This is a genomic window from Candidatus Pelagibacter sp. PS_06, from assembly GCF_059418045.1.
The window spans coordinates 973,593-1,031,263 of the sequence record NZ_CM182078.1; the positions used below are offsets into that span (position 1 = coordinate 973,593).

General features: G+C 29.8%; 58 protein-coding genes, 1 tRNA gene and 1 riboswitch (2 of these 60 cut by a window edge). Of the genes, 16 read left to right on the forward strand and 43 right to left on the reverse strand.

The annotated features are described in order from the left end of the window. From AC5SLZ_RS05020 to AC5SLZ_RS05065, 10 genes are all read right to left on the reverse strand, one after another. Positions 1-470, reverse strand: the 5' portion of a protein-coding gene (locus AC5SLZ_RS05020) for a DUF3833 domain-containing protein (RefSeq protein WP_494615218.1). Its footprint begins 79 nt before the window's first position; only the first 470 of its 549 coding nucleotides appear in the window; its start codon is at positions 468-470; its stop codon lies beyond the left edge, outside the window. Between the two features lie 18 nt (positions 471-488). Beyond that, positions 489-1,667 (reverse strand): SAM-dependent methyltransferase, encoded by a 1,179-nt coding sequence (locus AC5SLZ_RS05025; RefSeq protein WP_028036612.1) that lies wholly within the window; start codon positions 1,665-1,667, stop codon positions 489-491. After that, on the reverse strand, positions 1,667-2,431 hold the full coding sequence (locus AC5SLZ_RS05030) for a DUF1365 domain-containing protein (protein ID WP_028036611.1): 765 nt from the start codon (positions 2,429-2,431) through the stop codon (positions 1,667-1,669). Before AC5SLZ_RS05030 ends, AC5SLZ_RS05025 begins: the two co-directional genes overlap by 1 nt. Further along, positions 2,424-3,668 carry an NAD(P)/FAD-dependent oxidoreductase gene (locus tag AC5SLZ_RS05035; protein WP_494615220.1) on the reverse strand — a complete coding sequence of 415 codons (1,245 nt, stop codon included), beginning with the start codon at positions 3,666-3,668 and terminating at the stop codon, positions 2,424-2,426. The genes AC5SLZ_RS05030 and AC5SLZ_RS05035 overlap by 8 nt, the downstream gene beginning before the upstream one ends. Positions 3,669-3,680: 12 nt before the next feature. After that, positions 3,681-6,539, reverse strand: coding sequence for an aminomethyl-transferring glycine dehydrogenase (gene gcvP / locus AC5SLZ_RS05040; protein ID WP_028036609.1), 2,859 nt, complete (start codon positions 6,537-6,539; stop codon positions 3,681-3,683). A gap of 1 nt (position 6,540) precedes the next feature. Further along, positions 6,541-6,921 carry a glycine cleavage system protein GcvH gene (gene gcvH, locus AC5SLZ_RS05045; protein ID WP_028036608.1) on the reverse strand — a complete coding sequence of 127 codons (381 nt, stop codon included), beginning with the start codon at positions 6,919-6,921 and terminating at the stop codon, positions 6,541-6,543. Beyond that, positions 6,921-8,024 carry a glycine cleavage system aminomethyltransferase GcvT gene (gcvT, locus tag AC5SLZ_RS05050; protein WP_494615222.1) on the reverse strand — a complete coding sequence of 368 codons (1,104 nt, stop codon included), beginning with the start codon at positions 8,022-8,024 and terminating at the stop codon, positions 6,921-6,923. The genes gcvH and gcvT overlap by 1 nt, the downstream gene beginning before the upstream one ends. Before the next feature lie 77 nt (positions 8,025-8,101). After that, positions 8,102-8,191, reverse strand: a riboswitch (glycine riboswitch). Positions 8,192-8,214: 23 nt separating this feature from the next. Beyond that, positions 8,215-9,093 carry a DMT family transporter gene (locus AC5SLZ_RS05055; RefSeq protein WP_028036606.1) on the reverse strand — a complete coding sequence of 293 codons (879 nt, stop codon included), beginning with the start codon at positions 9,091-9,093 and terminating at the stop codon, positions 8,215-8,217. Then, the gene (locus tag AC5SLZ_RS05060; RefSeq protein ID WP_028036605.1) at positions 9,093-10,037 is read right to left on the reverse strand and encodes a 5-oxoprolinase subunit C family protein; all 945 of its coding nucleotides are present in this window, start codon (positions 10,035-10,037) and stop codon (positions 9,093-9,095) included. The genes AC5SLZ_RS05055 and AC5SLZ_RS05060 overlap by 1 nt, the downstream gene beginning before the upstream one ends. Beyond that, positions 10,030-10,704 (reverse strand): 5-oxoprolinase subunit B family protein, encoded by a 675-nt coding sequence (locus tag AC5SLZ_RS05065; RefSeq protein WP_028036604.1) that lies wholly within the window; start codon positions 10,702-10,704, stop codon positions 10,030-10,032. The genes AC5SLZ_RS05060 and AC5SLZ_RS05065 overlap by 8 nt, the downstream gene beginning before the upstream one ends. Positions 10,705-10,732: 28 nt before the next feature. Between AC5SLZ_RS05065 and AC5SLZ_RS05070 the strand changes: the two genes are divergently transcribed. From AC5SLZ_RS05070 to AC5SLZ_RS05080, 3 genes are read left to right on the forward strand one after another with little or no spacing between them, the layout of a single operon-like run. Then, positions 10,733-11,506, forward strand: coding sequence for a 5-oxoprolinase subunit PxpA (locus AC5SLZ_RS05070; protein ID WP_028036603.1), 774 nt, complete (start codon positions 10,733-10,735; stop codon positions 11,504-11,506). Continuing rightward, complete coding sequence (locus AC5SLZ_RS05075; protein ID WP_051348044.1) at positions 11,506-11,994, forward strand: hypothetical protein; 489 nt, start codon at positions 11,506-11,508, stop codon at positions 11,992-11,994. The genes AC5SLZ_RS05070 and AC5SLZ_RS05075 overlap by 1 nt, the downstream gene beginning before the upstream one ends. A 5-nt stretch (positions 11,995-11,999) precedes the next feature. After that, complete coding sequence (locus tag AC5SLZ_RS05080) at positions 12,000-12,785, forward strand: putative hydro-lyase (protein WP_028036601.1); 786 nt, start codon at positions 12,000-12,002, stop codon at positions 12,783-12,785. Here the strand turns inward: AC5SLZ_RS05080 and AC5SLZ_RS05085 are convergent, their stop codons facing one another. Genes AC5SLZ_RS05085 through AC5SLZ_RS05100 form a run of 4 tightly spaced genes read right to left on the reverse strand, consistent with a single transcriptional unit; the run spans position 12,786 to position 16,081 of the window. Continuing rightward, positions 12,786-13,493, reverse strand: coding sequence for a branched-chain amino acid ABC transporter ATP-binding protein (locus AC5SLZ_RS05085; protein ID WP_051348042.1), 708 nt, complete (start codon positions 13,491-13,493; stop codon positions 12,786-12,788). It lies immediately after the preceding gene. Beyond that, the gene (locus AC5SLZ_RS05090) at positions 13,483-14,205 is read right to left on the reverse strand and encodes an ABC transporter ATP-binding protein (protein ID WP_028036599.1); all 723 of its coding nucleotides are present in this window, start codon (positions 14,203-14,205) and stop codon (positions 13,483-13,485) included. Before AC5SLZ_RS05090 ends, AC5SLZ_RS05085 begins: the two co-directional genes overlap by 11 nt. Further along, a complete protein-coding gene (locus AC5SLZ_RS05095) occupies positions 14,202-15,215 on the reverse strand; it encodes a branched-chain amino acid ABC transporter permease (protein ID WP_494615225.1) in 1,014 nt (337 codons plus the stop codon). The genes AC5SLZ_RS05090 and AC5SLZ_RS05095 overlap by 4 nt, the downstream gene beginning before the upstream one ends. Then, a complete protein-coding gene (locus tag AC5SLZ_RS05100; protein ID WP_494615226.1) occupies positions 15,215-16,081 on the reverse strand; it encodes a branched-chain amino acid ABC transporter permease in 867 nt (288 codons plus the stop codon). Before AC5SLZ_RS05100 ends, AC5SLZ_RS05095 begins: the two co-directional genes overlap by 1 nt. Before the next feature lie 123 nt (positions 16,082-16,204). Between AC5SLZ_RS05100 and AC5SLZ_RS05105 the strand changes: the two genes are divergently transcribed. Further along, complete coding sequence (locus AC5SLZ_RS05105; protein WP_028036596.1) at positions 16,205-17,461, forward strand: ABC transporter substrate-binding protein; 1,257 nt, start codon at positions 16,205-16,207, stop codon at positions 17,459-17,461. 97 nt (positions 17,462-17,558) lie between these two features. Then, on the forward strand, positions 17,559-18,173 hold the full coding sequence (locus AC5SLZ_RS05110; protein ID WP_494615228.1) for a YjbE family putative metal transport protein: 615 nt from the start codon (positions 17,559-17,561) through the stop codon (positions 18,171-18,173). On the opposite strand, the gene panB is transcribed toward AC5SLZ_RS05110, so the two are convergent. From panB to AC5SLZ_RS05155, 9 genes are read right to left on the reverse strand one after another with little or no spacing between them, the layout of a single operon-like run. Next, the gene (panB, locus tag AC5SLZ_RS05115) at positions 18,174-18,947 is read right to left on the reverse strand and encodes a 3-methyl-2-oxobutanoate hydroxymethyltransferase (protein ID WP_494615229.1); all 774 of its coding nucleotides are present in this window, start codon (positions 18,945-18,947) and stop codon (positions 18,174-18,176) included. It abuts the gene before it with no gap. A gap of 4 nt (positions 18,948-18,951) precedes the next feature. Next, positions 18,952-19,371, reverse strand: coding sequence for a VOC family protein (locus AC5SLZ_RS05120; RefSeq protein WP_494615230.1), 420 nt, complete (start codon positions 19,369-19,371; stop codon positions 18,952-18,954). A 22-nt stretch (positions 19,372-19,393) separates the two neighbouring features. Then, complete coding sequence (gene guaA, locus AC5SLZ_RS05125) at positions 19,394-20,956, reverse strand: glutamine-hydrolyzing GMP synthase (protein WP_494615231.1); 1,563 nt, start codon at positions 20,954-20,956, stop codon at positions 19,394-19,396. Next, entirely contained in the window at positions 20,946-21,383 is a 438-nt protein-coding gene (locus AC5SLZ_RS05130; RefSeq protein WP_028036591.1) for a hypothetical protein, read from the reverse strand. The genes guaA and AC5SLZ_RS05130 overlap by 11 nt, the downstream gene beginning before the upstream one ends. After that, on the reverse strand, positions 21,383-22,459 hold the full coding sequence (gene guaB / locus AC5SLZ_RS05135; protein WP_080658530.1) for an IMP dehydrogenase: 1,077 nt from the start codon (positions 22,457-22,459) through the stop codon (positions 21,383-21,385). Before guaB ends, AC5SLZ_RS05130 begins: the two co-directional genes overlap by 1 nt. A gap of 37 nt (positions 22,460-22,496) precedes the next feature. Continuing rightward, entirely contained in the window at positions 22,497-23,108 is a 612-nt protein-coding gene (locus AC5SLZ_RS05140; protein ID WP_494615233.1) for an RlmE family RNA methyltransferase, read from the reverse strand. Beyond that, on the reverse strand, positions 23,109-24,005 hold the full coding sequence (locus tag AC5SLZ_RS05145) for a glycosyltransferase (protein ID WP_028036588.1): 897 nt from the start codon (positions 24,003-24,005) through the stop codon (positions 23,109-23,111). Then, positions 24,005-24,814 carry a CDP-diacylglycerol--serine O-phosphatidyltransferase gene (gene pssA, locus AC5SLZ_RS05150; protein ID WP_494615235.1) on the reverse strand — a complete coding sequence of 270 codons (810 nt, stop codon included), beginning with the start codon at positions 24,812-24,814 and terminating at the stop codon, positions 24,005-24,007. Before pssA ends, AC5SLZ_RS05145 begins: the two co-directional genes overlap by 1 nt. A gap of 1 nt (position 24,815) precedes the next feature. Beyond that, positions 24,816-25,463, reverse strand: a complete 648-nt coding sequence (locus AC5SLZ_RS05155; protein ID WP_494615236.1) for a phosphatidylserine decarboxylase — start codon at positions 25,461-25,463, stop codon at positions 24,816-24,818. Positions 25,464-25,540: 77 nt separating this feature from the next. Between AC5SLZ_RS05155 and AC5SLZ_RS05160 the strand changes: the two genes are divergently transcribed. Continuing rightward, entirely contained in the window at positions 25,541-26,755 is a 1,215-nt protein-coding gene (locus AC5SLZ_RS05160) for an NADP-dependent isocitrate dehydrogenase (protein ID WP_494615237.1), read from the forward strand. On the opposite strand, the gene alaS is transcribed toward AC5SLZ_RS05160, so the two are convergent. The 6 genes from alaS to AC5SLZ_RS05190 all read right to left on the reverse strand — a co-directional run bounded on the left by alaS (position 26,747) and on the right by AC5SLZ_RS05190 (position 33,722). Continuing rightward, complete coding sequence (gene alaS, locus AC5SLZ_RS05165) at positions 26,747-29,413, reverse strand: alanine--tRNA ligase (RefSeq protein WP_494615238.1); 2,667 nt, start codon at positions 29,411-29,413, stop codon at positions 26,747-26,749. The genes AC5SLZ_RS05160 and alaS overlap by 9 nt on opposite strands. 100 nt (positions 29,414-29,513) lie before the next feature. Then, on the reverse strand, positions 29,514-30,665 hold the full coding sequence (gene recA, locus AC5SLZ_RS05170; protein ID WP_494615240.1) for a recombinase RecA: 1,152 nt from the start codon (positions 30,663-30,665) through the stop codon (positions 29,514-29,516). A gap of 107 nt (positions 30,666-30,772) precedes the next feature. After that, positions 30,773-32,065: a TolC family outer membrane protein gene (locus AC5SLZ_RS05175; RefSeq protein ID WP_494615241.1), complete on the reverse strand. Its 1,293-nt coding sequence runs from the start codon at positions 32,063-32,065 to the stop codon at positions 30,773-30,775. Continuing rightward, positions 32,062-32,991 carry a uridine kinase gene (locus tag AC5SLZ_RS05180; RefSeq protein ID WP_494615242.1) on the reverse strand — a complete coding sequence of 310 codons (930 nt, stop codon included), beginning with the start codon at positions 32,989-32,991 and terminating at the stop codon, positions 32,062-32,064. Before AC5SLZ_RS05180 ends, AC5SLZ_RS05175 begins: the two co-directional genes overlap by 4 nt. Positions 32,992-32,999: 8 nt before the next feature. Further along, entirely contained in the window at positions 33,000-33,368 is a 369-nt protein-coding gene (locus AC5SLZ_RS05185; RefSeq protein ID WP_494615243.1) for a GFA family protein, read from the reverse strand. 3 nt (positions 33,369-33,371) lie between these two features. Beyond that, positions 33,372-33,722, reverse strand: a complete 351-nt coding sequence (locus AC5SLZ_RS05190) for a cupin domain-containing protein (RefSeq protein WP_271491301.1) — start codon at positions 33,720-33,722, stop codon at positions 33,372-33,374. A 184-nt stretch (positions 33,723-33,906) separates the two neighbouring features. Between AC5SLZ_RS05190 and AC5SLZ_RS05195 the strand changes: the two genes are divergently transcribed. Together AC5SLZ_RS05195 and AC5SLZ_RS05200 are read left to right on the forward strand one after the other, a co-directional pair. Continuing rightward, entirely contained in the window at positions 33,907-34,302 is a 396-nt protein-coding gene (locus AC5SLZ_RS05195; RefSeq protein ID WP_023648087.1) for a LexA family protein, read from the forward strand. Next, on the forward strand, positions 34,280-35,560 hold the full coding sequence (locus AC5SLZ_RS05200; RefSeq protein WP_494615245.1) for a Y-family DNA polymerase: 1,281 nt from the start codon (positions 34,280-34,282) through the stop codon (positions 35,558-35,560). Before AC5SLZ_RS05195 ends, AC5SLZ_RS05200 begins: the two co-directional genes overlap by 23 nt. Here AC5SLZ_RS05200 and AC5SLZ_RS05205 read toward each other — a convergent pair. Genes AC5SLZ_RS05205 through AC5SLZ_RS05220 form a run of 4 tightly spaced genes read right to left on the reverse strand, consistent with a single transcriptional unit; the run spans position 35,557 to position 40,365 of the window. After that, on the reverse strand, positions 35,557-36,723 hold the full coding sequence (locus AC5SLZ_RS05205; RefSeq protein ID WP_494615246.1) for a DUF1501 domain-containing protein: 1,167 nt from the start codon (positions 36,721-36,723) through the stop codon (positions 35,557-35,559). The genes AC5SLZ_RS05200 and AC5SLZ_RS05205 overlap by 4 nt on opposite strands. Next, positions 36,720-38,165: a DUF1800 family protein gene (locus AC5SLZ_RS05210; protein ID WP_494615248.1), complete on the reverse strand. Its 1,446-nt coding sequence runs from the start codon at positions 38,163-38,165 to the stop codon at positions 36,720-36,722. The genes AC5SLZ_RS05205 and AC5SLZ_RS05210 overlap by 4 nt, the downstream gene beginning before the upstream one ends. Positions 38,166-38,167: 2 nt before the next feature. Next, positions 38,168-39,040: a glycosyltransferase gene (locus tag AC5SLZ_RS05215; protein ID WP_494615249.1), complete on the reverse strand. Its 873-nt coding sequence runs from the start codon at positions 39,038-39,040 to the stop codon at positions 38,168-38,170. A gap of 2 nt (positions 39,041-39,042) precedes the next feature. Continuing rightward, positions 39,043-40,365, reverse strand: a complete 1,323-nt coding sequence (locus AC5SLZ_RS05220; protein ID WP_494615250.1) for a glycosyltransferase family 39 protein — start codon at positions 40,363-40,365, stop codon at positions 39,043-39,045. Between the two features lie 78 nt (positions 40,366-40,443). Here AC5SLZ_RS05220 and AC5SLZ_RS05225 point away from each other — a divergent pair, with 78 nt between their 5' ends. Continuing rightward, positions 40,444-40,980, forward strand: coding sequence for a TraR/DksA family transcriptional regulator (locus AC5SLZ_RS05225; RefSeq protein WP_494615251.1), 537 nt, complete (start codon positions 40,444-40,446; stop codon positions 40,978-40,980). 9 nt (positions 40,981-40,989) lie between these two features. On the opposite strand, the gene AC5SLZ_RS05230 is transcribed toward AC5SLZ_RS05225, so the two are convergent. The 6 genes from AC5SLZ_RS05230 to AC5SLZ_RS05255 all read right to left on the reverse strand — a co-directional run bounded on the left by AC5SLZ_RS05230 (position 40,990) and on the right by AC5SLZ_RS05255 (position 45,719). Further along, entirely contained in the window at positions 40,990-41,778 is a 789-nt protein-coding gene (locus AC5SLZ_RS05230) for an MOSC domain-containing protein (protein ID WP_494615252.1), read from the reverse strand. Between the two features lie 72 nt (positions 41,779-41,850). Further along, positions 41,851-42,477 (reverse strand): glutathione binding-like protein, encoded by a 627-nt coding sequence (locus AC5SLZ_RS05235; protein ID WP_494615253.1) that lies wholly within the window; start codon positions 42,475-42,477, stop codon positions 41,851-41,853. Then, complete coding sequence (locus AC5SLZ_RS05240; RefSeq protein WP_494615254.1) at positions 42,474-43,490, reverse strand: NAD(P)/FAD-dependent oxidoreductase; 1,017 nt, start codon at positions 43,488-43,490, stop codon at positions 42,474-42,476. The genes AC5SLZ_RS05235 and AC5SLZ_RS05240 overlap by 4 nt, the downstream gene beginning before the upstream one ends. Beyond that, positions 43,491-43,811 carry a 2Fe-2S iron-sulfur cluster-binding protein gene (locus tag AC5SLZ_RS05245; protein ID WP_494615256.1) on the reverse strand — a complete coding sequence of 107 codons (321 nt, stop codon included), beginning with the start codon at positions 43,809-43,811 and terminating at the stop codon, positions 43,491-43,493. Positions 43,812-43,872: 61 nt separating this feature from the next. Next, a complete protein-coding gene (locus AC5SLZ_RS05250; protein WP_494615257.1) occupies positions 43,873-44,874 on the reverse strand; it encodes a fatty acid desaturase in 1,002 nt (333 codons plus the stop codon). A gap of 77 nt (positions 44,875-44,951) precedes the next feature. Continuing rightward, a complete protein-coding gene (locus tag AC5SLZ_RS05255; RefSeq protein WP_028036566.1) occupies positions 44,952-45,719 on the reverse strand; it encodes a bacteriorhodopsin-like in 768 nt (255 codons plus the stop codon). A gap of 215 nt (positions 45,720-45,934) precedes the next feature. On the opposite strand from AC5SLZ_RS05255, the gene AC5SLZ_RS05260 reads away from it, so the two are divergent. Together AC5SLZ_RS05260 and AC5SLZ_RS05265 are read left to right on the forward strand one after the other, a co-directional pair. Continuing rightward, entirely contained in the window at positions 45,935-47,836 is a 1,902-nt protein-coding gene (locus AC5SLZ_RS05260) for a propionyl-CoA synthetase (RefSeq protein ID WP_494615258.1), read from the forward strand. Further along, positions 47,829-48,161, forward strand: coding sequence for a DMT family transporter (locus AC5SLZ_RS05265; protein WP_028036564.1), 333 nt, complete (start codon positions 47,829-47,831; stop codon positions 48,159-48,161). Before AC5SLZ_RS05260 ends, AC5SLZ_RS05265 begins: the two co-directional genes overlap by 8 nt. On the opposite strand, the gene AC5SLZ_RS05270 is transcribed toward AC5SLZ_RS05265, so the two are convergent. Then, complete coding sequence (locus tag AC5SLZ_RS05270) at positions 48,154-49,461, reverse strand: dihydroorotase (protein ID WP_494615259.1); 1,308 nt, start codon at positions 49,459-49,461, stop codon at positions 48,154-48,156. The two genes, AC5SLZ_RS05265 and AC5SLZ_RS05270, sit on opposite strands and share 8 nt — an antisense overlap. 43 nt (positions 49,462-49,504) lie before the next feature. On the opposite strand from AC5SLZ_RS05270, the gene ygfZ reads away from it, so the two are divergent. Then, a complete protein-coding gene (ygfZ, locus tag AC5SLZ_RS05275) occupies positions 49,505-50,395 on the forward strand; it encodes a CAF17-like 4Fe-4S cluster assembly/insertion protein YgfZ (RefSeq protein ID WP_494615260.1) in 891 nt (296 codons plus the stop codon). Positions 50,396-50,584: 189 nt separating this feature from the next. Here ygfZ and AC5SLZ_RS05280 read toward each other — a convergent pair. After that, a tRNA-Leu gene (locus AC5SLZ_RS05280) sits at positions 50,585-50,670 on the reverse strand. 55 nt (positions 50,671-50,725) lie between these two features. On the opposite strand from AC5SLZ_RS05280, the gene nadA reads away from it, so the two are divergent. Both nadA and nadC read left to right on the forward strand, forming a co-directional pair. Continuing rightward, positions 50,726-51,715 carry a quinolinate synthase NadA gene (nadA, locus tag AC5SLZ_RS05285; RefSeq protein WP_494615261.1) on the forward strand — a complete coding sequence of 330 codons (990 nt, stop codon included), beginning with the start codon at positions 50,726-50,728 and terminating at the stop codon, positions 51,713-51,715. A 4-nt stretch (positions 51,716-51,719) separates the two neighbouring features. Then, the gene (gene nadC, locus AC5SLZ_RS05290; RefSeq protein ID WP_494615262.1) at positions 51,720-52,553 is read left to right on the forward strand and encodes a carboxylating nicotinate-nucleotide diphosphorylase; all 834 of its coding nucleotides are present in this window, start codon (positions 51,720-51,722) and stop codon (positions 52,551-52,553) included. Here the strand turns inward: nadC and AC5SLZ_RS05295 are convergent. After that, a complete protein-coding gene (locus AC5SLZ_RS05295; protein ID WP_494615264.1) occupies positions 52,550-52,921 on the reverse strand; it encodes a pyrophosphohydrolase domain-containing protein in 372 nt (123 codons plus the stop codon). The genes nadC and AC5SLZ_RS05295 overlap by 4 nt on opposite strands. 66 nt (positions 52,922-52,987) lie before the next feature. On the opposite strand from AC5SLZ_RS05295, the gene fumC reads away from it, so the two are divergent. Then, positions 52,988-54,376: a class II fumarate hydratase gene (gene fumC / locus AC5SLZ_RS05300; protein WP_028036558.1), complete on the forward strand. Its 1,389-nt coding sequence runs from the start codon at positions 52,988-52,990 to the stop codon at positions 54,374-54,376. On the opposite strand, the gene AC5SLZ_RS05305 is transcribed toward fumC, so the two are convergent. Further along, entirely contained in the window at positions 54,364-55,941 is a 1,578-nt protein-coding gene (locus AC5SLZ_RS05305; protein ID WP_494615265.1) for a hypothetical protein, read from the reverse strand. The two genes, fumC and AC5SLZ_RS05305, sit on opposite strands and share 13 nt — an antisense overlap. A 32-nt stretch (positions 55,942-55,973) precedes the next feature. On the opposite strand from AC5SLZ_RS05305, the gene AC5SLZ_RS05310 reads away from it, so the two are divergent. Next, a protein-coding gene (locus AC5SLZ_RS05310) for an ATP-dependent helicase (protein ID WP_494615266.1) crosses the window boundary here: on the forward strand, positions 55,974-57,671 show its 5' portion. 339 nt of this gene lie beyond the right edge of the window; only the first 1,698 of its 2,037 coding nucleotides appear in the window; the start codon lies at positions 55,974-55,976; the stop codon falls past the right edge of the window.

Consider the following 57,671-nt stretch of genomic DNA (forward strand, 5'->3'; position numbering starts at 1 on the left):
CTATCATCTTGTTTAAAAATCCAGTCATCAAAGGTAATTTTCATTTCTTTGCCTTTAACTGGTACCAACAAAACATATTCGAATTTAAAAGCTGGCCCATAAGAGAAACCTTTAGCCTTTCCAACAACATCACCGGCTGTACCTTCGTAATAATTTTCATCTATTTTATTAATAATCCATTCTCTATCCTGAACCTCACCATCATCCCAATTAAATTTTTCTTTAAGGATTAATTGTTTCCCATCCCAAGATCCATTTAAGTCAGCTGAAAACTGTCTTGTTACTTTTCCTGATCTATTTTGTAATACGCCCCAAGCTTTAACATTTCCAGTCATATACTCTTCTATAACTAATCTTGGTTCTTTATTTTTAAAATCTTCTGGTTTCATGGCACTATTATTTGAACAACTTGTAATTAAGAATAATGAAATTATCAATGAAATTGATCTAATAAATTTTATATGACGCATTAACTTCTCCTATATGTATTATTTGTTTTGAAGTGAAAATTGAATTAAATCAATATTCTTAGATTTAAAACCTGCTTCACAATATGAAAGATAAAATTCCCACATTCTTTTAAAAGTTAAATCAAATCCTTGATCTTTAATTAAACTCCATTTTTTGTTAAATTCATCTTTCCATATAGCAAGTGTATCTGCGTAATGATCAGCATATGAAATATATGAATTTACACTTAGACCGTTTTTAGAAACGAGTTTATTAATAGTATTTTTATTGGGCAAAAAACCACCTGGAAAAATATATTTTTGGATGAAGTCTTGTTTGTTTTTATATCTATCATAAAGACTATCATCAATTGTTATTGCTTGTATTGCGGCTTTGCCACCATCAGATAGATTATCCTTTATAGTTTTAAAATAACTTTCTAAATAATTTTGTCCTACAGCTTCAATCATTTCAATTGATGCAATAGAATTATATTTACTGTTTAAGTCTCTATAGTCCTTAATTTCAATATTTACTTTTTCATTAAGACCACAACTATGGATTCTCTCTTTAGCGTACTCGAATTGCTTTTTTGAAATTGTGATACAATCTAATTTAACATCGTAATTTTTACCAAGGTATTCAGCAAACCCACCCCAACCACAACCTATCTCTAAAACTTTATCTCCATTACTAGGTTGAATTAAATTAATTAATTTTTGGTATTTATTGTTTTGAGCATTGGATAAGTCTTTATTTTGCTCATCAAATATTGCGCTAGAATAAGTAAGTGTTTTATCAAGCCATAGTGAGAAGAAATCATTTCCAAGATCATAGTGTCTAGCTATATTTTCTTTACTTCTACTTTTGGTATTTTTGACAAATTTATTTTTAATAAAATTTAAAAATTTTAAATCTAATATTCCAGAAAATTTATGAATAATACTTATATTTCTTGCTGCTAATTCAATTAGATTAGATAAATTACTAGTTTCAAATTCATCTCTCATATAGCATTCGGCTAAACCAACGCTTCCCCCTTTAATCAAATTATAGCTTAGAGATGATGATTTTATTTTTAAATCCGCTTTAAGTTTATCATCATAATTACCAAATTTAAAAAGTTCGCCAGATATTGAGGTGATTTCTAAATATCCAACACTTATTCTTTTTAAAATATTAAAAATTATTTTGTCAGCAATTTTATGTAAAATCATTAATTTTCAAATGTAATATTATTTTTGACTTTTATTTTTTTTTTAATGAATTTAATTCCTTTTGCCCATAATTTAAACGCTTCAAAATGTATCGCTAAAATAATTTTAAATGTCATTACTGGGTGTTTTAAGTAAGATTTAACTAATTGTTTTGTATTAAAATCACTTCTAACTCCATCTTGAGAGGCGTATAAGATTTTGTCTTCATTCTCGTATTGATCAATTACAACTGAAATTTTATTTCCTGGTTTTAATAACCTAAAGAAATAATTACAATTCATTTCAATAAATGGGGATACATGAAATTTTTTAGAACAGTTGTTTTGTATCAAATTTGAATCTTTTGTTACTTTAAATATATATGTGTGTTGTTCACCGAATGTATTCTTAACTTCATATAAAATTGAAATTAACTTATCTTCTAAATTATAAATATAAAAAACACTTAAAGGATTAAAAACAAATCCAAAAATTCTTGGGTAACACAAAATTTTAATTTTTATATCTTTAGCTTGAATGTTATTTCTTTCTAAATTTTTTTGGACCCATAGTTTTAAAGGAGTACCATTTCTTTCACCATGATCTTTTTCGTAAAAACTAATTAAATTAAATTTATTGATTGAAAAAAAATTAACATTTTGATCTAGTTTTTCTAATTCAGAAAGATCTATTAACAGAGAAAAAACTTTATATCTAAAATTATGAACTTTAGGTTTAAACCTTTTGTGTATTACTTGACCGTTATAAATAGCTGAGTTAATCATTTAAGGTTTTAAGCATCTCTATTGAAGATTTTATTCCATCTTCATGAAATCCGTAACCAAAATAACTTCCAGCAAACAAGGTATTATTTACATTTTGAATTGATTTTAAATTTGACTGATTTTGTAGGGCATTTTCATCATAATATGGATGGGTAAAATCAATTTCATTAAACACTTTATGATGATCAATTTTAAAAAAAGGGTTTATCGTTAAAAATATATTTTTATCAATTTTAAGATTTTGTAATTGATTAAGCCAATATGTAACTGAAGAATGTTCCTTATTTTCAGGATTTAATGAGGAATTCCATGAGCACCAAGCTTGTTTATTTTTTGGCATTACACTTTCATCAGAATGGATGACTGCTCTATTTGGTTTGTATTTAAAATTACTTAAAATTTCTTTCTCTCTATCTGAAATATCTGAAATGATTTTCAAGCTTTCATCTGCATGTGATGCTAGAACAACTTTGTCGTAAGTAAAAAATTCACTTTCTGAACCATAATAAATTTTAACACCATTGCTATTTCTTACAATTTTGTTGATTTCATAATTTTTAAAATATTCTCCACTAATTTTGGAAAGTATTTTACTAACATAAGTTTTACTTCGATTAGCAACTGTAAACCATTGTGGTCTATTTTTAAGTTTGAATAGTCCATGATTTTTAAAAAAATTTAAAAAGAATACTAATGGCATTTGTGAGGCCTCATATGGTGGCATTGACCATATTGCAGAGACCATAGGTATAATATGATAATCAACAAAATATTTAGATTTTCCAATATTGTTTAAATATTCACCCAAAGTAACCTTATCTAATGAGTTTGGGTCTAAATTTTCACAATTTTTATAAAAACTTATAATTTCAAAGAACATTTTAACAAATTTAGGATTTAATAGATTTCCTTTATTTGAAAAAATACCATTTAAACCTTTTCCGCAATATTCAATATTTGTGTCTTTAACAGTAACTGAAAATGACATATCGCTTTCCTCAATTTCAATTTCATTTTCTTTAAAAAAATTTATTAAATTTGGATATGTAATTTTATTAAAAACCATAAATCCTATATCAACTGCAACTTTTTCTTTATCATTAAGCTTAATGTCTAGCGTGTATGAATGACCGCCAAAACGATCTTGTTTTTCAAAGAGATCGACTTTATGTTTTTTTGAAAGATAATATGCAGAACTTAATCCAGAGATACCTGACCCAATTACAGCAATTTTCATTAATAAATTATTTTATGCAGCAGTATCTTTATATTCATCAATCGATGGACATGAACATACTAAGTTTTTATCTCCGTAGACATTATCAACTCTTGCAACAGGTGGCCAGTATTTAATCTGTTTTAAAAACTCTGATGGATATGCTGCTTCCTCTCTTTCATACTTATGTTCCCATTTGTTGGCGATTAGTTCAACATGAGTATGTGGTGAGTTTTTAATTGGATTATCAATTTTATCGTATTCTCCCGATTTAACTTTATCAATTTCTTCTTTGATTTTTTTTAAGGTATTACAAAACCTATCAATTTCTTGTAAACCTTCACTTTCTGTTGGCTCAATCATCATTGTTCCTGCAACCGGCCATGACATAGTTGGAGCGTGAAAACCAAAATCGATTAATCTTTTTGCAATATCTTCTTCTGTAATCCCTATTTCTGATTTTATTTTTCTAATATCAATAATACATTCATGAGCCACATTTCCATTTTTACCTTTATATAATATTGGAAATGCATCTTTTAATTTATGAGCTACATAATTTGCATTTAAAATCGCTACTTGTGATGCTTTTTTAAGTCCTTCAGAGCCCATCATTTTTATATACATCCATGAAATAGATAAAATACTAGAGCTTCCCCATGGTGCCGCGGAAACCGCGCCCATACCTGTTACTGGCCCACAATCTTTAATTACAGAATGATTTGGCAAATAAACTTCTAAATGTCTCTTGCATGCTATAGGTCCCATTCCTGGTCCTCCCCCACCGTGAGGAATACAAAATGTTTTATGTAAATTAATATGACAAACATCAGGACCAAACTTTCCAGGTTTTGCAATCCCAACAAGAGCATTTAGATTTGCTCCATCCATATAGACTTGCCCACCATTATCATGAATAAGTTCACATATTTCAGAAATTTGTTCTTCAAAAACTCCATGCGTTGATGGATACGTGACCATTAATGCTGCAAGGTTTTCTGAGTGAGTTTTTGCTTTCTCTTTAAGATCTTCAACATCAACATTCCCATGTTCATCACATTTTATGACCACTACTTTCATGCCTACCATTTGTGCACTTGCAGGATTTGTTCCATGTGCTGAGCTTGGTATTAAGCAAACATTTCTATTCTTATCTCCATTATTTTCATGAAATTTTTTGATAACCATCAAGCCTGCAAACTCTCCTTGAGCACCAGCATTTGGCTGCAAAGATACACCTGAAAACCCAGTAATTGATCTAAGCCAATTTTTTAAATCAGTAAATAGGGTTCTATATCCTTCCATTTGTTCAACTGGAGCAAACGGATGGGGTTCAGAAAATTCTCTCCAGGTAACTGGGATCATTTCCGCAACTGCATTTAACTTCATTGTGCACGAACCTAAAGCTATCATAGATCTGTTAAGAGCTATATCAGCGTCCTCTAATTTTTTAAGATATCTAAGCATATCTGTTTCTGAGTGATAACTATTAAAAACAGGATGAGTTAAATATTCAGATGTTCTTAATAAATTTTTTGGCAAATTATTTAAATTTTCATTTAAATTTTCTTTAATTGCTTCTGAACAATTAAAAATTTTTAATAACTGATTAGCTCTATAAACATTTTTTCTTTCATCAAATGCAACGGAAAGCATCTCGGAATTAACTTTTCTTATATTTACATTTTGTCGTAATGCATTTCTAAAAATAGAGTCAGTTTTATCTAAAGTTTTAATTGTTACTGTGTCAAAGAAATGGTCTGAATAAAGTTCATAACCTGATTGTTTAATTTTATCTGCAAAATTTTTTGCTAATTGAGATGTATTTTCTGCAATTTTTTTCAAACCATCGGGTCCATGATAAATTGCATACGCAGCAGACACAATTGCAAGCAAAGCTTGAGCTGTACAAATGTTACTAGTAGCTTTATCTCTTCTTATGTGCTGTTCTCTTGTTTGAAGGGAAAGTCTGTATGCTTTATTCCCATGTCTATCAACAGAAACACCTATAATCCTTCCGGGCATAGATCTTTTAAATTCATCTTTAGTTGCAAAGAAACCAGCATGTGGACCTCCATATCCCATTGGAATTCCAAATCTTTGAGAACTACCAACTGCAATATCTGCTCCTAGTTCAGCTGGTGTTTTTAGTTTAGCTAAAGCTAATAAATCACAAACCAACACAGCTTTTCCATTATTTTTGTGAATTTTACTTATTGCTTCACTTGGATCTTTAATATCTCCCAATGTTCCAGGGTACTGTAAAATCCCACATACAATATCCTCTTTTATATCTGTAGATTCATCACCTACCACAACTGTTAAACCTAGAGGCTCTGCTCTAGTTTTTATGACATCAATAGTTTGTGGATGACAATCTTTTGATACAAAAACAATATTAGAATCATTTTTACAAATTCTGTAGCTCAATCCAACGGCTTCTGCTGCAGCTGTTCCCTCGTCTAATAAAGAGGCATTTGCAATATCTAAACCTGTAAAATCAGTTATCATTTGTTGAAAATTCAAAAGCATTTCCAATCTTCCTTGAGCAACTTCAGGCTGATAAGGAGTATAAGCAGTATACCATCCAGGATTTTCTAAAATATTTCTTAAAATTACATAAGGTGTATACGTGCCGTAATACCCCATACCAATAAAATTTGAATAAATTCTATTTTGTTTTGAAATAACTTTTAACTTTCTCAAAGCTTCATATTCAGAATTTGGTTCACCAATTCCAAGATCCTCTTTTAATAAGATTTTTTCAGGAACAGTTTTAGAAATTAAGTCATCTAGGCTATCAAAACCAAGCTCATTAAGCATTTTTTGTTGATCAGCATCTGATGGACCAATATGTCTTTTTATAAAATCTTTTTGAGAACTTTTAAGCATTTTAGTTTCCACTTTCCTTTGCAAATTTGTCGTATTCTTCTTTATTCATCAAACTATCTAACTCACTACTATCTTTTATTTTTAATTTAAAAAACCAAGCTTCATTTTCTGGATCTGAATTTATCTTTCCTGGATCATCAACAATTGCTTGATTATTTTCCATTACCTCACCTGATATAGGTGTATAAACATCACTTGCAGCCTTAGTAGACTCTACAACTCCTGCATTACCATCTTTTTCAACTGATGAGCCCACATCTGGCAATTCAACAAAAACTATATCTCCAAGCATTTCTGTAGCATGCTGTGTGATACCTATTGTACCCACATCGCCCTCCACTTTAATCCACTCATGTTCTTTAGAATATTTAACTTCACTCATTAGTTTGCTCCTTTCACATAACTTTTTTTATAAAATGGTAATCCACAAATATTTGCAGGATATTTTTTTCCTCTTACCTCCAACAAAATTTTTGTTTCTTTTTTTGAAAATTCACGATCAACAAAACCCATTGCTATTGGTCCATTAACACTTGGACCAAATGTGCCGCTCGTTATCTCTCCGATCATCTGTTCGTTTTCATCATAGACTTTAGTTTTTTCTCTAGCAATCAATCTACCCTCAGGCTTGATACCAACTCTAATTTTTTTTGCTCCATCATTAATCTGACTGATAATATTTTGAGATCCAATAAATCCACCATTATTCAGTCTCTCCTTGGAAATTGCCCATTTAAGATTTGCCTCTATAGGGGTCGTTTCAGTACTAAGTTCGTGGCCATACAAACAAAGACCAGCCTCAAGTCTCAATGTATCTCTTGCCCCAAGACCAATTAATTTAGCTCCATTTTTTAATAATTCTTTAGTAAATACTTCAGCTAACTCATTAGAAATTGAAACTTCAAATCCATCTTCTCCTGTATAACCTGATCTTGTCACATAGAGTTTTTGATCTTTATACGTAAACCAATTGCCTGACATAAAGCTCAAATCAGCAACTGTTTTTAAAATTTGATTTAAAATATCAACTGACTTAGGCCCTTGGATAGCTATTAATGACCTTTGGTCATCTAAAACCATTTTGTATTTGTCTTTCAGTAAACTAGATAAAATTTTAAAATCATTATCTTTGCACGCAGCATTTAAAATGATTAAAAACCCTTCTTCTAATTTTGTGATAATTAAATCATCATGGACACCGGCTTTATCATTCATTAGAAAACTGTATTTAGATGAATTCAATTTTAAATTATGTAAATCTAGTGGAAAAATCTCTTCTAAATCATTAGTTAAATTATCATCACCATAAATAAATAACTGTCCCATGTGTGATACGTCAAATATTCCAGAATTTGATCTTGTAAATTTATGTTCTTCAATAATACCTGAGCTGTATTGAATTGGCATTTCATAACCAGCAAACTCTACAAACTTAGCTTTATTGTCTTGGTGAAGTTTATTTAAAGATGTTTTTTTTATTTCCATATCAACTCTTTGTACCCATCTGTATATTTGCCTGAGAGTTTTGCTCCTTCGGCGAGAATTTAATCTCTTTCCAGAGTTAATATGTTACGGTCCTTTTTACCTGAGAGTTTCCTGGGTGGTTGCTCCTTCGGTGCTACAAAGTTTGTAGTCTCTCCCGTTAAAATGTAATTTATCAATTATTTAAGAATGGTCAATGAGAAATACTTTTTTTATTCTTAGATAGTAACGAATAAAACTGTATTAAAACGGCAAAAAGAATTATTGCTCCACCAATCAATCCATACGTTGATGGTCTTTCGCTTACAAACACAAAAGCCCAAATAGGACCAAGCACAGATTCTGATAACATAATTATTCCAACCATTGCAGAAGGTGTTGTTCTTGCTCCTGTAGTGATAAAAATAAAACCTAAACCAACTTGAAAACAACCTGCTATAAACCCTAAAAATATATCATGTGGAGAAATCATAATCTTTGTCGACAAGAAATAGCCGACTAAACAAGAACATATTCCAGCATAAAATTGCGCAGGAACCATATCAACTGTTGGAAATTTTCTAACAATAATTATTAAAATTGCAAAAGTAATTGGCATTGTAAAAGCTGCTAAATTTCCAGATAATTCACCAGGTGTTAATGAGTTGCCAACCATTAATAATACACCCGTCATTGCAAGAATAATTGAAGTTAAGGTAATCGCAGAAATTTTTTCTTTTAAAAAGAAGTATCCCAATATAGCTAAAAATAAAATTTGAAGAGATATAATAAAATTCGTATTAGCAACTGTTGTATTGTACATTGCAAAAACATAACCACAGAAACCAAAAGATAAAATAATCCCACCGATAAAACCTGGTAAACCTGAGTCTTTAAATGCTTTAAAAGTTTTTTTTCTGTAACTAATAACTAAAAAAGCTAAGACAGTTAGAGAAAAAAATAAGGACCTCCAAAATAATATCTGCCATAAGGTTGAGCCCTCAAAAGATTTAACAATTAGCCCACCAAAACTTAAACTACATGCTCCAAGAAATACTAAAAGTGGACCTGGAAGTTTTGTGATTATGTTCATTAAATTTGTGAAAGTAAATTCTGAGTTTCCATTTGATACAACTTAAATAAAGTTTCCGCATCAGATAATTCAATTTCTTTAAACTTTATTTTAGATCCAGATGATATTTGAACTAATCTGTCATAATCAACACTAGCGACAACAGCAATTTTTGGATATCCACCTATTGTTCCATGGTCTGACAGCATTATGATAGGGTTACCATCCGCTGGAACTTGAATAACTCCTTTCAACAAACCTTCAGATTTAATATTAGTATTTATAATATTTTCTATTTTTGGGCCTTCTAATCTCATCCCCATTCTGTCAGATAATTTTGAAACTGTGAATTCTTTTTCTAAAAAAATTTTTTTTCCTTCGTCTGAAAAATAATCAAAATTAGTTCCTCTGATTATTCTAATATTTTCTATTTTTGAATTAAGATAGTTAATTTTCGTTTTACTTATATTTTCATTAACTTCAGAAATTTTAATTTTTTGATCTTCTTCTAATTTTTTACCTTCATTTGAGCCAATGTTTGCTTTTGTATTAATTGAACAACTACCCCACTGTAATTTTAAATCAAAATTGCCTGAGATTGCTAAGTAACCATAAACAGATTTGTTTGTTGATAGAATATTAATCTCATCCTCATTACCTAACTGATAACTTTCATAACAATTTCCATCTATTTCTTTACCTTTTTGAATTAATTTAAAGATAACATCGCCAGTAATAACAATATTAATTTTATTTCCATAAAATTTTAATAATGGCCCCTGATAAGCGAACTCAATAACAGGTGTATCTAATTTATTGCATACTAACTTGTTAGCTAATAAATAATTTCTGTTATCCATCGCTCCACTAAATGGAATACCTATATGATACAAATTATCTCTACCTTTATCTTGAAAAGTTGTATTTATACCTGGTCTTAGTACTTTAAAGAAATTATCAACCATTATAATTTTTATATTCCTCTAATGAAATCTGTTTAAATCTAACTGTATCACCTGGATTAATTAAATTTGGTTCCTTTTCCTTGGAGCTATCAAATACTTCAAGTGGTGTATTACCAATTATGTTCCAACCACCTGGGCTTTCAAATGTATAGATATTAGCAAATTGTTCAGTCATGCCGACTGAACCTTTTGGAACTTTTACTCTAGGAGTTTCCAAACGTTGAGCTCTCATTTTTTCATCTAAATCACCTAAAAAAGGCATTCCAGCAATAAACCCTGTCATGTAACAAAAGAATTCTTTGTTAAAAAAATTTTCTAAAATCTCAGTTCTCTTTAAGTTTAATTTTTTTTCTAATCTTTCCATATCTAATGAAAAAGTTAAATCACAACAAACTGGTATTTCTAAATTTTTATTATTCATATTAGGCGCTTCACTTTCACTAAGTGATTCAATTTTATCTTTAATTTCTTTAAAATTTGTTACTTCAAGATCATAGGAAATTATTAGTTTATTATAAGAAGGAGTAAGATTATTAATTCCTTTAATATTTTTTTCTCTAATAGCATTAAAATACCTAATCACTTTAGAATTAATTTGTTTATTAACCTCAGTTCCAAAATCACAATAAAGAGCTGCGTCACCAAGATTTGATATATTTTTTATCATGCCATGTTATACTTCAACAATTAAGACTATGGAAATTAATATAAATTGTGATTTAGGTGAAAAATCTAAACAGCATTCTAACAAGTATGATCCAGATTTACTTGAAATAGTAAATTCAGCTAATGTTGCTTGTGGATTTCATGCAGGTGATGATGAGTCCATGAATCAAGTGGTTCAAATATCAAAAAAAAATGGTGTGAGTATTGGTGCACATCCTTCGTTTAATGATCCTGAGAATTTTGGAAGACAGAGAATGAATTTATCTTCTGCTGAAGTTAGAAAATTGATAATTGACCAATACGAAATTTTACAAAAAATTGCTGATAATTATGGAGAAAAAGTTACTCATATGAAGCCTCATGGTGCACTTAACAATATGGCTTGTGAAGATATTGATCTAGCAACAACTTTAGCTAAGACTATCACTGAAATTAGTAAAGATTTAATCTATCTTGTTCCTACTGGTTCCAAAATGGAAGAGGCTGCCAAGAGATTTAATATGAAGATTGCCTGTGAAATTTTTGCGGATAGAAATTATGAAGATGATGGAAATCTAGTTTCCAGAAAAAAACCACACGCATTAATTACTGATCCTGAAGAAGCTAAAAAACATGTATTAAACATGGTAAAAACTCAGTCACTTAATTGTCACAGTGGAAAGCAAATACCTTGTGAAATAGACTCTGTATGCATACATGGAGATAATGAAAGTTCGTTAGCTACAGCAAAATCAATTAAAGATAATTTAATTGATAACGGACTCAAACTAAAACCTTTAAACTTAATGGAGAAATTTATTTAATGATAAAAAAATATTTAATTGTATCTTTTTTTATAACTTTATTTTCAATTAGTTCACATGCAGCTGGCACTGATGATGGTTCATCAAAAGTTAAATCTAATTATGACAAAGCAGTTTCACTTATAAAGCAAGCAAAAAAGTATGAAAAAAAAGGTAAAACTAAAAAAGCAAATAAAAGATATGAGAAAGCTCAAAAATTATTGCTTACTTCTAATAAAAAAAAGCCGCTTCAAGCAAATACTCTAAATTACCTTGGATTTACAACTAGAAAACTTGGTGATTATGAAAATGGAGAAAGATATTATCTGCTAGGTTTGGAGATTGAGCCTAACCACAAAGGTATTAATGAATACTTAGGTGAGCTTTATGTTGTGACAAATAGAATTGATCTTGCAAAAGAAAGATTAAATGTATTAGCAAATTGTAATTGTGAAGAGTATGGTGAGCTTAAGGAAATAATTGATGGAACTAAAACATCAAAATACTAGTTCATATGCTTGATATACAAGATCCAATAGAAGCAAGAAAAGTTATCAGAAGTAATGATTATACTGAGCAAACTGCTGGATCTGCAAATAAATATGTTCAAGGAAATATATGTATTTTACCAAGTAAGTATGCAATGGATTTTGCCTCATTTTGTCAAAAAAATCCTAAACCTTGTCCTTTAATTGGATTTGGCACTAAAGGTGATCCTTCTTTAAAAGATTTAGGAGATATCGATATTAGAACTGATGTGCCTCAATATAGAGTATGGGAAAAAGGAAAAATTATTGATGAACCTTATGACATTAAAAAATACTGGAACGAAGATTTAACAACTTTTGTTTTGGGATGTTCAATGTCCTTTGAATTACCTTTAATTGAAGCAGGAATACCTATTCAACATATAGAAAATAATACTATTGTACCAATGTATCGAACATCAATAGACTGTGAACCTGCGGGCCAGTTTTCAGGAAAACTTGTAGTATCAATGCGGCCATTGAATTCAAAAGATGCAATTAGATCTGTTCAAATTAGTTCAAGATTTCCAGCTGTTCATGGTGCTCCTGTGCACCTTGGTGACCCTTCAGAAATTGGAATTAAAGATATAATGAATCCAGAATACGGCGATCCGCCAAAAACATTTAAGAATAATGAAATTCCAGTTTTTTGGGCTTGCGGAGTAACACCACAATCTGTTTTACAAGATTCAAAACCAGATTTTTGTATAACGCACAGTCCCGGAAAAATGCTTATAACTGATAAACTTAATAATGATTTAGCAGCTTTGTAATTAATTTCCTAAAAAGACTTTAGTAACTTTTTCATTATCAATTAGATCTTCTGATTTACCATCGATAACTAATCTTCCACTTTCTAAAACATACCCTCTATCAGCCATACTTAACGCTAGTCTTACATTTTGCTCTACAAATAAAATTGAAATTCCTTGTGCAACTATAATTTTAAAAATTTTAATTAAGTCTTTCATAACCATAGGTGACAAACCTAAAAATGGTTCATCAACCATTAAAAGTTTTGGAAGACCCATCATTCCTCGAGCGATTGCTAACATTTGCTGCTCACCACCAGACATTGTTTTTGCTAACTGATCTGATCTAGTTTCTAATTTTGGGAAAATTTTATAAACTTGATTTAATGATTTTGATAACTTTTCTTTTGCCCTTGGATGCCAGGCACCCAATATGAGATTTTGTTTAACAGTAAGATGAGGAAATACTCTTCTTCTTTCAAGCACATGTGAAATTCCTAATTCAGTTCTTCTATAAGTTGGAATATTTGAAATTAAAGTATTATTAAAAGTAATAGATCCTTTTTTATGTGCAACTAAATTACTTATAGTGTTTAAAACAGTACTTTTACCAGATCCGTTTGGTCCTAATAGAGCAACCATTTCTGCTTTCTTAACATTTATAGACACATCCCAAATTACTTGAAAGTCATCATATAAAACGTCAATATTTTTAATATCAAGCAGCATCGAATGTTCCTAAATAAGAGTCTACAACCTGTTTATTATTTTGAATTTCTTTAGGAGAGCCATAGGCTATTCTTTCTCCTTGATCTAGAGCTAAGATATTATCTGAAATCTCCATAATGATATTAATATTATGTTCAATCGTAACAATTGTAACTCCTGACTTTTTAAGTTTTTTGATAAGCTCCACGAGACCAGGTATAGTTTTTTGGTCAACACCACCAGTTACTTCGTCCATTAGTAATAATTTTGGCTCTATTGCCATAGCCCTTGCCATCTCAAGTCTTTTTCTTTGTCCTGTAGAAAGCTCTTTTGCAAAATGATGTCTCTTCTCAATCAAGTCAACAAAATCAATTATTTCTAAAGCTTTATCTCTAGCCTTTTTAATATTTTTTTCTTTAACAAACGAACCTATCATTACATTTTCAAGCAATGTTTGATCTGCAAATGGTTTTAATTTTTGAAATGTTCTTCCAATACCTAGGTTACTTATTCTGTCAGGAGTTAATCCATAAATATTTTTTTCAAAAAATTTAACTTCACCAGTATCAGCTTTTGTATACCCTGTGATTAAGTCGAATAAAGTTGATTTTCCTGCACCATTAGGACCAATTACTCCAAGTATAGTGCCCTCTTCAACCTCAAAAGAAATATTATTGTTTGCTTTAATTCCACCAAAAGCTCTGCTTAAATTTTCTACAGATAAAATTTTCATCTTTGTTTTTTTCTCTCTAAAATATTTTTTGGAACAAAAGATATAAGTCCATCTGGTCTAAAGACACAAATTAACATTAATATTAACCCATAAAGAATTAAATCTACCGCACCCCCTGTGCCGCCTAAATATATTCTTGAATATTCTGAAATTGGAATCAAGATTGCTGCTCCAAGTAATGGGCCCCAAACATTACCTATTCCACCAAGGACAGTTATCAATAAAACAATAATTGATATTTCAATATTAAAAACTCTATCAGGGTCAATTATTAAAATATATTGAGAAAATAAACTTCCCATTGGAGCCATAATCATCGCTGATATCACGTAAGCAATGATTTTATAATTTGAAACATTAATACACAAACTTAATGCCGCTTGAGGATCATCTCTCACTGCTCTTAATCTAAATCCTAATTTTGATCTACTTAAGATCCAAACCAAATAAAAAGTGATTAAAAAAAATACTAAAAAAACATAATAGTAAGGCATTTTACTTGTGTGAAATTGAAGCGCTAACCAAGAGTCACCAGATGTCATTGGAACCCATAAACCAGATGCTGCACCAACTAAATCCCATCTTTGAAAAACTACTTGAAAACTTATGCCTATCAGCAATGTTGCAATTGCAAAATAATGCCCACTTAATCTAAGCATTGGTATTCCAATTAAAACTGCAGCAATTCCTGAAAAAATTATTCCAAAAAAAATGCTTATCCAAGGAGAGATACCGTACTGAACATAAAAAAAAGAAGTTGCGTAAGCCCCTATGCCAAAGAAAGCACCATGGCCAAGACTAATCTGACCAGAAAATCCAGCTATCACATTCCAAGATTGAGCCATAACTGCATGCATGAAAATCATGATCATTAAATGCAGATAAAAAGAGTTTAAACCCAAATGAGGTAGTGCAAATAATAATAAAACTATACCAGCGATTAATGAAATAATTTTTTTGTCTGTGTTCCAAAGTGGCTCTGCTTGTGCGGTTAATAATTTATCGTTCATTAATATCTCCCAAATAAACCCTGTGGTTTATAAATCACCACCAATAAATAAATTGCAAAGACATACAAAAGTTTAAAAGATGGGTCTATTAATAAGCCACCTAATGACTCTACAAGGCCTATGATTATTCCTGCATACAAGCAGCCAATAATACTTCCAAAACCACCTAGAGCTACGGCAACGAATGCAAATAATGCAAAATTAATTCCTACATCAGTAAAAATGAAAAAATAGTTAGCCATCATTCCTCCTGCTATACCCACACATCCAAGTCCAATTGCCCACCCAATTGCAAACATTTTGTTTGATGGAATTCCTAAAATTTCAGCTGCATGTCTGTCTTGAGCTGTAGCTTGTAAAGCTAAACCAGTTTCTGTTTTTGTGACAAATAGATACAAAGCTATGAAAGCAACCAAACATACCAAACTTGCAATTAGTTGTGGCTGACCAATAAAAACAGAGCCTATTTCAAGCCTACCTTCTAATAATGGATTTTCTACATTTCTAAAATCAGGTGTCCATAACAATTGAGCTATAGATCTTATAAATATTGATAAACCAAAAGTTGCACAAATTTGAATTAACATTTTTGCTTTTAGAATGTATCTAATTAAAAAATAATGTGTGAGTATTCCACAGATGGCCATCAACAAAATCGTAATAGGTATTGAAAAAATTGGATCTAATCCAAATAATGACCATAACCAAAATGAAGAAAACATTGATAACATTAGGTGTTCACCATGAGCAAAATTAACAATATCCATTAATCCAAAAATTAAACTTAGTCCCGCAGCTATTAAAGCATAAATTAATCCCATCATTAGACCGGTAACAATTGCTTGAAGAATAATCTCTGATGTCATTTTGAACAAATATAAATTAGATTATGTATAAACATTATATATAATTATCAAAGTATATCATTGAATTGATTTTATATATGGTATTTAATTAATTATTAACAAAACAAATATGAGGGGAAATAAATGAAAAAATTAATACTTACAGTATTTACTTTTTTATCATTAGTTTGTGCGCCTGTAATAAGTTCTGCGCAAGATGTTAAAATTGGAGTGCTGTATCCATTAACTGGTCCTGTAGCCCAAGTTGGTAAGGATGCGGTTGCTGCAGTACAAACTGCATTAGATATTATTAATAACAGCCACAATATTCCTGGTATGCCTTTAGCAAAAAATGCTGGCTTAAAAGGTTTAGGTGGTGGAAAAATTTCAATTGTTGTTGGTGACCATGGTGGAAAACCAGATATTGGGGTTGGTGAAACAGAAAAAATGTTAAACTCTGATAAAGTTCATGCAATGTTTGGAGCTTACTATTCATCAGTTACTGGTGCAGCTAGTCAAGTATCTGAAAGAGCTGGTATACCTTGGGTTAATGGTGAGTCTACATCTCCAAAATTAACAACAAGAGGATTTAAATATTTCTTTAGAGTTACACCTCATGATGGTGAATTTACTCAATTAATGTTTGAATTTATGAATGATTTCAACAAGAAGAATAATAACAAATTAAATACACTTGGTATTATTCATGAAGATACATTGTGGGGATCTGATAGTGGTGGAACGCAAAATAAAATGGCTGAAGGCCAAGGCTTTAAAGTTGTAGAGAAGATAAGTTACAAAGCAAAAACAACATCTTTAAGTTCTGAAGTACAAAGATTGAAAGCAAAAAACCCAGATGTTTTATTGCCATCATCTTATACAGCTGATGCATATTTGTTTTTAAATACAGCAAAAGAACTTGATTATAACCCTAAGCTTTTGGTTGCTCAAAATGCTGGTTATACAGATCCTAAGTTTATAGCTACAATGGGAAGTAAAGCTGAAGGTGTGATTACAAGATCGCCTTTTAATACTGACTTAGCGACTACTATTCCAATGATAGGAACTGTAAATGATCTTTTCAAAACACATTCAGGTGGAAGAGATCTATCTGATGTGCCCGCTAGAGCATTTACTGGATTTATGGCTTTAGCTAATGCAATTAATAATGCAGGATCAACTGACCCTGAAAAAATTAGACAAGCATTAGTTAATCTAGACATGTCATCAGATTCATTAATTGTTCCTTACAGAGGTATTAAATTTGGTGCAGATGGTCAAAATGAAAAAACAAGAGGTATTTTAATGCAAGTTCAAGGCGGAAAATACTGTACTGTTTATCCGTTTGAATTAGCTGCATGTAAATTGCAGTACCCAATGCCTACTTGGGCACAAAAATAATTTTAAACAATATTATTAAAGGCGATCATTAATTTGGTCGCCTTTTTTTTATACTTTTGATTGAATTATTAAAAATTTAAAATATTATTAAATTATCTTGATAGAAGAAGCCATAATACTACTCCAAATTATATTCATAGATATTATCTTAGCAGCGGATAATGCTATTATAATTGGTTTAATAGCTGCTAACTTTGTTCCGAAATATAGAAAACAAATAATTTTATGGGGTGTTGCTGGTGCTCTCGTTTTTAAAGTTATTTTTGCAATTTTTGCCACTTATCTTTTTGAATTCTATTTCATAAAAATCTTAGGAGGGTTGCTTCTAATTTGGATTGTTAATGATCTGCGAAAAGATTTAGTAGAGATGAAAAATAAAGTTAAAACTCCAACAAAAAAATTGAAAGCACCATCATATATCAATAGTGTATACAAAGTATTATTTGCAGATATTACAATTAGTTTTGACAATGTAATTGGGGTAGTTGGGGCGGCTAAAGGTTATTTTGGGTTTATGATTTTTGGCCTTGTTTTATCGGTGGTTCTCACAGGTGCCTTAGCAACTTACATGGCAAATTATATACAAAAACATATTTGGATTGCCTATGTAGGATTAATCTTAATTTTAATAGTTGGTTTACAATTAATTATTGGTGGATTGGTTGATTTAGAAATACTTAAAATTAATGAGAAATTTATTAAGTATTTTTAATTAATACGAGTGTTTCTTTAAAGGAAATTTTTTGTATCTAACTTCTTTAGCATAACTTGCCACTGCTTTCGTCATCTCTTTTCTAATATTTGAATATCTTTTAACAAATCTAACATCAATTGGATTAAGACCTATTAAATCATCAAATACTAAAATTTGCCCATCACAATTACTTGATGCTCCTATCCCTATAGTTGGAATATCTATTTTTTTAGTAACTATTTTTGCTAAAGAAGTTTCGACACATTCTAATACAATTGAAAAAGCTCCAGCAGACTGCAATAATTGTGCATCTTTTAAAATTTTACTCCTTTCTGAATTTTTTTTACCTTTAAATTTAAATGTTTTATCTGTTTGAGGTAAAAGACCCAGGTGTCCCATGACAGGAATCTTATTTTTGACTAATATCTTAATTGTTTGACAAATTTTTTTACCACCCTCTAATTTTACTGCATCAGTTTTTGTTTCTGACATAATTTTTTTTGCATTTTTTAAAGCCTCTTTTGGATTTCTGTATGTGTTATGAGGCATATCAACTACCATTAAACTTTTTTTAACACCCATCCTTACACTTTTAGAGTGTTCTATCATTGAGTCTAAGCTTACTTCTCTAGTTGATTTATAATTATATAAAACTGAACCTAGAGAGTCTCCTACAAGTATAACATCACAAAAATTATCCAAAATAGTTGCAATATTTTTAGAGTAAGCTGTTAAGGATACAATCTTAGATTTATTTTTTTTAGCAATTAATTCTAGAATCTTTTTTTTCATCGACTTACCAAGAGCCGGTATTTTCCATTGAAGCCCATGGTTCTTTAGGCTCTAAATTTCCTTCTTGAAGTATTTCAATTGAAATTTTGTCAGGAGATCTAACAAATGCCATATGACCATCTCGTGGTGGTCTATTAATAGCGTAACCCATATCCATTAATCGTTGACAAGTATCATAAATATTATCAACTCTGTAAGCTAGATGCCCAAAATTTCTTGACCCTTCACCTAGTTCATCGCCATCCCAATTATATGTTAACTCAATTTCTGCTTTTTCATCATTTGGGGCAGCTAGAAAGACTAGAGTGAACCTACCTTTTTCATTTTCCATTCTTCTTGTTTCTTTTAAACCTAATCCATCACAAAAAAATTTTAAAGACTCATCAATATTTTTAACTCTGATCATAGTATGTAAATATTTCATATTATTAATATATAGTTTAAAACTACTCTAATTCAATAGTGCTAGGTGGTTTTGAGGTGATATCATAAACAACTCTATTAATACCTCTTATACTATTCACTATTTTATTTGAAATTGTTTCCATGAAAGACTTCTTAAATTCATAAAAATCAGCTGTCATTCCATCTTCGGAAGTAATTGCTCTTAACAAGCATAAGTACTCATAAGTCCTATTATCACCCATAACACCTACTGTTTTAACGGGAAGTAATGCTGCATAAGCTTGCCAAATCTTATGATATAAACCGTGATCCTTTAAAGCTTGAATAAAATAATAATCAGCTTCCTTGAGAATTTTTATTTTATCATTGGTAATTATCCCTGGCATTCTAATTGCTAGACCAGGCCCAGGGAATGGATGTCTTGAAATAATGTCTTTGGTTAAATTTAATTCTAAACCTAATTTTCTAACTTCATCTTTAAAAAGAAACTTTAAAGGTTCGACAAGTTTTAGTTTCATCTTTTTTGGAAGTCCTCCAACATTATGGTGAGACTTAATTTTGGATGTTTGACTGCCTGTTACTGATTTACTTTCAATTAAATCTGGATAAAGAGTTCCTTGAGCTAAAAATTTTACATTTTTAATTTTTTTTGCATATCTTTCAAAGATTTTAATAAAAAGATTGCCAATAATTTTTCTTTTTTTTTCAGGGTCAGAAACATTATGTAGTTTTTTTAAAAATTCTTTTTCAGCATTTACATAAATTAAATTCATTTTTAATCTTTTTTTAAAAGTCTGTACAACTTGCACTTCTTCATTTTTTCTCAAAAGGCCCGTATTAACAAAAATACAGTAAAGTTTTTTACCAATAGCTTTATTCAGTAGCTGAGCTACTACGCTACTATCAACACCACCTGATAAAGCGCAAATAACTTTTTCTGATCCAACTTGATCTTTAACTTCTTTAATAAGTTGAATTTTTTGGTCTTTAGAAGACCAATTACGTTTAATTTTACATATCAAAAAAATAAAATTACTTATCAGTCTTTTACCATTTTCAGTATGTGTTACTTCTGGATGAAATTGAATTCCATAAAATTTTTTTAATTTATTTTCTACAATTGCAAATTTTGAATTGGTACTGGAAGCTATTACTGTAAAGTTTTTTGGAAGTTTTGACACTTGATCTGCATGACTCATCCAAACTTTTTTAATTTTTTGTTTATTAAAAAAATTTTTAGTTAAAAGACTTTCTTTTTTTTTATATATATTTGCTAGTCCAAATTCTCTGTGTTTTGATTGTTTGACGCTTCCTCCATTAAGTTTGGAAAGTATCTGATGACCAAAACAAATCCCTAAAATAGGAATATTTAAATTAATAATTTTTTTATCAAATGAATATTTGTTTATTTGATAAACATTTAGTGGTCCACCAGATAAAATAATTCCTTTAATTGTCTGATCAATATCTTTTAATTTTATTTTTTTATGACTTATGATTTCAGAAAAAACACCTAATTCTCTTGTTCTTCTTGCGATTAGCTGTGTAAATTGAGAGCCAAAATCTATAATTAATATTTTATCTAGATTTTGATCAAGACTCATTTTCTGGTTCTATATTTTTAAGGGACTTTTGAATTTCATCATTTTCATCACATAATTTTTCACAAACTTTGACAAATGTTTGAGAAAGATTTTTAACTTTTGAATAATTTGATTTCTTTAAAGCTATTTTCATCAACATCAAAATAGCTTCCTCATTATTTGGTTCTATTAACAATGCTGTATCTAAATTATACTCTTCTTTCCTCTGATTTTCTTCATGATTATAAATTTTCGCCAAATAAAGATAGGATTTAGCATCCTTTGGATTGAAAACTATATTTCGCTCTAACATAAAACGCGCATCATCATATTTTTTATCCTGATACATTTTTAACGCTTCATCAAAAAAGTTTTCTTTACTAGACGCAATATTTGTAAAAAAAATTAAAAAAAGTGCTGGCGTAATTATTTTAAAAAATTTATTCATTAATATTTACTATCATTTTTAACCATATCTACGTTATGAACCATGCTTTCATAAAATCCTGCTTTAGTAATCTTAACAAAATTTGGTTTTACTCTTAATTTTATAATATTTTTTGAACCAAGATAACCCATGGATGATCTTAATCCTCCAATTAATTTATAAATAATACTTCCAACATCACCTTTATATTTTGCAAATCCCTCAACACCCTCTGGAACATATTTTGATGTGTCTTTTTGTTTAGCTTGAAAATATCTATCTGCTGAACCTTTGTTCATTGCTCCTACAGAACCCATACCTCTAAAACTTTTAAATAGTTTTCCATTTTTCTTTATCAATTTACCTGGTGTTTCATCTGTCCCAGCAAATAATGACCCAATCATTACAGCATCAGCTCCTGCTGCAAAAGCTTTTGCAAGATCCCCTGAGTATTTAATTCCACCATCTGAAATTATTTTTACATTTTTATTTCTTAATCCATTTCTTACTGACAAGATTGCGCTCAATTGAGGAACACCAATCCCAGCAACTAATCTTGTTGTACAAATTGATCCGGGACCAATTCCAACTTTGATAATATCAACACCTAATTTAATTAAATATTTTGCAGCCTCTGGCGTTGCAATATTTCCTGCACACAAAGCAATTGTCTTTTTTTTAAATTTTTTAATAAATTTAATTATTTCTCCTACTTTTTTAGTATGTCCATGAGCAGTATCGACTACTATTAAATCAACACCTTCTTTAATAATTGCTTCAGCTCTCTTAAATTCATTTGGTCCAGCACCAACTGCTGCACCTACTAATAATTTTTGTTTTTTTACTTTTTTAATTTCTAAAATTTGATTTTTAATTTCCAAATTTCTATGAATGACACCTATTCCTCCTGATTTAGCTATAGCTATTGCCATCTTACTTTCTGTAACTGTATCCATTGCAGATGATAAAAGAGGAATTTTAAGTGTTAGGCTTTTAGTTAATTGAGTTGCTGTATTAACTTCAGAGGGTAATATTTCTGAATATTTTGGAGCTAATGTGACGTCATCAAAGGTAAGTGCTTCTTTTATAGGAACCATAATCTTTTATATACGATTCCTTTTAAATTTAAAGTGTCTATCTAAGTTTGCTGCAAATGATAAAGCTTTCCTTAGAGTCTTTCCTGCTAGATTTAGGTTTAAAAACCTTAACTTCCTTAAAAAACTTTTTTCCTTCTGCTACTATTTCATTAAATGTGCCACCCATAAAAATTTTTGAAATAAAGTATCCTTTATCAATTAAAAGATCTTTTGCAAAAAACATAGCCTCCTTACATAATTCACCGGTTTGGATTGAGTCAATATTTTTTATTCCTGTCGTATTTACCGCCATATCTGACATAACAACATCAACTTTTTTGTTTATATGCTTTTTAATTTCATCTTTAATGTTTTCTTCAGTAAAATCACCTTCAATTTGAATGGTATTACCTATTGGCTCCATCGCTTTCAAATCGATTGAAATTAACCTCCCACTTTTTACAGTTTTAGCAACGTATTGTGACCAGCTACCTGGAGCGGCACCAATGTCTATGACTGAGACACCACCTTTAAAAATTTTGAATTTTTCATCTATTTCAATTAATTTATATGCAGATCTTGCTCTATATCCATCAACCTTAGATTGTTTAACGTAGGTATCTCTCCTTTGTTTATTTACCCAATTTTTAGAAATTTTATTTTTTTTCAATTAATTATTAAATCTAAGTTTTATCTCGATAATTTTGCCATCTAGACATTCAATTTTACTAAGAAAATTTTTATTATTTCTAATTTTGTCATTATGCTTTCCAGCAAAATGAACAATGCCAATTTCATGATTAGGTAAATAGGGCTCAACATATGTTTCTCTATCAGGATCATACTTCATTCCTTCTACATGTGTCCAATTACAATATGCTGGTAATATTTCAACTGGAAGGTTGTCATTATGAATTGTTATATTCATTGCAATCTGCTCAGATCCCCAAATTTTTCCAGACTTTAACGCTTGTTCTAAATTTTTTTGCCAAACTTTCCAATGTGAAGCATTAGCCTCTAACGCAAATACTCCTATATTCAAATGAGGTTTTGTAGCAACTTGTCTTGCTATTTTTTCCGAAAAACCTGATGATTTTGCGTGTTTATAATTTTGCGATTTTACTTTAGCATAGCCCCAAAAAAGCCATTTTACTCCTAACCCACCATAAGCTCTATCTGCATTTGTTGAAATCGAAAGTTTGTTATTTTCACATCCTTTAAAATATAGCTCAATAACTTCCCATGAATTGACCCAAGCATCTGCATCTATCCATAAATATTTTTCATAATTAGGAAAATACTTTGGAAGAAAAGCTCTTGATACTTGGCTTTTAAGCCATTCTTTCCCTTTAATTTTGTAATCAGGAACTTCTATGTCCCAATCAGCAGGTTTTATTTCGTCCACTTTTTTTTCTAGAATAGCTTTTTGATCATCAGTCAAACCTGCATCCATTATACAAATTGCAGTATTTTTGCTTTGTTGAAATCTTTTTATTGAATCTACTAATTCATTAATTAACTCAAAATAATTAGAGTCAGCAAGAGAAATGATGACATTTTTTCTCATTACAACACATCTTCGAGATCTTCATCATTCTCTTCAAAAGAATCTTTATCTTGATTTTGTTTTTTCATTTTTTTATAGCTAAAAAAACTAACTGGTAACAAAATTAGATAAATGATTGAGCTAATTGAGATTATTACAAAAGGATAAACGAGTAGAAGTCCAAAAAAGAGAATTATTCCAAATAATAAAAAAATAGTTGCTTTTCTTTGAATAACTATCTTTTTAAATGAGTAAGTGGGAAATTTACTTATTAACAATAAAGACGTTAATATAAAAAATATAGGTACGATAATATTATAATCAAGTTTGATATAATCAAAGTTTGATAAACTTACAATTAGAGGTGACAAAACTAAAATCCCACCAGCTGGTGATGGAACTCCTTCAAAAAAATTGTCTTTCCATGATGGTTCCTGATTTGAATTTACATTAAACCTAGCTAATCTTAAAGCAACACAACTTACATAAATTAAACATAACAACCAACCAAATTTACCTAGTGAACTTAATGTCCAAAAATACATAATAAATGCTGGTGCAACACCAAAACTTATTACATCTGCTAATGAATCTAATTCTTTTCCAACTTCAGATGTCCCCTTAATTAATCTGGCAATTCTTCCATCTAACCAATCAAATAAAGCTGCAAAAATTATTGCTATAATTGCTAGATCAAACTGTGCATTAAAAGAAAATCTAATAGAAGTTAACCCAATACAAACTCCTATTAAAGTCAACATATTAGGTAAAATTACTCTAGCATTTTTCTTATCTGTAATAATTTTTAAATTATTTTTTGGTTGTTCCATCTTATTTCTTTGCTAATAAAGTTTCACCAGATATTGTTTTTTGCCCAACTTTTACTAGTGGTTCATAATTTTCATAATAGACATCTGCTCTACTACCAAATCTAATCATACCAATTCTATCACCTTGATTAAGCTCTTGACCATTGTCAGTCTCACAAACAATTCTTCGTGCAATAAGACCAGCTATCTGAACTACAATAATATCATTTCCATGTTTGTCTTTTAGCTTATAATAATTTCTTTCATTGTCTTCGCTTGCTTTATCTAAAGATGCATTAAAAAATTTTCCAGGTTTATATAAAATCTCTTCAACTTTTCCTGCACAAGGTGTTCTGTTAACATGGCAGTCAAAAACGTTCATGAATATACTTATTTTTTTAAATTTTTTATTTTCAAGATTGACTTCTTTTGGTCCATCTACTTCTTCAACTTTAATTACTTCACCATCAGCAGGGCTAACTAAGTAATTGTCATCTTCAATTATAACTCTTTCAGGATCTCTAAAAAAATAATAAACCCATACAGTTAACAACAATGCAATCATTCCTAAAAAACCACTAATAAATAATAAAACAAGAGTTATAAATCCTGCTATGACTAAAAATTTATATCCTTCAGTGTGGATCGGTGGAAATATCTTGCTAAACATATTCTTCTATTTGCTAATTTTTGATTAATATGTATATAAACCACTCAAATTCAATTAATAAGTTAAATTAAATTTTAATGAGCAAAATCAAGGTAAATAACCCAATTGTAGAACTAGATGGTGATGAAATGACTCGTATTATATGGGAGTTCATTAAGAGTAAACTAATATTACCATATCTTGACCTTGGTATTGAATATTATGATCTTGGCATGAAAAGTCGAGACAATACAGATGATCAAATCACAATAGACTCTGCAAATGCTATAAAAAAAGTTGGGGTTGGAATTAAATGTGCAACGATTACTCCTGATGAAGATCGTGTTGAAGAATTTGACTTAAAGAAAATGTGGAGATCTCCTAATGGAACGATAAGAAACATCATTGGGGGTACAGTTTTTAGAGAACCCATCATATGTAAAAATATTCCAAAACTTGTTCCTTCTTGGACTGATCCTGTGATTATTGGAAGACACGCTTTTGGAGATCAGTATAGAGCGACAGATTTTAAAGTACCTGGCAAAGGTAAAATGGAAGTTAAATGGACTTCAGAAGATGGAAAAGATGAAATAAAATACGAAGTATTTAACTTCACAGGTCCCGGTGTTGCACTTTCAATGTACAATTTAGATAAATCAATTGAAGACTTTGCAAGATCTTGTTTTAGTTATGGATTAATTAAAAAATGGCCTGTTTACATGTCCACTAAAAACACAATTTTAAAACAATACGATGGTAGATTTAAAGACATCTTTCAAGAAATTTTTGAAAAAGAATATAAAGATGATTTTGAGAAAAATAATTTAACTTATGAACATAGATTAATTGACGACATGGTTGCTTGTGCAATGAAATGGAGTGGAAAATATATTTGGGCTTGTAAGAATTATGATGGAGACGTCCAATCTGATACAATGGCTCAGGGTTATGGTTCTTTAGGATTAATGACTAGTACATTATTAACACCTGATGGAAAAATAATGGAAGCAGAAGCTGCACATGGAACTGTTACAAGACACTATAGAATGCATCAACAAGGAAAAGAAACTTCAACAAATCCAATAGCATCTATCTTTGCTTGGACAAGAGGATTAGCTCATAGAGGTAAACTTGATAATAATGATGAGTTAATTAAGTTTGCTCAGACTATTGAGAAAGTTTGTATTGAATGTGTTGAAAATGGTGCGATGACAAAAGATCTAGCAATTTTAATTGGTCCTTCAAGTAAATATTTAACTACCAATCAATTCTTAGATGAAATTGATGGTAATCTTAAACAAAAATTAAATTAAAGTTTTAAGTTTTTCAAAAGCTTGATCAATTTTAGATTGATCTTGACCACCTGCTTGAGCGAAGTCTTTTCTTCCCCCGCCACCTTGGCCTCCGATAATCTCTGAACCAACTTTAACAAATTGAACTGCATCAAACTTGTTTGTTAATTTATCAGTCACACCAACTGCAATTCCAACCTTGTCATCTTTGTTAGCAAAAACTATTATAATTCCTTCACTCAATTCTTTTTTACCTTTATCAACGAGTTTTCTTAATTCTTTTGGTGGTAATCCATCAACTTTTTGAAGTCGCAGTTTAACTCCATTAATTTCTTCATCTTTGATAATGTTTTTTGATTTATCCTCTAAAATCGAATTAACAGAAATTGTTTCTAACTGTTTTGATAAATTTTTAATTAATGTTTTTGGATCCGATTGATCTAAATTTGGTTTTCCACCTAATATAGTTATTTGATCACTTAATTCTTTAATAAGCTCATTATCCTTTTCAGATGAAATATTGGATATTTTTTCTTTATCATTCAAATAATCTTCTAATTGCTTATCTCTTAAAGCCTCAATTCTCCTAACACCTGCAGCAATTGATGATTGGCTAATTATCTTGAATTTACCAATATCACCCGTGTTTTTAACATGAGTACCCCCACAAAGTTCTGTTGAAAAATACTTATCTCCCTCATCTCCCATTGATAATACTCTTACTTCATCACCATACTTTTCACCAAATAACGCTAAAGCACCATTTTCAACAGCCTCATCAGGTGTCATCAAACGTGTTTTAACATCTGTTTTTTTTGAAACCATTGTGTTTACAAAACCCTCTATTTTATCAATCTGCTCATTTGGTATTGGCTTCATATGGGAAAAATCAAATCTTAATCGACTTGGTTCAACTAAAGAACCTTTTTGAGTTACATGATCTCCTAATACTCTTCTTAACGACTCGTGCAGTAAATGAGTTGCAGAATGATAAGCTCGAGTATCATCTCTTCTCTTGATATCAATTTTTAACTCAACACTATCATTTGTCTTTATTGTTCCACTGATCACTTTTCCATAATGTACAAATAAATCACCTAATTTCTTTTGAACATCGATTACTTTAAATTTAAAACTATTTGTAACAATTTCACCTATATCCCCTACTTGACCTCCAGACTCTCCATAAAAAGGAGTCTGGTTTACAATAATCATGCCTTCATCATTTTCTTTTAATTCGTTCACTTCTTTATTGTTTGAAAGCAGTGACAAAACTACTCCTTCAGCTTGGTTGCTTTCATAACCTAAAAATTCTGTAGCACCTAATTTTTCTTTTATTCCAAACCAAATATCTTCAACGGCAGCATCACCCGATCCTTTCCAATTTTTTTTAGCAAGCTCTCTACTTTCTTTCATCAATGATTGAAATTTTTCTGTATCAATTGACATTGATTTATTTCTTAAAATATCTTCTGTAAGATCTAATGGGAATCCATAAGTGTCATATAATTTAAATGCTACATCACCAGGTAAAACTTTATCAATTTTTGAAATTTCTTCATTTAATATTTTAATACCTCGATCTAAAAGAACTAAAAATTTCTCTTCTTCCATTCTCAAGGTTTCTTTAATTAAAGACTCTGCTCTAACTAATTCAGGATAGTTCTCTGACATTTCATTTTTAAGTGTATCAAATAAATTAAAAAAAACTGGATCTTTAGATCCAAGTAAATGTGAGTGTCTCATTCCTCTTCTCATTATTCTTCTTAAAACATAACCTCTACCTTCATTTGATGGCAAAACACCTTCTGCAATTAAAAACGCACTAGCTCTTAAATGGTCTGCAATAACTCTGAAACTTGATTGATTAGATTGATCTTGTTTAATTTTAATTATTTCAGACGCTGAACTAATTATTTTTTTAAAATGATCTGTTTCATAATTATCATGTGTGCCTTGAAGTAGTGCTGCAACTCTCTCAAGGCCCATACCAGTATCAACAGATGGCTTTGGAAGATCTATTCTTTTTTCTTTGGAAATTTGTTCAAATTGCATGAAGACTAAATTCCATATTTCAATAAATCGATCTCCATCTTCATCTTTAGTTCCTGGTAAACCGCCAGCCAAATGGTCACCATGATCATAAAAAATTTCTGAACATGGGCCACATGGACCTGTCTCTCCCATTGACCAAAAATTGTCAGATGTTGCTATTCTAATAATCTTATCATCGCTAAAACCTGCTATTTTCTTCCAAAAATTGAAGGCTTCATCATCCTCATGATAAACCGTTACATAAAGTCTATTTTTATCTATACCAAAATCTTTAGTGATCAAATTCCAGGCATAGTGAATTGCTTGCTCCTTGAAATAATCTCCAAATGAAAAGTTTCCCAACATTTCAAAGAATGTGTGATGTCTTGGAGTGTATCCAACATTCTCTAAATCATTATGTTTTCCACCTGCTCTTACACATTTCTGTGAAGTAGTTGCTGTTTGATAATCTCTTTTCTCTAAACCAGTAAATACATTTTTAAATTGAACCATTCCTGAATTTGCAAACATTAAGGTTGGATCATTATTAGGGACCAAGTTGCTAGACTCTATAATCTTATGATCATTCTTTTCAAAATATTTTAAGAATGTGTTTCTTATCTCGTTTAAAGATTTGTCAGCCATATTTTTAAAATACAGCTTTTTTATTCTATGTCTAGATAACAGTAGGGGAAAAAAGGCGCTTAAACTAAGCGCCTTTTAATAATTAAAGATGACCTTTTAACTAATTTTTTTTAGTAGGAACTACTTCTTCCTCTTTCTTTTCTGCTTTGGGATCTTCAATTTGATCTTTTGCAGCTTTTTCAGGGTCTAGAGGGTTTCCTTCAATCTTTTTTTGAATTACACCTGCTTTTTCTCTTATTAACAGTTCTATTTCAGCAGCTACTTTTGGGTTTTGTGCAAGATAAGTTTTAGCATTTTCTCTACCTTGACCTATTTTTTCACCCTTATAAGCATACCATGCTCCTGATTTTTCAATAATGTCTGCTTTAGAACCTAGATCAACGAGTTCTCCCATCTTACTGATTCCTTTTCCATACATTAAATCAAATTCAACAACTTTAAATGGTGGCGCTACTTTATTTTTAACTACCTTAACTCTTGTTGAGTTTCCAATAATTTCATCTTTATCTTTAATTGCACCAATTCTTCTAATATCCATTCTAACAGATGAATAGAATTTCAATGCATTTCCACCCGATGTTGTTTCTGGACTTCCAAACATAACTCCAATTTTCATTCTAATTTGGTTAATGAAAATCATCATTGTGTTTGTGTTTGAAATTGAACTTGTTAGTTTTCTCAAAGCTTGACTCATCAATCTAGACTGAAGACCAACGTGATGATCTCCCATCTCACCCTCAATTTCAGCTCTTGGAGTTAGGGCTGCAACTGAGTCAATCACGATAACTGAAATAGATCCTGATTTAACAAGAGTATCAGCTATTTCTAACGCTTGCTCACCTGCATCTGGTTGAGAAATTAAAAGCTCTTCAGTATTTACTCCCAATTTTTTTGCATAAACTGGGTCTAACGCATGCTCCGCATCAACAAACGCACAAATACCACCAGCTTTTTGTGCTTCAGCAACAACTTGTAGTGCCAATGTTGTTTTTCCTGAAGATTCTGGTCCATAAACTTCAACAATTCTTCCTTTAGGTAATCCACCTATTCCTAATGCTAAATCAAGACTTAAAGATCCTGTAGACACAGACTCAATGTCCATGGCTCTTCTTTGTCCAAGCTTCATTACTGAACCTTTTCCAAAATTGTCAGTAATTTGAGCTATTGCTGCATCTAATGCTTTGTTCTTTTCTTTAATGTCCATTTCTTGATCTTTAGTAGATTTAACTACTTTTAGGTTACTTTTCGTCATTTTTAGCCTCTTTTTTTAATTTTTTTAACACTCGAATCATAAGTTAAATGTACACATTTTGTTCTCATTAGCAATATATTAATTATAGGACTAAAAAAAACAAATAATTACTTAAGTTTTAGGTATTGGCTATTTAAAAGTCCAACTGCTTTTAGCAAGTTATACTGAGCCATAAGGTAGTTTTTTTCAGAACTTGCCAAAGAAATTTGTGCAGAAAGTAATAAACTATTCGATTGAATAACATCCAAGGTTGTTCTTGATCCTCTTTCATACTCTGCAGCAATTCCATCATTTGCAATTTGAGCTGCTCTAACTTGAGCTTTTACTGAATTTAAAAAACCTCTAGAAGACTCTAAACTTGACCAAGCACTTGCAACATTTGTTTCATTAGTTCTAACAGCGTCATCTAATAATAATCTTTTTCTGTTATTTAAGTTAGATTTTTTATTAATTGTGGATTTTGTTTTTCCACCTGAATAAAATGGCCAACTTACAGTTGCTTTTAGAATGTCTTTTTCTCTTTGATCAATTGTTGAGCTAATGTCATCAGCATAAGATCTTTCTAAAGATAAAGATGCTGTAGGTTTTAAATCTGACTTTGAGATTTCTAGATCTTTTTTAGATTGCTCTAAGTCAAATTTTGCTATTCTTATATCTGGATTATTTTTTTTAGATAAATTAATTGCTTCATTTAAAGAATTTGGAATACTTACAATTGATTTTGAATTTTTCTTTAATTGATTAGGATCAGATATCTTTCCAATTATATTTTCATAAGTTAATTTAGCAATTAGTAAATCACTTTTTGATTGAGTGAATTGAGCTTGTGCACCAGCAAATGAAGACTCCGATTGTGCTAAATCAGTTATTGTAATTTGACCTCGATCTAATCTTATTTTGTCATTTTCAACTTGTCTTTTTAAAAGATTTAAATTTTTTCTATTAATATCTTTTTTTTCTCTTGTTAATATTAAATTAGAGTAAGCATCGATTGCGCTATGAAGAATATCTTGTTCTTTTTTTATTAGTTTTGCTTTGGCTAAATCTAATGCTGTTATATTTTTTTCAAGCGTTAAACCTCTTCCATAATCTAAAATTGTTTGCTCTAATTTAATTGATGTAGTAAATGGATTTACATCACTAATTGTGGCATCCCCTCCACTTTGATTAGTAAGTTTATTTGTGTTCTCAATACTTTTAGATCCACTTAATGTAAGTTTAGGTTTATAATCAGCTTTTGAAATATTTATATCTTCTTTTGATGCTTTAATATTTTCTCTTTCTGCATTCAATTGAATATTATTTTGATAAGTTTGATTTAAAGCATCGTATAAAGTAACTGCTATAGCGTTACTAAAACCGAAGACTGTTAAACTAATTATTATTAATATTTTTTTCATTTTGACTTATATACCGCAGATTTAATTTGATGGTTACTATTTAAATTCAAAATAATAGACGCATATCTAGGCATTTTTTTGAACATGTTCTCTGTAATTCTTTGGTAAGTTTGCATAAAGCTTATTACATCTCCTTTACTCATAATTTTATGACTAGGTGATTTTTTGGTTTTTAACCAGAGTTTATGCTCTTGTTTTAATCTCCATTTTTGAAGCAAACTAAAGTTTTTAGCTTTTAGATAAACCATACAATTAAGTTGGGAATAAAGTTTTTTGTATTTTGTCTTTAGTTGTTGGTTAACATATTTTCTCCAAATAAGTTTTTGATCATTTACTTTTTCAAGCGAATTTATTGATTTTTTAAGAGTTTTGTTCACTTCAGCTTTTGCTCCAACACACCACCCTTCAAATATTATCACATCTGGTTGCTCTTTTATTTTATACCAATGCTTTTTAGAGAACCTATCATCCACTGCTTTATTAAAATTTGGTAAATCGATTTTCTTAAAGTTTCTACTTTTTACTTTTTTAAAAAAGTTTAACATCATTTGTACATCATGAGTTCCTGGCACCCCTCTTGTAGCTAGCATTGGGTGAACTTTTTTTGATAAATTTAATCTTTCATTTCGAGTTTTATAAAAATCATCTATTGAAATTTTAAATACTTTTAATTTGAAATACTTTTCTAATATTATTTTTATAATTGAACTGATAGTTGTTTTGCCTGTTCCTTGACCACCTGCCAAACCAACAAAGTAAGGTTTTTTATTATTTACTTTTTTTGCAATCCAAAAACACATTGGAATTAAAAAAGATTTCAACATCCCCTCTTTATTACCAAACTTTTCAGTAGAGGTTTCTTGTGATTTAATAAATTTAAAACAATCTTTTTTAACTTTACTAAAACACTCTTCAGTAACTTTCATTGAACTTATTATTTTTTTTGATCCATTGGATGGTTCTTTCCATCTATCAATGTTATATCTTTTAAACTTGTCACATCAACCTCATCAACACATCCTAAATTAAATCCTGTCATTGCTGGATTACTTCTTGGATGATGATGGGTATAAATTCCACATTCAGAACAAAAATAATGTTTAGCAACTTTTGTATGGAATTGATAAAGCTTTAATTTGTCTTCTCCTTTAGTAATTTTAAAATCTTCATTTTTAACCATGCCCATTGTTGCACTTTTTCTTTTACAAATAGAACAGTTACATTTTACAATTTTTGCTAATTCATTAATTGGAACTTTTATTTCAGCTTCTATACATCCACAATGGCATGTTAGTTTTGGCATTAATTATTCTCCCCATTTTCCATGAAACTCATAAACTACTGCAGGCTCATCACCTACTACCCAGCCATCATGACCTGGATCTATTGAATATGCATCACCAGCTTTATAAGTTAGTTCTGTTCCGTCATCATGCTTAGCACAAACCGCTCCAGAAACTATTACCCCAAGATGTTTTGCTTTACAGCTATCAGTACCTACAGTTGGTTTAATATCTTGTGACCATTTCCAACCAGGTTGCAAAGTTAATCTCATTACTCTTTGGTCTCCTATTTTTACAATATCCATTTTGGCATTATTAAAGCTGGTGTTACTTTCGTCTGGATTATCAAAAGTTTTAACTTCAATTGAGCTCATAGTTTTCTCCTTTTATAATTAAATTAGAAATATAAACTATCTCTGGTTAGAGTTATCCACAATAGCACAAAATGTGGTTTTGGATGTTCACGTTTTGATTCACTTTTGATTCACTTACAGACTCAAAATACAACCTCTTGCGTGTATTGTATAACTAGTCTATAAATTAGAACAAAACAAGAACATGAAACTGACAATCCCTTATTATCTACATAAAGCAGGCGCTGGTTTTCCTTCTCCTGCAACTGATTATATCGAAGAAGATATTGATCTAAATATGCATTTAATAAAAAATGTTCCAGCAACTTTCATCATTAGAGTTCAAGGTAAATCAATGGTGGATGTTGGAATTAATGATGGAGATTTATTGGTAGTCGACAAAAGTTTAAAACCAAAAAACTTTTCAACTGTGATTGCAAATGTTCATGATGAGCTTGTAGTTAAAAGCTTGGTTCAAGAAAGAGATAAAAAGTTTTTAACGTCAGGATCTAAAGAGTTTACTGACAGAATTTTAATTAACGAAGAACAAGATATTTTTATCTGGGGAGTTGTAACTTATGTCATCCATTCTACGTACTAAAAAAATAGCATTGGTTGATTGTAATTCTTTTTACGTTTCTTGTGAAAGATTATTCAATCCTAAAATAAGAAGAAAGCCTGTTGTGGTTTTATCTAATAATGATGGTTGTATCATTTCGAGATCTACTGAAGCAAAAGCTTTAGGAATTAAAATGGGTGAACCTTATTTTAAAGCAAAAGATATTATTATTAAAAATAAAGTGGAAGTTTTCTCATCTAATTATTCTTTGTATGGAGATTTATCTAGAAGAGTAATGCGAACTCTTAAAAGATTTAATTCAGATATGGAAATTTATTCTATTGATGAAGCATTTTTAGATTTATCAAATTTTCCAGATCAAGATGTGGAAAAAATTGGAAAAGAGATTAGGGACACTGTTTTACAATGGACTGGGATCCCTACTAGTATTGGAATTGCTAAAACAAAAACCTTGAGTAAAATTGCAAATCAAATTGCAAAGAAAAAGCAATCAGGAGTTACTAGCCTAATTGGAATTGATAACTTAGATCCTGTGCTTGAAAAAATTGAAATTAATGATGTGTGGGGTGTTGGTAAACAATTAACAAAATTTTATCAAAAACATGGTGTCTATAACGCAAAGCAACTTAAGAATAAATCTAATAGCTGGATTAAAAAATCTTCTAATGTTTTAAGTTCAAGAACTGCAATGGAACTTAAAGGAATTCCTTGTATCAATTTAGAAACTACAACTTCAAAAAGAAAGAGTTGTGTTGTTTCAAGATCATTTGGAAAAAGAGTTGAGAGATTTCAAGAATTAAAAGAAGCAGTTGCAAATTATTGTTTAAATGCATCTGAGAAAATAAGATCAGAATCGTTAGTTGCAAAAGCAATCACAGTATTTGTTAGAACTAGTCCCTTTCAAAGAAACTATGGATATTACTCAAATGCAAAGACAATTGATTTTCCAATTGCAACAAACAATAGTATCGAAGTAGTTAAAACTGCAGTTACCATACTTGAAAGTATATTTAAAAATGGTTACCAGTATCAAAAAGCAGGAGTCATGCTAACGGGATTATCAAATGCCAATGACAAAACTAATCTGTTCTCATCTGAAAAAGATGAAAAAATAAACAGCTTAATGAGATCAATTGATAATACCAATCATAGATACGGAAGATCTACTTTAAGCGTTGCAAGTGCTGGTGTTCAAAAGAGATGGAATATGAAAAGAGAATATTCTTCCAAGATAGATACAGCTGATTTTTATTCTCTACCAACAATTAGAGCCAATTAAGCTTTAAAAAGCTTATCTGAGAGATTTTGTAAATCTTCACCCCAGAACACATCTTTTTGGATACGTTTGAAATCTAAATCAAATACAGTAGACATTGCTGATGCATAAACAGATCTTGCATCAATTGTTGCGTTTAGATCCCTTCCATCATAAAGCTCTTTTCTTTTCAACCCTGGCCAGTCAGTGTGAACTTGGCTTTTCTTTAACAGACCCCCTGCCATAAATATTGCTGTTCCATAGCCATGCTCAGTTCCATTTCCACCGTTTTGTTTTATGGTTCTTCCAAACTCTGTAACGGTTAAAATGATTGTGTCTTTATAAGCTTCTTGAAGATTATCCTTCAAATTATTAATAATCTCATCCATTTCGACTAAAGATTTTGTATGAGATCCATCTACTCCCCCTTGGGCTGCATGAGTATCAAAACCGTTCACTTCAAATACAGCAACTCTTGGACCATCTGATTTTCTTAAATAGATAGCTGCTTGTCTTGCAAGATTTTTATTTTCTCTTTTACCACGTCTCATGGTACCACCCATCATCTCTTCATTTTTTCTTTTTTTAATATAATTCATCATCTCTAAAAGCTCATCTTCAGAGCTTTCTGCATAAACAGATCTTAAAAGTTCCAATGTTCGTTCTCGAGGCAATCTACCTCTTCCAGGGAAATAATTATTATTTTTTGGAATACCTCTTAGTAATAATGGCATTGGTAAAGATAAAGCTAATCCATCACCTTGGAGATTAGCAAGTTTCATAGCTCTTCCAACCCATCCTGTTTTTTCTTGGTAAGGTGTTCTTCCACCTGACTCCATTAAATTTTGACCTTCAAAATGTGACCTTTGAGTATAAGGAATGCTAGCTGCATGGACTATTGATCCTGTATTATCATTCCAACACTTATTAAATCCTATTAATCTTGGATGTAATGCAAAATCAGAATTAAGTTTGATAGCATTTTCAATTAAAATACTTTTTCTTCTTTTCTCAAAATTTTTGTCTCCAATTACTGGAACTGCACAAAGACCATCCATACCTCCACGTAACATAATTACCACTAAGTTCTTTTTTCTTGATGAAGAGGCTAATGCTGGAAGATTAAATCCAGCTAAAAATAATGTTGTAGCTGTACCTTTTAAAAAATCTCTTCTTGTTATCTTCATGCTCTTAATACCTCAGGTAGATTGAATAAAATCATATGCTTTTCCTCATTACTTTTAGCTTTTGATAATATTTTTAGAATTTTATCAGGGTTATCAAAATTATTGTGAACGATTTTTTCATGAATATATTGATCTACCTGATCTCCTGAATTGTATCTATGAAATGCTTTTTTGGCATAAAGTAGTCTTCTAATAATTAATTCAGTAGACATCCAATCACTTGAAAAATCTGAATATCCATTTGGTTGTTGTGCTAGATATGGATGATATCCTAGATCTTCTAACATCCAATCAGGTTCTCTTAGATCTTCTCTCAAAATATTACCCAATTTATATGTATCCATTCTTTTTTCAGGTATTGGATATGCGTAAGTAGCTCCTGACATATTAATTGTTTGCAGCCACCAATTTTCAGGATTTTGAAATTTTTTATATTTATCATTATATTCAAATGTTACTTTGATTGCAGCTTTGTGGACTTCTGGTAGATGTCCATCTGATTGGACCCATGCTTTAATAATTGGGGCAATCATTTGTTTTGTAGGATGATCAGTTATCAAATATCTACAAAGTTTTGTTGCAATAAACTCTCTACATGAAGGATGGTTTACTAAATCTTTAATTACAATTTTTAAACTTTTTCTTCCTTTTTTATAAGTTTTACCAAGAACATTTTTTTTTCCCGGTTCATGACGTTTAGACATGAATCCTACATCTGTTCCATGATCAGATTTTTTTGTCCATTTAGGTCTCCATCCAGTCATAATTTTTGCAAGTTCTTGAACATCCTCTTGGGTATATCCCGCTTCTGGAGATACTGTATGAAGTTCCATTAATTCTCTTGCATGATTTTCATTAAGTGTTGCAGGTCTTTTTTCTTTTCTTCTCCACTCTTGCCTGGCACTTTCTGATTTAGGACCAATATTATCTTTGTTGTCTAGATGCATTATCATTGGCCATGCGATTGTTCCTTCATAAACCATTGTTTCAAAAGTTTTATCCATGTTGTCTCTAAGAAACTCTCTTTGATAAGCCGCAGTTGAATATTGATGTAATCTTTGTGTCTTACTTATTGTGAAATGATTACCCCAAAAATACCAAAGTTTTGCAAGCACAGGATGATTGCTTCTAACTCCCTCTGCATGTCTTATGCTCAATTCATAATTTTTCCAAAATTTTCCACCTGTATCATTTTCAAGTTGACGTTCAGCTATTTCAAGACCTTTTGGATCATTTTTATATTTTTTTCTTAAAGTTGTATTTTCTTCAACTCTTTGGGTTATCCAGTATTTTCTCATTTCTTTTTCTGAGTAAATATGTATGCCTTTCCAATTTAATTCAGGAATTGTTTCAACTTGTTTTTGAGCCCAAGTTAATGGATCTGATGGGGCTTTCTCTTCAGGTTTTAATCCAAAAGCAACTTTTCTAAAAAAGTTTTTCATTATCACTTAATATTATCTATATTATGAATATTATCTAGTGATTTAGATAGCTCATTTAAATTTTCTCTTAAAGCTAAATTAGAAACTGAATAAATCATTACCAATAATAAAACCAGAGGTAATGAAGTTATAATTGAAGCGTTACTTTTTATTAACAAAATATAAAAAACTATAAATAAAGCTGACCGAATTAAAACAGTTTTTCTAAAAACACTAATTATTGAGAGAGAGTGTTTTAATAAATTAAAAAAACTCATTTTTGATGAACCAAAATATCTAACACCTCTTATAGAGGGAGTAGACAATAAATTTTTTTCAATTTTTTTTAATGATCCCGAAAAACTATTCCAAGTAGCTTTTTCTTTAAGCATTTTTTCAACAGTTGGTTTGGATAAACATGTAAAATTTCCAAATTTAATATACTGACTGGTAAATGCTAAAGTTATAATTTTATGAGCTAGATAGCAAAATTTAAAAAAAATACTTTCAGATCTTTTTGTTCTCTCTCCTATTATCGATTGATTTTTTGATTGTTCTGCAAGTTTAATGAAATTTTTAATTTCCTCTGGTCGATCTTCTCCATCACCATCCATTGGTATTACATAGTCAAATTCTTTTTTTTCATAAATATATTTAAGTCCAGAGGCAATACATCTTGCGTGACCTCTATTTTCTTTCATGTTTATAATTTCAATTGAATTAATGTTTTCAGTATTTTGATAATCATCAATTATCTGTTGGGAAGATGCATCGTTAATCACAACAATTGATATCTCTGAATTAAAATCTTTTACCTCAGAATTAATATTTTCAATTAGCTTGGTTAAGCTCTCTCTGTCATTATAAATAGGAATTAAAATTACGTATTTTTTCATAATTATTTTGAACCTACGCAAACATTATCAAGACACATATAGTCTTTCAATTGATCAAGCTTTTCCCTATCAACAATTCCCTCCCATACGGGTCTTGATTTTAGATGATATGATAAATTACCAGCATTCCACTCATTTCCGTAAACTACATTGATCTTTGATTTGAATTGCTGATCCCAAGCATATTGAGTTTTAATCGCAATTTCTTTACCTGGATAATCAGTTCTTTTGTCATCCTTTGAAATTGAGACATAAGCATAAAGTATAGGGGATAAAAAAAATAAAAAGACAAATCCGATCATAAATGGTTTTAACTTTTTAATGTTTATTTGAGATTGAAATACATAGATAAACAAAGTTCCAAAAAACAAATAAAACGGAGTCATCCACATTGTTCTAATCTTAGAACCTGTAACCACAGAAGTTAAAAACATTAATAGAATTGGTAAAATGTTAATCGCTAATAAAAAAAGCAATCTTTTATCTTTTAGATCAAATTTGAATTTAATTTTTTTTACAAGTAACCAAACTAAAATTAAGAAAGGTATTAATAATCCAACCTGTTTAATTAAAAAAAAAAGCGGAAATTTAATATGATCAATCAAAATCGATTGCTCTAATCCAGTTCTAGCAAGTCCATAAGTAATGGTGATAAATTCATTGTTGTTTAACCAAATTAAATGTGGAACTAATACAATTAAAAATACCTCAAGGGTTATCAAATATTTAAAATCAAACTTTCTATCTTTTTTTATAAATATTAAATAGACAAACAAAAGATCAATTGATGCTAAAAGATAAACAAATAAGTATTTAGATAAAAATCCAAAAGCTGCAAATAATCCAACTAAAAAACAATCAGTAAATCTGACTTCTTTACCATCATAAATTTTCCAAGAAAAATATACCGTTAAAGACCAAAATGGCAATTGGCAAACATTTACATTAAATTCTGGAGTAGTAAAATTATAAAAATAGATAGCTTCTATAAGTAAAACTGAAATTAAACCCAGTAAATCATTATTAAAAAACTCTTTAGAAAATTTAAATACATAATAAAATGACGTAAGTACAAAAATTTGACTAAGCAAATAATATATCCAATCTTGAGATCCAAAAATCTGAAAAAAAACTTCTGGAAAAAAAGCACTCATTGGGGGATGCTTGTTAAATCCCCAATCTAAATTACTTCCCCAAGCTAAGGCCTCGATAGTATCTAATGGTAAATTTTGATTAGTTATAGATGGTATAAAAGTCCAAAATATAAGATGAGATGTGATAAAGATATAATAAATATTATTTATATTTCTAGTATTATTACTCATTTATAAATATTTATAACAATTACGCTTGCTTGACACCCCTATTTTGCTGAATATACTCCGGAAATTCAAATTTAAACTATGCCAAAGACTACAAAAGTAAAAAAAAAAGTTACAAAATCAAAACCAAAAGCTGCTGCTAAACCAAAAGCTGCTGCTAAACCAAAAGCTGCTGCTAAACCAAAAGCTGCTGCTAAAGTTACTATCAAAATTTCTAAAAATTATGTCCCTAAAGACACCGAAAAATATATGTGTGAAAAACATAAAGTTTTTTTTAGAATGAGATTAACTGAATGGAAAAAAGAATTGGTAAAAGCTAATAATGAGGCACTTTACTTTGGAAGTATGGACGATAATAGCATTTCCGCAGACGTAGTTGATCAAGCAAGTTCATATACAGATAAGAATGTAGAGATGAAGGCTATTAACAGACAAATCAAGTTAATATCAGAAATTGACAAAGCACTAGCTAGAATTAGAGAAGATATTTATGGATATTGTTTAGACACAGCAGAACCTATTGGATTAAAAAGACTAATAGCAAGACCTGTTGCAAAATACACAATCGCAGCTCAAGAAAAGCATGAAAAAAACGAAAAAGTTCATGCGGATGATTAAATTTTACAATTAATCAAAATTAATTAAATCTCTGACACTTATTTCACCATCATCTAAAGCTGTCAAAAATACACCCATATCAAAATGATTGTAGGTTTTTTTCAATAGCCGAAGTAAATCAAAATAATTATCGTCTGTTTGAGGTTTAAGATTAATTGCAACACATCTTGGAATATTTTTTTCAACTTTAAAATGAACATCGTTAATTCTTATTACCTTACCTAGCCATTCTCTTTCTTCCCAAGATTTAACTCCATCAATATAAATATTGCCTCTAAATACTTGTTGTTCTACTTTTTGATTAATTTTTTTTTCAAAATCTTTGATACTTTGGATATTCAAAAGGGAGATCGAGTTAGTAAAATTAATTTTTTTTGAAATAGAAGTGTCAAAAAACGGAAAGTTTTCATTTCTAATTAAAACTAAGGGTTGTTTTAAAGATTTTTCCAGTTCTGTAATTTTATTAGATAACATTTGACATTCAGTAGGCTGATTTACATCAATGGTAAGTATTTTGTTATCTTTAAGGAATAATGTTAACTCATTATCTTTAAATATAAAATTGTATTTATTTAGAACTGGTGAACTTTTAAGAGTTAAAATTTTATTCCACTTATCTTTTCTTTCATTGGGATTTTTTTCAAATAATTTTACCTCATCTAAATTAAGGTTTTGAGAAAATGCAAAATTTCTATCGCCCTCGATTCCAATATTTTTTTTAATTTTACATTTGTTGATTTTTTGAAACGATAAAGATTTTACTGGGCAATAATTTAGTGATGAAATTTTTATATTCATAAAGTGATTTTAGAATAAAACTCACCTTAAAGAAAATTAATTAAAATTAATTAAAAAGATAATTATTGACAATTAGAGCTTTGGAATTTGACTGCCAATCTTGTAAAGATCATACCCTTTAATCACTGCTTCACGGTCTGCTATTTCTAAATACCATCTAGATAAATTCTTGTAATTTTTTAATCCAATATCATGCCATTCATGCCTTGCAAACCAGGGCCAAGTTGCAATGTCAGCAATAGTATATTTTTCTCCTGCAAGAAATTTGGAGTCTTTTAATCTATTGTCTAATTCTTGATATATTCTCTTTGTAATTTTAAAATATCTTTCTTCACCAAATTCACTTTTACCAGGATTGTAGTGATGAAACTGATGATGTTGACCAATCATTGGACCAATGGTTCCCATTTGAGCCATCAACCACTGATTTATTTTTAATCTATCTTGTTGTTCGTAAAACTTTCCACTTTTTTCCCCTAAGTACATAAGAATTGCCCCAGACTCAAAAATACTTTCTTTATTATCATGATCTGTAATCACAGGAATTTTACTAAAAGGACTTAACTTTACAAATTCTGTTTTAAACTGTTCGTCTTTACTTAAGTCTACTTTAATTATTTTATAATCAAAACCAATCTCCTCAAGCATAATAGAAATTTTTTTTCCATTTGGAGTATCAGCAGTAAAAAGTTCTATCACTTCTTAACACCAAGTCTTTCCTGAGCAGCTTTTGACGTAGTTGTAAATTCAAATCTTAGTTTTTCATCTGGTTTCGCATACTTAAAGCAGCCTCTTGCAGCTAATGCACCTTCATGAAAACCTGACAAGATTAATTTTAATTTGCCTGGATACGAACAAATATCTCCAATAGCAAATATGCCATCAACATTTGTCTCAAAATTTTCTGTATTCACTTCAACTGTTTTTTTATTAATATTTAATCCCCAATCTAATATTGGCCCTAATTGCATAATTAAACCAAAGAAACCTAGAACGTAATCTGTTTTAAATTCTTTAACTTCTCCTTCATCATGTTTAATCTTAACTATATTAATATTTTTATCTCCTAAAACTGAGTCTATTTGATATTTTGTGTATAAATTTAGTTTTCCTTGGTCTTCTAGCTCTTTAACTTTTTGAACACTAGATTCTGCTCCACTAAAACCATCTCTTCTATGAATTAAATTTACTTTAGAGGTATTGGATAATTCAATTGCCCAATCTAATGCTGAGTCACCCCCACCAAAAATTGTAATAGTTTTGTCTTTAAAAACTGTCTTATCTTTAATTGAATAAAATAATGAACTACCCTCAAATTTTTCACATTCTTTTAATGGAAATTTTCTAGGCTCAAATGATCCAACGCCACCAGCTATAACAATACTTGCTACATCAAATTCTTGTTTTTCACTTGTTTTTACATGCCATCGATTTTCAACTTTTTTAAGTTCCTCTACTCGCTCATTTAAATGAAATTTTACATTAAAAGGTTTAATTTGCTGAAGAAGATTATTGGTTAATTCTTCACCAGTGCATTCAGGCACTGCCGGAATATCGTAAATTGGTTTATCGGGATAAAGTTCAATACATTGACCTCCTGCTTTATCAAGATTGTCCACTATCTCACAACTTAATCCTATGATCCCTAATTGATGAGCACAAAATAAACCTGTTGGTCCAGCTCCAATTATTAATACGTCTGTTTTATTCATTTAAGCTTGCTTTGATGGAATATGAACCACTAGACCATCTAATTCATCAGATACTGTTAACTGACAACTTAATCTACTATTCTGTTTTGGTTCAAATGCCATATCCAACATATCTTCTTCTCCATCTTCTTTAGTTGGAAGTTTATCTAACCATTCATCGTTAACATAAACATGACAAGTAGCACACGCCATTCCCCCTCCACAATCAGCATCAATTCCTGGAATATCGTTTTGAACTGCGCCCTCCATAACAGTAAGTCCATTTTGAACTTCAATTGTATGGGTTTTATTATCGTGAGTGTTATATGTAATTTTTGCCATGGGCTATATATAGTTTTTTATTTAGATAGAACAAGTCAGTAAAAACAAACTAAGTCTATTTTTAGACATTTTGTAATTGAGGTATATTTTTTTTTATAAAATGGCTTGTATCTTCTCTCTGTTTAATTAGAGCTGGAATTATTTCTCTATAAGCGTCGATTAGTCCGTTATTTGGTTTTGGTAACTGATCTTTAATATAATGATGAAGTTTATCTAAATTATAGGATGGAACAGTTGGAAACATATGATGTGTTAAATGATATTCCATTTTCCAATATAAAAAACTTAGTATTGGATTTAAGTACATTTCTCTTGTTGAAAACCTATGATCTTTTATATTTCTTGCAAGTCCCGCGTGCTGAGTAAAGGCAACAAGTTTGTGTAAAGTTTTTCCATAAAACTGTGGAAGCAGAAAATAAAGTAATGGCATCCAAGAAAAGGTAACTATTGACCATAAAATAATTAACAACCAAATTGAAACATAAATTCTTGAACTAAAAATTACTTTTGCTTGTGCTTTTTCAGGAATACATTCTTCCATTACTTTTGTTTTAACTCCAAATGCATGCTGAATAATTTCATATGAAATATGTTTTTTAAAAAATATTAAATCTAAAAACGGAATTATATTTATAATTAATCCTTTTGGAGTTTCTTTTAAATTGTTTCCATATTCAATTTCATGATCAAATGGATTTTCAGTTGAATAAGTATTGCCATGATGAACAAAATGAGTGTATCTCCATCTAATCGGTTCAAAATTAGCCATATAAGATGAAATATAATAAAAAATTTCATTTAAAAATTTTGATTGGAATGCAGTTTTATGACCCGTCTCATGCCACAATGGATTTGAAAATGAATAGATGTTCCCATACACTAAAAACCAAAACACCGACCACCAGGTTCCCCAAGTTAAATACGCCAAGGTTCCAGTTAAAATTAATAAACCAAAAAAAAGAGAGATATGTTGTAAACCTTTTATGTCAGATTTTTTTGAAAGTTCTTTAAGAACTTCAATATCGACTTTGCACTTGTGCCATTTGTCTAGCTTAACTTCCATAGCTTAAATTATTGCAGGCAAAAAAAAAGGGCAAGTACAAAAATGTACCAGCCCTTTAATTTAAATTTTAAGTAAAACTACTTAGCTCTACCAGGTTGTTGCATTGCTGCTGCCCAAATGATTAGACCGAAAGCGATCTTGTTCAAAAAGTCAGCTGCGTTGTAAATCACGTTAAGTGAGTTAGCATCTACTCCACCTGTTAGGTAACCAAAAATGTAACCTAATGGGTAAATAGCCCAACCTACAGTAACGATCATTCTCATTGCACCAAAAGCAGTTACAAGTGCTTTATTACCACTTTTTGCTGCTCTCTTACCTGCTTCACCAGAGAATACTTCATAAAGAATGTATACCCAACCAGCCATACCGATAATGAAACCAAGTGTAGCGTTGATGTATCCTGCTTCTCCTAAGTATCCACCTACTAGCATTACTAGTGTACCAAGCATCAATCTCCAGAAAATTCCTGAATCTGCTTTGTTTACTGCTGATAGAACAAAATAGAATTCTAACATTAGTAATGGCACTGTAATTAACCAGTCAATGTATCTGTAAACAGTTGGTGAGTCACCAGTCATGATCCATACATCTCTCATGTACATGTAGTGAACGAATGCAATACCAGTTACTAGACCAGCAACTGTCATTGAAACTCTCCAACCAGCTGGAACTGAACTTCTTTCAAAGAAAAAGAATACAGTAGCAGCTAAACAAGCCATTGATACTAACCAAAATGAAATACCTACGAAATCATCTTGAGCTAACATCACTGTCTCTGCGTTTGCTACACCTGTAACACCCATTAGGGCTACAGCTGTAAGAGCAAACAATTTAAGTTTTTTCATAAAAAAACTCCCTCTTTAGTTAGTTTTTATTTATTTAGTTTATATAAACTAGGCTAAGGTTTCCCCTAACCAAGATAGGGCGTTAAATAACAAATAAATTAAGATTAATGAAGAGTTAATTGTCGCTAATAACCATTGATTTTACTTATTTTTTAAAATTAAATGTAATTTTAAAGTTAAAAACTAACTATTTTTATTAATTCGAATCAAATTTTATGTCAAAAAAATTTCAAGAAATTTATGATCAATCCATTAATAATCCTGAAAAATTTTGGCAAGAAGCATCCGATGATATTTTTTGGTTTAAAAAACCAACTAAAATTTTAAACAAATCTAATCCTCCATTTTATAAATGGTTTGAAGATGGGATAACTAACACTTGTTACAATGCTTTAGACATTCATATTGATCAAGGTAGAGGAAAAAAGACCGCATTAATTTATGATAGTCCTATTACAAATAACAAAAGTCAATTTAGTTACGAGGAACTTAGATCAAAAGTTTCAAAATTTGCAGGAGCTCTTAAAGATCAAGGTATTGTTAAAGGGGATAGAGTAATCATTTATATGCCAATGATCCCAGAGGCAGTCATTGCAATGCTAGCATGTGCAAGAATTGGAGCAATTCATTCTGTTGTCTTTGGTGGTTTTGCTTCAAACGAACTTGCAAGCAGAATAGATGACAGTAAAGCTAAATTATTAGTTACAGCCTCTTGTGGTTTTGAGCCTGGAAGGACAGTTGAATATAAACCTCTTGTCGATGAAGCTATTAAACTAGCTAATCATAAAATCAGTAAAATGATTTTATTTCAAAGACCTGGTCATGAAGTAAAATTGAACGCACCAATAGAAGTTAGTTGGGCTGAAGTTGTCTCAAATGCATCTGATGCTGATTGTGTTGAGATGAATTCCAATGAACTTGCTTATATCTTATATACATCTGGCACAACTGGAACCCCTAAAGGGATAGTCAGAGATATCGGGGGTCATATAGTTGCTCTGAAATGGACTATGAAAAATATCTATAATATTGATGCTGATGATATTTGGTGGTCAGCTAGTGACATAGGCTGGATCGTTGGACACTCTTATATTGTCTACGCCCCATTGTTTAAAGGATGCACTACAGTTCTATTTGAAGGAAAACCAGTTGGCACACCTGATGCTGGAGCTTTCTGGAAAATTATATCTGACTACAAAGTAAAATCACTATTCACAGCACCTACTGCTTTTAGAGCTATTAAGAAAGAGGATCCCGAAGGTAAGTTTTTTTCAAAATATGATTTAAGTAGTTTTGAAAGCTTATTTCTTGCAGGAGAAAGAGCAGATCCAGATACTATTAAATGGGCAGAAAATTTACTTAAAGTTCCAGTAATTGATCACTGGTGGCAGACAGAAACTAGTTGGGCGATCAGCTCTAATTGTACAGGAATAGAAATGATGGAGACTAAATATGGTTCAGCTTGTAAAGCTGTTCCTGGTTATGACGTTAAGATTATTAAACCAGATCAAACATTAGCAAAACCAAATGAAATGGGAGACGTTGTTGTTAAACTTCCACTGCCTCCTGGAACTTTTCCAACATTATGGAATGCAGATCAGAGATACAAAGAAAACTATATGACTAATTATGAGGGATACTATCAAACTTATGATGCAGGACATATCGATGAGGATGGTTACATTTGGATTATGTCTAGAACAGATGACATTATTAATGTTGCAGGACATAGACTATCAACAGGTGCTATTGAAGAAGTTTTATCTGAACATCAATCAGTTGCGGAATGTGCAGTACTTGGAATTACAGATAAATTAAAAGGACAATTACCTATTGGACTTGTTGTCTTAAAATCTGGAGTAGATAAACATAACGAAACCATATCAAAAGAATGTGTGCAAATGGTTAGAGATAAAATCGGACCAGTTGCTGCATTTAAAGTGGTAATTGTTATAAAAAGACTACCAAAAACAAGATCTGGTAAAATTTTAAGAGGAACTATTAGAAAAATTGCTGATGGTGTTGAGTATAAAGTGCCTCCTACAATTGATGATCCTGCAATCCTTGACGAGATAAAACAAGACCTAATTGAAAATAAAATTCTAAATAATGATTAAAACATATTTTTTTTTATCTATTGCAATATTTTGTGAGGTAGCTGGAACAATGTTGTTGCCAGTATCACAAAATTTTACAAAAGTTATACCAACAGTTTGTCTTACAATATTTTATCTTACTTCTTTCTATTTAATGACTTTTGTTATGGATAAACTTCCAATAGCAATTGTGTACGCAACATGGAGTGGACTTGGTGTGTTTACAATAGCAATACTTGGGTACATATTTTTTAAACAAACGCTAGCTTGGCAAGCCATTGGTGGATTGTTCCTTATTGTTATTGGAGTTGTTCTAGTTAATAGTTTTACAGTAAAACTTAGCTAAATTTTAAAGGTGTTCCTTCAGCATCACCTAAAATTTTGCCATCTTGCATTTTAATATTTCCAGCAATAATTGTGTGAGTTGGTGTTCCTTTAAATTTATCTCCATTAAAAGGAGTCCAGCCACACTTACTTTCAATATTTTCATTTTTTATTTCAATTGTTTTATTCATATCGACAATTGTAAAATCAGCATCATATCCTTCTTTAATAAATCCTTTGTTTTGAATTCCAAAAATTTTAACTGGGTTTTCACACACAAGATTCATTAACTGGTTAAGTGTAAGCTTTCCATCATTCACATGATTTAACATTACAGGCAATAAAGTTTGAACACCAGGCATACCAGATGGTGAGTTAGGATAATTTTTTTCTTTATTCACTTTTAAATGTGGTGCGTGATCTGAGCCTATTGTATCGTTTAAATTATTTCTCACACCATACCATAATCTATCATAGTGAGATTTGTCTCTTAGAGGAGGATTCATTTGAGCATAAGTTCCAAGTTTGTCATAACAATCTGGTGCATAAATTGTTAAATGCTGAGGAGTTATCTCAAATGTAATGTTGCCTTTATGTTGTGATAAAAAATCGATCTCTTCTTTTGTGGTTATATGAAGAATATGTGCTTTTTTATTATGTCTTTCTGCAATTCTAACAATTCTTCTTGTAGATGATATTGCACATTCTGCGCTTCTCCAAACTGGATGTGAATGAACATCACCATCTTTAATCAACTTTTTGTTAGCATTCAAAATCGCTTCATCTTCAGAGTGAACTGCCACAACTTTTGAGCTATTTTGAAAAACCTTATCAATATCATCTTCTTCTGCAACTAAGAGATTGCCAGTTGACGATCCTGCAAAAAGTTTAATTCCACAGCATCCTTCTAAGCCTTTTAAGCTTGCTAAATCATTTGCATTGTCTGCTGTTGCTCCAAAATAAAAAGCATAATTGCAATACATTCTATTTTTTGCGAGATCTAATTTTCTTTGAAACTCCTTCATATTAGAAGTTGGTGGATTTGTGTTAGGCATTTCAAATACACTTGTAATTCCTCCAGCAATTGCTGCTCTACTTCCAGAATGTAAATCTTCTGTATCCGTTGATCCTGGCTCTCTAAAATGAGTTTGGGTATCTATACATCCTGGTAAAACAGTTTGACCTTTAGCATTTATAGTTTCTTTAGCTTCATCAGAAACCTCACCAATTTTATGAATTTTACCATCTTTAATAGCAACATCAGCATCTTTTAACTCTCTATCGATGTAACATTGTCCATTTTTAATTATAAGATCTAACATTTAAAAAAAAAGTAATTATATTAAAAACATCAATTAATCAATTATGAATATCAAAGATGTATATATTTTAGATGATAGAGCAATTCTTTATTTAAACGGTGAAGATGCAAAAGAATTTCTACAAAATCTGATTACAAACGATATCAAAAAAGTAAGTGAAACTAACACATGTTTTGCTTCTTTGTTATCTCCACAAGGTAAATTTTTATATGAGTTTATAATAATCAAACATAAATCTGGTTATTTGATTGATTGTGAAAAGTCTCAAGCTGATGAATTGTATAAACAATTAAGTATTTATAAATTAAGATCAAAAGTTGAAATTCTAAATTTAAGTAATGAATTCGTAGTAGCAGCTTTTAGTCGTAAAAAATTTTTAACATTTGATAAAGTTCAAGACAAAATTGGTTTTACTATAAAATATAGAGAAGATCCTATTTTTTTAGATCCAAGAAACAAACAATTAGGAGCAAGATTAATTATTAATTTAGAAAAACTTTATCTATCATTAAAAAAGCTAAATCTGCATGATGCAAATCTACGTGAATATTATTCTTTTAGTCACAAAATTGGGATTGTACCAAAAGATTTAAATAAATTGCAAAATAAATTATTTGGAATTGAGTGTAATTATGAAGAATTAAATGGAATTGATTTTAAAAAAGGTTGTTATGTTGGGCAAGAAAATACTGCAAGAATTAAATTAAAAAATAAACTGTCAAAAAGATTATTGCCAATAAATATAATTAAAGGTGAATTATCTGAGGGGCAAAGTATCTATTATAATGAAAATGAAATAGGAAAAGTATTAATAGATAATGTTTATCCATTTGCTTTAGTCAAATACTTGGATGAAAATTTTAATGGAAAATCAGATTTTAATACAAAGGAAGCTTCGATTAAAATTGAATTACCTGATTGGATAAAAAGCTAATTTGTTATTAAATACATAGATAATCACCAAGATTGTGAGAACTATAATAATCCAAATACTTAGGTTTTTAAAAAATTGCTTTAACTGTGAATTTGATTGTAAAAAACTAGGCAACACTAAAAGTAAAATTATACCCATAAATATAACTGAAAGTAATTTATCCATTAAAACTCCTATAAATTTTTACTTTGGTGCGGTCGGAGAGAATCGAACTCTCATGGACTAAGTCCACACGGCCCTCAACCGTGCCTGTCTACCAATTTCAGCACGACCGCAGTATGTGTCATAATAAATGAATGACAACTATCTTTCAAATTGGTAAATATCATCATGGAATTTACACAAGAAGTGCAAAAAGCTACAGATCCTATTTATCAGAAAATTTCTAAAGTAATGCCTGAAATTGAATGGTCTGTACATGCTCCATACATTCACAAAATTAATGAACTTAAAAAGAAAAAGAACGCTGTAATACTTGCTCATAACTATCAAACTCCAGAAATTTATCATGGTGTAGCAGACTTTGCTGCTGACTCTCTTGCTTTAGCAATTGAAGCTTCAAAAACATCTGCAGATATAATTTTAATGGCTGGAGTTCATTTTATGGCAGAAACAGCAAAACTAATGAGTCCTGATAAAAAAGTTATTTTACCAGATATGGATGCAGGTTGCTCATTATCATCTTCAATTACAGGAAAAGATGTGAGGCTATTAAAAGAAAAGTATCCAGGAGTTCCTGTGGTATCTTATGTAAATACATCAGCAGAAGTTAAAGCTGAAACAGATGTATGTTGCACATCAGCGAACGCTGTTAAAATTGTAAAATCTTTAGGGGTTAAAAAAGTAATATTCTTACCTGATGATTATCTTGCAAAATACGTTGCTTCTCAAACAGATGTAGAGATCATATCTTGGAAAGGCATCTGTATTGTGCACGACCAGTTCAATGAAAAAGAAATTCATGATATTAGAAAAAATAACCCAGGAATTAAAATTATAGCACATCCCGAATGTCCGCCAGATGTAATCAAAGCAAGCGACTTTGCAGGCTCAACATCTGGTATGATTAAATACGTAGAAGATAATCAGCCTAAAAAAGTAATGATGGTTACAGAGTGCTCTATGAGTGACAATATACAAATAGAAAATCCAAATGTAGAATTTGTAAAACCATGCAATATGTGTCCTCATATGAAAAAAATTACGCTTCCAAAAATATTAGATTGCCTTGAAAATGAAACTGGTGAAATAATTATGGATAAAGATACAATTGAAAAGGCTAGAGTCTCAGTTGAAAAAATGGCAGCAATTGGCAGATAATTAAGTGTCAAAAATAAAACTCAGCAAAGATTTTATTCGTAACACAGTTAAGAGAGCATTGAATGAAGATCTCTACCCCTCTGGAGATATCACATCAAGTTTAATAAAAAATAATAAAACTATTAAAGTTAAACTTATTTCAAATGAAAATGCAATTGTTGGTGGTTTGTTGTTTGCAAAACAAGCTTTTGATTTAGTTGATAATAAAATTAAGTTTAAAATTAAAAAAAAAGATGGATCTAATGTAAAAAAAGGTTTTTTAATTGCAACTATCGAAGGTAATGCTAGAAATATTTTAATTGCTGAAAGAATTGCTTTAAATTTTTTATCTCATATTTCGGGTATTGCCACAAAGACAAATAAATTTGTCAAACTTGCTGGCAAAAAATGTAAAATTTGTTGTACTCGTAAAACAATTCCAAATACAAGGGTTATTCAAAAGTATGCCGTCAAGTTAGGTGGAGGTACCAATCATCGTTTTAATCTAAGTGATGAATTTTTAATTAAAGATAATCATATTGCTTCATCAAATATTAAAAAATTAGTTTCATTGGCTATTAAAAATAAAAAAGGACGAAAAATAACAGTTGAAGTTGATAATTTAAAACAACTCAATGAAATAATGGGTCTAAAATTTAATACTGTTTTGTTTGATAATATGTCAGTTAAAAATCTTAAAACAGGTGTTAAAATTGCAAAAAATTATTATGAAACTGAAGCTTCAGGAAACATTAATTTAAAAACAGTTAAAAGAGTTGCCAAAACAGGTGTAGATAGAATTTCTATTGGAAGCATAACTCATAGCGCTACAGCTATTGATTTTAAACTAGAAATTTAAGATACAAATTTTGTTAAATCAGGTTTAAAATAATTTGGGCCCTTCATTACTTTTCCTGATTCATTATAAATAGGCTCACCATTTTCGCCTAATTTACTCATATTAGAATTTTGAACTTCATCAAAACATTTATCTAAATCAATTCCAAAAGCATGACCTGTCCCATAAGTTACATACAAAATATCTGTAAGTGCATCAGCGACTTCTAATAAATCATTGTTTTTCATTGCTTCTTGAAGCTCATCTAATTCTTCTTTAATAAGATCTATTCTTAATTTGTTAATTTTATCACTACTAAATGAAGGTTTTGTTTTAACCTCTTGACCAAAGGTTTTCATAAAAGTTCCAACTTTATTAAAATTCGACATTTTGCTCCTGTAAGTTTTTTTAAAATTATTGTATGTTATAATTATTTATTACATACAAATTAATCAATGAAATTAAGAAAAGAATTCGATAGTATTGGAAGTGTAAATGTTCCTAATAATAAATATTGGGGAGCATCGACACAACGATCTAACAAATTTTTCAATATTGGTAAAATACTAGTAAATATTTCAATAATTAAATCTATAGCTATAGTTAAAAGATCAGCTGCAATTGTTCATTCTAAAGACAAGTTGATTTCAAACAAAATTTCTAAAGCAATTATTAGAGCCTCTGATGAAGTGATAAGTGGAAAATTAGATGAAAATTTTCCTCTTAAAGTATGGCAAACAGGCTCAGGAACTCAAACAAACATGAATGTTAATGAGGTAATTGCTAACAGAGCAATAGAAATCTTAGGTGGTAAAAAAGGAACTAAAAAACCAGTTCACCCTAATGATCATGTAAATAAATCACAATCAACAAATGATGTTTTTCCAACTGCAATGCATATTTCTGTAGCAGAAGAAACTTTAAAAAAATTACTACCCAATTTAAAAATTTTAGAAAAAGAACTAAAGAAAAAGTCAAGTGAGTTTCAAAGTATAGTAAAAATTGGAAGAACTCATTTACAAGACGCTACACCCTTGTCACTTGGACAAGAATTTTCTGGCTATCATACACAAGTTAAAAAGAGTATTGAAAGGATTGAATATGCATTAAAAGAAATTCTATACCTTGCACAAGGTGGTACAGCTGTTGGTACCGGCATAAATTCTAGAAAAAATTTTGATAAAAAGATAGTTAAAGAAATTGCAAAATTTACAAAAATCTCCTTTAAGCCAAGTGCAAATAAATTTGCTGAACTTGCAGCCCATGACTCAATTGTTAATTTTTCAGGAACATTAAATACATGTGCTGTAGCTTTAATGAAAATTTCAAATGATATTAGATTTTTAGGATCTGGTCCTAGGGCTGGATATGGTGAGCTTATATTACCTGAGAATGAACCAGGTTCTTCAATTATGCCAGGAAAAGTTAACCCTACTCAGTGTGAAGCTGTCACCATGGTTTGTGTTAAAGTAATTGGTAATCACAATGGTATTACTATTGCAGGATCACATGGACATTTCGAACTAAATGTTTTTAAGCCATTGATTGCACATAATATTTTACAATCTATTGATTTAATAGCTGACAGTACTAAAAATTTTGCTCTATATTGTGTAAAAGGAATAAAAGCTAATAAAAAAAAAATCCAAGAACATTTAGATAATTCGCTAATGCTAGTTACAGCTTTAGCTCCTAAAATTGGCTATGATAATGCAGCAAGAATTGCAAAGACAGCCCTCAAGAATGATACTACGCTAAAATTTGAAACATTAAAGACAGGTCTTATAAATGAAAAGGATTATGACAAAATAGTAGATCCTAAAAAAATGATCTATCCTGAATAACCTTTAATAGCCTTGTTTACTAAATTTTTTATATAAATTCTATTTTGAAGCTTGCTTTCTTTAAAAATAAATTGTTTTAAAGTTTCATTAACATTTTTATCAATAACATCATTGACTTTAATTGTATTTAAATTGGCAGTGTGCTGATCAAAATTATAAATTAAATTAAACTGAATTTTTTTGATTTTTTTTCTATTTTTAAGTGGAGTTTGAAAAATTTTATAAACCTCGTTATAATCTTTAACATTTATTGAGATTAAAGTATCTAAAATTAAATTATTATTATCTGTATAAATTAAACTATCAGTTATTTTAAAATCAGCATAGTTTTTTAATTCAAACTTAGTTCCATTTATATCTATTAAACCTTCGCTTATTTTTGCGCTTAAAGATAAATTAATTAAATCTCTAAAAGAGGAAATTTGCTTTACTTTAATTTTTGTATTTATATTTAAGTTATTATTATTAAGTATTCCTGTCTTTAATAATTGAACCAAGGTTGAATTTGAATTTAATAATATATTTGAATTTAGCTCGCTAAAATCACCTGAAAGTTCTGAAAAAAAGGGCTTTAAACTTACAAAACCATTAAATTTGTAATTCTTATCTTTAGATTTATCTAAATAATTGAAATTAAAAAAGTTTTTTTCAAAATTATAAGTTCCCCCGCTCTTATTCTTGTTATAAATTAATTCTATTAATCCATTTTTTTTATAAGACGAGTAATTATAACTATTTTCAATCTGAAGATTAATAAAATTTAAATTTATTTTACTTATAATCTTCTCTTTAATTGAGTCATCTATGATTTTAACCTCATAAAATATATTAAAAATTTTATTCTCAGCAAGTAAAACATTTTCTAAATTTTTAGTATCATAAAAATATTTTAAATCTTTAATTTTATTTATAAATAAAACATCGTTTTCAATATTTTTATAAAAGATATTACTATTCTTAATTTTAAGAGTAAAATTAGAAAAGTTTCTATTTAAAAGTTTAGTAAAAAAATTGTAATTTTTTTTATTCAAATTAAAATTTGTATTATCAAAGATAACATCTACTATTTTAATTTTTTTTGAAAATAATAAATATTTAGGAGAAATATAAATTTTGACCTTCCCCGAACTTTCTACTTGGTTTAGAAATGAACCACTTTTAAATTCAAAATTGGGTCTAGGAAATAAATTATACTTATAATTATTTGATAAATTAAAATCTAAATTTAAATGTTCAGATAACTGATTCTTAATATTAATAACTGATTTACTGTTGTCATACAAATGCGGTACAGATAAATATAAAAAAAGAGAGACAAATAGGGCCAAATTAAAGATAAAAATTCTTTTAAAACTCAATAAAGCTAACCATTTGTCTTTTTTAAAAAGAAAATTTAATTTGTTTAAATTTTTCTCTAATTGGTTATTTATAAAGTTGTTTAATTTAGTTAACGATTTATCTTTTTTAAAAAAAAAATTAAATTGGTTTAAATTTTTCTTTAATTGAGTACTTATAGAGCTGTTTAACTTAGCTAAAATTTTAACAAAATTATTATGATTATTCATAAAACTACGAAACTTATAATGAAATTTTTTAAATGATAAACTCTGATTATTTGAAAAATTTAAATAATGCTCAAAAAGAAGCTGTTTTATATTTAGATGGGCCATTATTGATAGTTGCTGGTGCAGGATCTGGGAAAACAAAAGTCCTAACATCAAGAATTGCCCACATAATTAAAGAAAAGAAGGCATTTCCTAATCAAATTTTGTCAGTAACTTTTACAAATAAAGCTGCAAAAGAAATGCAAACAAGAGTAAGTAAGATGCTTGGTTCAGCTGCAACCGGTCTTTCCTGGCTTGGAACGTTTCACTCAATTTGTGCAAAAATATTAAGAAAACACGCAACAGCTGCAAATCTTAATTCAAACTTTACTATTATAGATACTGATGACCAAACAAGACTTATTAAAAATATATGTAAAAGTGAAAATATTGATATCAAACAATTGGCACCTAGATTTATATTGGCAATAATTGATAGATGGAAAAATAAAGGATACTATCCATCTGAAGTTATAATTAACAACAAAGATATCTATGAAAAAACTATACTTCCTTTGTATAAAATTTATCAACAAAAATTAATAGATTTAAATTCTTGTGATTTTGGTGACTTAATTTTACATACTGTAAAAATTTTAGAAAATTATTCTGATATAAGACAAATCTATACAACAAACTTTAAATATATCTTGGTTGATGAGTATCAAGATACTAATTTTATTCAAAGCAAATGGTTAAACTTATTATCTGAAAAAACTAAAAATTTATGTTGTGTGGGAGATGATGACCAATCAATTTATAGTTGGAGAGGTGCGGAAATTAAAAATTTTTTAGAATTTGATCAAGTATATGAAAATACGAAAGTAATAAGACTTGAACAAAACTATAGATCTTCTCAGAATATTTTATCGGTGGCTTCAAATCTAATCTCAAATAATCAAAATAGAGTTGGTAAAACACTTACCACTACTATGGAAGAAGGAGATTTAGTCAAATTAAATTGCTTTAAAAATGGAAAAGATGAAGCAATTGGAATTTCAGATGAAATAGAAAAAAAATTAAAAAAGAAATATTCATTTAACGAAATGGCTATTTTAGTAAGAGCTATATTTCAAACAAGAGAATTCGAAGAAAGATTTCTTAAAATCGGTATGCCTTATAGAATTTTAGGAGGAACAAAATTTTATGAAAGGGCTGAAATTAAAGATTGTGTTGCTTATTTAAGATTAATTCATCAAGAAAGAGATGACCTTGCTTTTGAAAGAATTGTCAACAATCCAAAAAGATCAATTGGGGACACTACCTTGAAAACTATTCATGAGTTTGGAAAAGAAAATAATTTAAGTTTAGAGTCTGCGGCAAATAAAATGCTTGAGCAAAATTTAATTAAACCAAAAACTAAAATAGGTCTTAGTTTTTTTTTAAATGCATTAAATAAATGGAGAAACGATCTAAATATAAAAAATATTAATCATATAAAATTGCTACAAATAGTTTTGGACGAGTCTGGTTACTCAGCAATGCTTAAGAATAAAAAAGATTTAGATAATGAAAATAGATTAGAAAATATTAAAGAATTATTAAGTGCGATGAAAGAATTTGACAATCTAGAAAGCTTTTTAGAACATGTGTCTCTAGCAACCTCAATTGATCAAGAATGGGATGGGGAAAAAATTAATATGATGACGATGCATGCTGCAAAAGGACTTGAATTTGACGTAGTTTTTCTT

Coding starts and splice junctions, on each gene's coding strand:
- AC5SLZ_RS05060 (WP_028036605.1), bottom strand. CDS start 10,037: ATGGTTGATAATTTCTTTAAAGTACTAAGACCAGGTATAAATACAACT.
- recA (WP_494615240.1), bottom strand. CDS start 30,665: ATGACGAAAAGTAACCTAAAAGTAGTTAAATCTACTAAAGATCAAGAA.
- AC5SLZ_RS05055 (WP_028036606.1), bottom strand. CDS start 9,093: ATGAACATAATCACAAAACTTCCAGGTCCACTTTTAGTATTTCTTGGA.
- AC5SLZ_RS05075 (WP_051348044.1), top strand. CDS start 11,506: ATGATAAAAAAATATTTAATTGTATCTTTTTTTATAACTTTATTTTCA.
- AC5SLZ_RS05190 (WP_271491301.1), bottom strand. CDS start 33,722: ATGAGCTCAATTGAAGTTAAAACTTTTGATAATCCAGACGAAAGTAAC.
- AC5SLZ_RS05305 (WP_494615265.1), bottom strand. CDS start 55,941: ATGAATAATCATAATAATTTTGTTAAAATTTTAGCTAAGTTAAACAGC.
- fumC (WP_028036558.1), top strand. CDS start 52,988: ATGAAATTAAGAAAAGAATTCGATAGTATTGGAAGTGTAAATGTTCCT.
- AC5SLZ_RS05255 (WP_028036566.1), bottom strand. CDS start 45,719: ATGAAAAAACTTAAATTGTTTGCTCTTACAGCTGTAGCCCTAATGGGT.
- AC5SLZ_RS05105 (WP_028036596.1), top strand. CDS start 16,205: ATGAAAAAATTAATACTTACAGTATTTACTTTTTTATCATTAGTTTGT.
- AC5SLZ_RS05215 (WP_494615249.1), bottom strand. CDS start 39,040: ATGAAAAAATACGTAATTTTAATTCCTATTTATAATGACAGAGAGAGC.
- AC5SLZ_RS05175 (WP_494615241.1), bottom strand. CDS start 32,065: ATGAAAAAAATATTAATAATAATTAGTTTAACAGTCTTCGGTTTTAGT.
- AC5SLZ_RS05070 (WP_028036603.1), top strand. CDS start 10,733: ATGGAAATTAATATAAATTGTGATTTAGGTGAAAAATCTAAACAGCAT.
- AC5SLZ_RS05220 (WP_494615250.1), bottom strand. CDS start 40,365: ATGAGTAATAATACTAGAAATATAAATAATATTTATTATATCTTTATC.
- AC5SLZ_RS05270 (WP_494615259.1), bottom strand. CDS start 49,461: ATGTTAGATCTTATAATTAAAAATGGACAATGTTACATCGATAGAGAG.
- AC5SLZ_RS05185 (WP_494615243.1), bottom strand. CDS start 33,368: ATGCCAAAACTAACATGCCATTGTGGATGTATAGAAGCTGAAATAAAA.
- gcvP (WP_028036609.1), bottom strand. CDS start 6,539: ATGCTTAAAAGTTCTCAAAAAGATTTTATAAAAAGACATATTGGTCCA.
- AC5SLZ_RS05025 (WP_028036612.1), bottom strand. CDS start 1,667: ATGATTTTACATAAAATTGCTGACAAAATAATTTTTAATATTTTAAAA.
- AC5SLZ_RS05155 (WP_494615236.1), bottom strand. CDS start 25,463: ATGTTTAGCAAGATATTTCCACCGATCCACACTGAAGGATATAAATTT.
- AC5SLZ_RS05120 (WP_494615230.1), bottom strand. CDS start 19,371: ATGAAATATTTACATACTATGATCAGAGTTAAAAATATTGATGAGTCT.
- AC5SLZ_RS05195 (WP_023648087.1), top strand. CDS start 33,907: ATGAAACTGACAATCCCTTATTATCTACATAAAGCAGGCGCTGGTTTT.
- AC5SLZ_RS05080 (WP_028036601.1), top strand. CDS start 12,000: ATGCTTGATATACAAGATCCAATAGAAGCAAGAAAAGTTATCAGAAGT.
- AC5SLZ_RS05210 (WP_494615248.1), bottom strand. CDS start 38,165: ATGAAAAACTTTTTTAGAAAAGTTGCTTTTGGATTAAAACCTGAAGAG.
- AC5SLZ_RS05250 (WP_494615257.1), bottom strand. CDS start 44,874: ATGGAAGTTAAGCTAGACAAATGGCACAAGTGCAAAGTCGATATTGAA.
- AC5SLZ_RS05035 (WP_494615220.1), bottom strand. CDS start 3,668: ATGAAAATTGCTGTAATTGGGTCAGGTATCTCTGGATTAAGTTCTGCA.
- alaS (WP_494615238.1), bottom strand. CDS start 29,413: ATGGCTGACAAATCTTTAAACGAGATAAGAAACACATTCTTAAAATAT.
- pssA (WP_494615235.1), bottom strand. CDS start 24,814: ATGGAACAACCAAAAAATAATTTAAAAATTATTACAGATAAGAAAAAT.
- ygfZ (WP_494615260.1), top strand. CDS start 49,505: ATGAATATCAAAGATGTATATATTTTAGATGATAGAGCAATTCTTTAT.
- AC5SLZ_RS05245 (WP_494615256.1), bottom strand. CDS start 43,811: ATGGCAAAAATTACATATAACACTCACGATAATAAAACCCATACAATT.
- panB (WP_494615229.1), bottom strand. CDS start 18,947: ATGAAAAAAAAGATTCTAGAATTAATTGCTAAAAAAAATAAATCTAAG.
- gcvH (WP_028036608.1), bottom strand. CDS start 6,921: ATGAGTGAAGTTAAATATTCTAAAGAACATGAGTGGATTAAAGTGGAG.
- AC5SLZ_RS05225 (WP_494615251.1), top strand. CDS start 40,444: ATGCCAAAGACTACAAAAGTAAAAAAAAAAGTTACAAAATCAAAACCA.
- AC5SLZ_RS05085 (WP_051348042.1), bottom strand. CDS start 13,493: ATGCTGCTTGATATTAAAAATATTGACGTTTTATATGATGACTTTCAA.
- AC5SLZ_RS05090 (WP_028036599.1), bottom strand. CDS start 14,205: ATGAAAATTTTATCTGTAGAAAATTTAAGCAGAGCTTTTGGTGGAATT.
- AC5SLZ_RS05145 (WP_028036588.1), bottom strand. CDS start 24,005: ATGAGAAAAAATGTCATCATTTCTCTTGCTGACTCTAATTATTTTGAG.
- AC5SLZ_RS05160 (WP_494615237.1), top strand. CDS start 25,541: ATGAGCAAAATCAAGGTAAATAACCCAATTGTAGAACTAGATGGTGAT.
- AC5SLZ_RS05095 (WP_494615225.1), bottom strand. CDS start 15,215: ATGAACGATAAATTATTAACCGCACAAGCAGAGCCACTTTGGAACACA.
- AC5SLZ_RS05100 (WP_494615226.1), bottom strand. CDS start 16,081: ATGACATCAGAGATTATTCTTCAAGCAATTGTTACCGGTCTAATGATG.
- AC5SLZ_RS05265 (WP_028036564.1), top strand. CDS start 47,829: ATGATTAAAACATATTTTTTTTTATCTATTGCAATATTTTGTGAGGTA.
- AC5SLZ_RS05205 (WP_494615246.1), bottom strand. CDS start 36,723: ATGAAGATAACAAGAAGAGATTTTTTAAAAGGTACAGCTACAACATTA.
- AC5SLZ_RS05200 (WP_494615245.1), top strand. CDS start 34,280: ATGTCATCCATTCTACGTACTAAAAAAATAGCATTGGTTGATTGTAAT.
- AC5SLZ_RS05030 (WP_028036611.1), bottom strand. CDS start 2,431: ATGATTAACTCAGCTATTTATAACGGTCAAGTAATACACAAAAGGTTT.
- guaA (WP_494615231.1), bottom strand. CDS start 20,956: ATGAGTCTTGATCAAAATCTAGATAAAATATTAATTATAGATTTTGGC.
- AC5SLZ_RS05295 (WP_494615264.1), bottom strand. CDS start 52,921: ATGTCGAATTTTAATAAAGTTGGAACTTTTATGAAAACCTTTGGTCAA.
- nadA (WP_494615261.1), top strand. CDS start 50,726: ATGGAATTTACACAAGAAGTGCAAAAAGCTACAGATCCTATTTATCAG.
- AC5SLZ_RS05230 (WP_494615252.1), bottom strand. CDS start 41,778: ATGAATATAAAAATTTCATCACTAAATTATTGCCCAGTAAAATCTTTA.
- AC5SLZ_RS05065 (WP_028036604.1), bottom strand. CDS start 10,704: ATGATAAAAAATATATCAAATCTTGGTGACGCAGCTCTTTATTGTGAT.
- AC5SLZ_RS05180 (WP_494615242.1), bottom strand. CDS start 32,991: ATGAAAGTTACTGAAGAGTGTTTTAGTAAAGTTAAAAAAGATTGTTTT.
- guaB (WP_080658530.1), bottom strand. CDS start 22,459: ATGGTTCCTATAAAAGAAGCACTTACCTTTGATGACGTCACATTAGCT.
- AC5SLZ_RS05130 (WP_028036591.1), bottom strand. CDS start 21,383: ATGAATAAATTTTTTAAAATAATTACGCCAGCACTTTTTTTAATTTTT.
- gcvT (WP_494615222.1), bottom strand. CDS start 8,024: ATGGAAATAAAAAAAACATCTTTAAATAAACTTCACCAAGACAATAAA.
- AC5SLZ_RS05240 (WP_494615254.1), bottom strand. CDS start 43,490: ATGAATAAAACAGACGTATTAATAATTGGAGCTGGACCAACAGGTTTA.
- AC5SLZ_RS05260 (WP_494615258.1), top strand. CDS start 45,935: ATGTCAAAAAAATTTCAAGAAATTTATGATCAATCCATTAATAATCCT.